Annotated in this window: 49 protein-coding genes; 29 read left to right on the top strand and 20 right to left on the bottom strand. The window is 72.1% G+C overall.

Annotation, left to right across the window (positions count from 1 at the left end; genetic code table 11):
• The first annotated feature begins 254 nt into the window (after positions 1-254).
• Positions 255-1,130, top strand: a complete 876-nt coding sequence (locus tag ACFXGN_RS26460) for a menaquinone biosynthetic enzyme MqnA/MqnD family protein (RefSeq protein WP_384863887.1) — start codon at positions 255-257, stop codon at positions 1,128-1,130.
• 195 nt (positions 1,131-1,325) lie between these two features.
• Here the strand turns inward: ACFXGN_RS26460 and ACFXGN_RS26455 are convergent, their stop codons facing one another.
• Positions 1,326-2,378 (bottom strand): alpha/beta hydrolase, encoded by a 1,053-nt coding sequence (locus ACFXGN_RS26455; RefSeq protein WP_384863884.1) that lies wholly within the window; start codon positions 2,376-2,378, stop codon positions 1,326-1,328.
• Positions 2,379-2,692: 314 nt separating this feature from the next.
• Here ACFXGN_RS26455 and mqnC point away from each other — a divergent pair, with 314 nt between their 5' ends.
• A complete protein-coding gene (mqnC, locus tag ACFXGN_RS26450; RefSeq protein ID WP_384863881.1) occupies positions 2,693-3,892 on the top strand; it encodes a cyclic dehypoxanthinyl futalosine synthase in 1,200 nt (399 codons plus the stop codon).
• A 7-nt stretch (positions 3,893-3,899) separates the two neighbouring features.
• A complete protein-coding gene (locus tag ACFXGN_RS26445) occupies positions 3,900-4,460 on the top strand; it encodes a hypothetical protein (RefSeq protein ID WP_384863878.1) in 561 nt (186 codons plus the stop codon).
• Between the two features lie 149 nt (positions 4,461-4,609).
• Here ACFXGN_RS26445 and ACFXGN_RS26440 read toward each other — a convergent pair whose 3' ends face one another.
• On the bottom strand, positions 4,610-5,401 hold the full coding sequence (locus tag ACFXGN_RS26440; RefSeq protein WP_384863875.1) for a hypothetical protein: 792 nt from the start codon (positions 5,399-5,401) through the stop codon (positions 4,610-4,612).
• Between the two features lie 7 nt (positions 5,402-5,408).
• Positions 5,409-5,951 (bottom strand): SigE family RNA polymerase sigma factor, encoded by a 543-nt coding sequence (locus ACFXGN_RS26435; protein WP_384863872.1) that lies wholly within the window; start codon positions 5,949-5,951, stop codon positions 5,409-5,411.
• 136 nt (positions 5,952-6,087) lie between these two features.
• Here ACFXGN_RS26435 and ACFXGN_RS26430 point away from each other — a divergent pair, with 136 nt between their 5' ends.
• Both ACFXGN_RS26430 and ACFXGN_RS26425 read left to right on the top strand, forming a co-directional pair.
• Positions 6,088-6,780, top strand: coding sequence for a demethylmenaquinone methyltransferase (locus ACFXGN_RS26430; protein WP_384863869.1), 693 nt, complete (start codon positions 6,088-6,090; stop codon positions 6,778-6,780).
• Positions 6,781-6,847: 67 nt separating this feature from the next.
• Positions 6,848-8,134, top strand: a complete 1,287-nt coding sequence (locus tag ACFXGN_RS26425; RefSeq protein WP_384863866.1) for a geranylgeranyl reductase family protein — start codon at positions 6,848-6,850, stop codon at positions 8,132-8,134.
• A gap of 6 nt (positions 8,135-8,140) precedes the next feature.
• Here ACFXGN_RS26425 and ACFXGN_RS26420 read toward each other — a convergent pair whose 3' ends face one another.
• The 3 genes from ACFXGN_RS26420 to ACFXGN_RS26410 all read right to left on the bottom strand — a co-directional run bounded on the left by ACFXGN_RS26420 (position 8,141) and on the right by ACFXGN_RS26410 (position 10,401).
• Positions 8,141-8,539 carry a helix-turn-helix transcriptional regulator gene (locus ACFXGN_RS26420; RefSeq protein WP_384863862.1) on the bottom strand — a complete coding sequence of 133 codons (399 nt, stop codon included), beginning with the start codon at positions 8,537-8,539 and terminating at the stop codon, positions 8,141-8,143.
• A gap of 201 nt (positions 8,540-8,740) precedes the next feature.
• The gene (locus ACFXGN_RS26415) at positions 8,741-9,682 is read right to left on the bottom strand and encodes a hypothetical protein (protein ID WP_384863859.1); all 942 of its coding nucleotides are present in this window, start codon (positions 9,680-9,682) and stop codon (positions 8,741-8,743) included.
• A 236-nt stretch (positions 9,683-9,918) separates the two neighbouring features.
• Positions 9,919-10,401 (bottom strand): peptidase inhibitor family I36 protein, encoded by a 483-nt coding sequence (locus ACFXGN_RS26410; protein WP_384863856.1) that lies wholly within the window; start codon positions 10,399-10,401, stop codon positions 9,919-9,921.
• 216 nt (positions 10,402-10,617) lie between these two features.
• Here ACFXGN_RS26410 and ACFXGN_RS26405 point away from each other — a divergent pair, with 216 nt between their 5' ends.
• The 4 genes from ACFXGN_RS26405 (at position 10,618) to ACFXGN_RS26390 (ending at position 14,816) form a co-directional block, all read left to right on the top strand.
• Positions 10,618-11,145 (top strand): hypothetical protein, encoded by a 528-nt coding sequence (locus ACFXGN_RS26405; RefSeq protein WP_384863853.1) that lies wholly within the window; start codon positions 10,618-10,620, stop codon positions 11,143-11,145.
• Complete coding sequence (locus ACFXGN_RS26400; RefSeq protein WP_384863850.1) at positions 11,138-12,625, top strand: peptidoglycan-binding protein; 1,488 nt, start codon at positions 11,138-11,140, stop codon at positions 12,623-12,625. Before ACFXGN_RS26405 ends, ACFXGN_RS26400 begins: the two co-directional genes overlap by 8 nt.
• The gene (locus ACFXGN_RS26395; protein WP_384863847.1) at positions 12,622-13,326 is read left to right on the top strand and encodes an ABC transporter ATP-binding protein; all 705 of its coding nucleotides are present in this window, start codon (positions 12,622-12,624) and stop codon (positions 13,324-13,326) included. Before ACFXGN_RS26400 ends, ACFXGN_RS26395 begins: the two co-directional genes overlap by 4 nt.
• 275 nt (positions 13,327-13,601) lie before the next feature.
• Positions 13,602-14,816 carry an ABC transporter permease gene (locus ACFXGN_RS26390; protein ID WP_384863917.1) on the top strand — a complete coding sequence of 405 codons (1,215 nt, stop codon included), beginning with the start codon at positions 13,602-13,604 and terminating at the stop codon, positions 14,814-14,816.
• Between the two features lie 68 nt (positions 14,817-14,884).
• Here the strand turns inward: ACFXGN_RS26390 and ACFXGN_RS26385 are convergent, their stop codons facing one another.
• Positions 14,885-15,772, bottom strand: a complete 888-nt coding sequence (locus ACFXGN_RS26385) for a C40 family peptidase (RefSeq protein ID WP_384863844.1) — start codon at positions 15,770-15,772, stop codon at positions 14,885-14,887.
• A gap of 670 nt (positions 15,773-16,442) precedes the next feature.
• On the opposite strand from ACFXGN_RS26385, the gene ACFXGN_RS26380 reads away from it, so the two are divergent.
• The 14 genes from ACFXGN_RS26380 (at position 16,443) to nuoN (ending at position 32,402) form a co-directional block, all read left to right on the top strand.
• On the top strand, positions 16,443-16,802 hold the full coding sequence (locus ACFXGN_RS26380) for an NADH-quinone oxidoreductase subunit A (protein WP_019888619.1): 360 nt from the start codon (positions 16,443-16,445) through the stop codon (positions 16,800-16,802).
• Positions 16,803-16,819: 17 nt separating this feature from the next.
• The gene (locus ACFXGN_RS26375; RefSeq protein WP_024756031.1) at positions 16,820-17,374 is read left to right on the top strand and encodes an NADH-quinone oxidoreductase subunit B family protein; all 555 of its coding nucleotides are present in this window, start codon (positions 16,820-16,822) and stop codon (positions 17,372-17,374) included.
• Positions 17,371-18,102 carry an NADH-quinone oxidoreductase subunit C gene (locus ACFXGN_RS26370; RefSeq protein WP_384863841.1) on the top strand — a complete coding sequence of 244 codons (732 nt, stop codon included), beginning with the start codon at positions 17,371-17,373 and terminating at the stop codon, positions 18,100-18,102. Before ACFXGN_RS26375 ends, ACFXGN_RS26370 begins: the two co-directional genes overlap by 4 nt.
• On the top strand, positions 18,102-19,478 hold the full coding sequence (locus tag ACFXGN_RS26365) for an NADH-quinone oxidoreductase subunit D (RefSeq protein WP_384863838.1): 1,377 nt from the start codon (positions 18,102-18,104) through the stop codon (positions 19,476-19,478). The genes ACFXGN_RS26370 and ACFXGN_RS26365 overlap by 1 nt, the downstream gene beginning before the upstream one ends.
• Complete coding sequence (gene nuoE, locus ACFXGN_RS26360; protein WP_384863835.1) at positions 19,475-20,215, top strand: NADH-quinone oxidoreductase subunit NuoE; 741 nt, start codon at positions 19,475-19,477, stop codon at positions 20,213-20,215. Before ACFXGN_RS26365 ends, nuoE begins: the two co-directional genes overlap by 4 nt.
• The gene (nuoF, locus tag ACFXGN_RS26355; protein ID WP_384863833.1) at positions 20,212-21,564 is read left to right on the top strand and encodes an NADH-quinone oxidoreductase subunit NuoF; all 1,353 of its coding nucleotides are present in this window, start codon (positions 20,212-20,214) and stop codon (positions 21,562-21,564) included. Before nuoE ends, nuoF begins: the two co-directional genes overlap by 4 nt.
• Positions 21,561-24,059 carry an NADH-quinone oxidoreductase subunit G gene (locus tag ACFXGN_RS26350; protein WP_384863830.1) on the top strand — a complete coding sequence of 833 codons (2,499 nt, stop codon included), beginning with the start codon at positions 21,561-21,563 and terminating at the stop codon, positions 24,057-24,059. The genes nuoF and ACFXGN_RS26350 overlap by 4 nt, the downstream gene beginning before the upstream one ends.
• 127 nt (positions 24,060-24,186) lie before the next feature.
• Positions 24,187-25,575 (top strand): NADH-quinone oxidoreductase subunit NuoH, encoded by a 1,389-nt coding sequence (gene nuoH, locus ACFXGN_RS26345; protein ID WP_384863828.1) that lies wholly within the window; start codon positions 24,187-24,189, stop codon positions 25,573-25,575.
• Positions 25,550-26,146: an NADH-quinone oxidoreductase subunit NuoI gene (nuoI, locus tag ACFXGN_RS26340; RefSeq protein ID WP_384863825.1), complete on the top strand. Its 597-nt coding sequence runs from the start codon at positions 25,550-25,552 to the stop codon at positions 26,144-26,146. The genes nuoH and nuoI overlap by 26 nt, the downstream gene beginning before the upstream one ends.
• Positions 26,143-26,964, top strand: a complete 822-nt coding sequence (locus tag ACFXGN_RS26335) for an NADH-quinone oxidoreductase subunit J (protein ID WP_384863822.1) — start codon at positions 26,143-26,145, stop codon at positions 26,962-26,964. The genes nuoI and ACFXGN_RS26335 overlap by 4 nt, the downstream gene beginning before the upstream one ends.
• The gene (gene nuoK / locus ACFXGN_RS26330) at positions 26,961-27,260 is read left to right on the top strand and encodes an NADH-quinone oxidoreductase subunit NuoK (protein WP_017239464.1); all 300 of its coding nucleotides are present in this window, start codon (positions 26,961-26,963) and stop codon (positions 27,258-27,260) included. Before ACFXGN_RS26335 ends, nuoK begins: the two co-directional genes overlap by 4 nt.
• Before the next feature lie 10 nt (positions 27,261-27,270).
• Complete coding sequence (gene nuoL / locus ACFXGN_RS26325) at positions 27,271-29,166, top strand: NADH-quinone oxidoreductase subunit L (protein ID WP_384863818.1); 1,896 nt, start codon at positions 27,271-27,273, stop codon at positions 29,164-29,166.
• Between the two features lie 6 nt (positions 29,167-29,172).
• The gene (locus ACFXGN_RS26320) at positions 29,173-30,744 is read left to right on the top strand and encodes an NADH-quinone oxidoreductase subunit M (protein WP_384863815.1); all 1,572 of its coding nucleotides are present in this window, start codon (positions 29,173-29,175) and stop codon (positions 30,742-30,744) included.
• Positions 30,741-32,402, top strand: coding sequence for an NADH-quinone oxidoreductase subunit NuoN (gene nuoN, locus ACFXGN_RS26315; RefSeq protein ID WP_384863813.1), 1,662 nt, complete (start codon positions 30,741-30,743; stop codon positions 32,400-32,402). Before ACFXGN_RS26320 ends, nuoN begins: the two co-directional genes overlap by 4 nt.
• 62 nt (positions 32,403-32,464) lie before the next feature.
• On the opposite strand, the gene ACFXGN_RS26310 is transcribed toward nuoN, so the two are convergent.
• Positions 32,465-33,049, bottom strand: a complete 585-nt coding sequence (locus ACFXGN_RS26310; RefSeq protein ID WP_384863810.1) for a hypothetical protein — start codon at positions 33,047-33,049, stop codon at positions 32,465-32,467.
• Positions 33,050-33,300: 251 nt separating this feature from the next.
• Here ACFXGN_RS26310 and ACFXGN_RS26305 point away from each other — a divergent pair, with 251 nt between their 5' ends.
• Both ACFXGN_RS26305 and ACFXGN_RS26300 read left to right on the top strand, forming a co-directional pair.
• Positions 33,301-34,182 (top strand): AraC family transcriptional regulator, encoded by an 882-nt coding sequence (locus ACFXGN_RS26305; RefSeq protein WP_384863807.1) that lies wholly within the window; start codon positions 33,301-33,303, stop codon positions 34,180-34,182.
• 40 nt (positions 34,183-34,222) lie between these two features.
• Positions 34,223-35,053 (top strand): carbohydrate-binding protein, encoded by an 831-nt coding sequence (locus ACFXGN_RS26300; protein WP_384863804.1) that lies wholly within the window; start codon positions 34,223-34,225, stop codon positions 35,051-35,053.
• A gap of 205 nt (positions 35,054-35,258) precedes the next feature.
• Here ACFXGN_RS26300 and fahA read toward each other — a convergent pair whose 3' ends face one another.
• Positions 35,259-36,485, bottom strand: a complete 1,227-nt coding sequence (gene fahA / locus ACFXGN_RS26295; RefSeq protein ID WP_384863801.1) for a fumarylacetoacetase — start codon at positions 36,483-36,485, stop codon at positions 35,259-35,261.
• Positions 36,486-36,771: 286 nt separating this feature from the next.
• On the opposite strand from fahA, the gene ACFXGN_RS26290 reads away from it, so the two are divergent.
• A complete protein-coding gene (locus ACFXGN_RS26290; protein ID WP_384863799.1) occupies positions 36,772-38,091 on the top strand; it encodes a peptidase in 1,320 nt (439 codons plus the stop codon).
• A 124-nt stretch (positions 38,092-38,215) separates the two neighbouring features.
• Here ACFXGN_RS26290 and ACFXGN_RS26285 read toward each other — a convergent pair whose 3' ends face one another.
• Together ACFXGN_RS26285 and ACFXGN_RS26280 are read right to left on the bottom strand one after the other, a co-directional pair.
• Positions 38,216-40,213, bottom strand: coding sequence for a CocE/NonD family hydrolase (locus tag ACFXGN_RS26285; protein ID WP_384863796.1), 1,998 nt, complete (start codon positions 40,211-40,213; stop codon positions 38,216-38,218).
• 87 nt (positions 40,214-40,300) lie between these two features.
• Positions 40,301-41,965 (bottom strand): peptide MFS transporter, encoded by a 1,665-nt coding sequence (locus tag ACFXGN_RS26280; protein WP_384863793.1) that lies wholly within the window; start codon positions 41,963-41,965, stop codon positions 40,301-40,303.
• Between the two features lie 37 nt (positions 41,966-42,002).
• On the opposite strand from ACFXGN_RS26280, the gene ACFXGN_RS26275 reads away from it, so the two are divergent.
• Together ACFXGN_RS26275 and ACFXGN_RS26270 are read left to right on the top strand one after the other, a co-directional pair.
• Entirely contained in the window at positions 42,003-43,013 is a 1,011-nt protein-coding gene (locus ACFXGN_RS26275; RefSeq protein ID WP_384863914.1) for a polyprenyl synthetase family protein, read from the top strand.
• Between the two features lie 319 nt (positions 43,014-43,332).
• On the top strand, positions 43,333-44,520 hold the full coding sequence (locus ACFXGN_RS26270; protein WP_384863790.1) for an outer membrane lipoprotein carrier protein LolA: 1,188 nt from the start codon (positions 43,333-43,335) through the stop codon (positions 44,518-44,520).
• A gap of 163 nt (positions 44,521-44,683) precedes the next feature.
• Here ACFXGN_RS26270 and ACFXGN_RS26265 read toward each other — a convergent pair whose 3' ends face one another.
• From ACFXGN_RS26265 to ACFXGN_RS26250, 4 genes are all read right to left on the bottom strand, one after another.
• Complete coding sequence (locus ACFXGN_RS26265) at positions 44,684-45,997, bottom strand: M28 family metallopeptidase (RefSeq protein WP_384863787.1); 1,314 nt, start codon at positions 45,995-45,997, stop codon at positions 44,684-44,686.
• 237 nt (positions 45,998-46,234) lie between these two features.
• Entirely contained in the window at positions 46,235-46,915 is a 681-nt protein-coding gene (locus tag ACFXGN_RS26260; protein ID WP_384863784.1) for a DUF4291 domain-containing protein, read from the bottom strand.
• A 106-nt stretch (positions 46,916-47,021) separates the two neighbouring features.
• Positions 47,022-48,110 (bottom strand): EamA family transporter RarD, encoded by a 1,089-nt coding sequence (rarD, locus tag ACFXGN_RS26255; RefSeq protein WP_384863782.1) that lies wholly within the window; start codon positions 48,108-48,110, stop codon positions 47,022-47,024.
• Between the two features lie 104 nt (positions 48,111-48,214).
• On the bottom strand, positions 48,215-49,081 hold the full coding sequence (locus ACFXGN_RS26250; protein ID WP_384863780.1) for an NmrA family NAD(P)-binding protein: 867 nt from the start codon (positions 49,079-49,081) through the stop codon (positions 48,215-48,217).
• A 161-nt stretch (positions 49,082-49,242) separates the two neighbouring features.
• Here ACFXGN_RS26250 and ACFXGN_RS26245 point away from each other — a divergent pair, with 161 nt between their 5' ends.
• Positions 49,243-49,617, top strand: coding sequence for a winged helix-turn-helix transcriptional regulator (locus ACFXGN_RS26245; protein WP_384863911.1), 375 nt, complete (start codon positions 49,243-49,245; stop codon positions 49,615-49,617).
• A 56-nt stretch (positions 49,618-49,673) separates the two neighbouring features.
• Here ACFXGN_RS26245 and ACFXGN_RS26240 read toward each other — a convergent pair whose 3' ends face one another.
• The 5 genes from ACFXGN_RS26240 to ACFXGN_RS26220 form a co-directional block, all read right to left on the bottom strand.
• Positions 49,674-50,726: a 2-oxoacid:ferredoxin oxidoreductase subunit beta gene (locus ACFXGN_RS26240; protein WP_384863777.1), complete on the bottom strand. Its 1,053-nt coding sequence runs from the start codon at positions 50,724-50,726 to the stop codon at positions 49,674-49,676.
• Positions 50,719-52,656 carry a 2-oxoacid:acceptor oxidoreductase subunit alpha gene (locus ACFXGN_RS26235; protein ID WP_384863774.1) on the bottom strand — a complete coding sequence of 646 codons (1,938 nt, stop codon included), beginning with the start codon at positions 52,654-52,656 and terminating at the stop codon, positions 50,719-50,721. The genes ACFXGN_RS26240 and ACFXGN_RS26235 overlap by 8 nt, the downstream gene beginning before the upstream one ends.
• 300 nt (positions 52,657-52,956) lie before the next feature.
• Positions 52,957-53,628: a LuxR C-terminal-related transcriptional regulator gene (locus tag ACFXGN_RS26230; protein ID WP_384863908.1), complete on the bottom strand. Its 672-nt coding sequence runs from the start codon at positions 53,626-53,628 to the stop codon at positions 52,957-52,959.
• A gap of 305 nt (positions 53,629-53,933) precedes the next feature.
• Positions 53,934-55,220, bottom strand: coding sequence for a sensor histidine kinase (locus tag ACFXGN_RS26225; RefSeq protein WP_384863772.1), 1,287 nt, complete (start codon positions 55,218-55,220; stop codon positions 53,934-53,936).
• 402 nt (positions 55,221-55,622) lie between these two features.
• On the bottom strand, positions 55,623-56,804 hold the full coding sequence (locus ACFXGN_RS26220; protein WP_384863769.1) for a sensor histidine kinase: 1,182 nt from the start codon (positions 56,802-56,804) through the stop codon (positions 55,623-55,625).
• Positions 56,805-57,293 lie beyond the last annotated feature (489 nt).

Raw genomic sequence — 57,293 nt, 5'->3', positions numbered from 1 at the left:
CTCCTTGGGCCAAAGGGTTGCCCTGCTCCAGAACCTGAAACAAGTCTGAAAACTACAAAAGCCTGCGGGTCACATGCTCCGCAGGCTCTGTACTGCAAGGGAAACCAAACTGCAACTTGCGTCGAGCCTAGCACGCAGGGTCCTTGAGGGCATAGAGGGGAAGATCACGTCACTCGCATGTTTGATCTCGCTCCGTGTGCTGACGCGCGTGCCCCGGCGATGCCCACGGGACGAGACGGGTCTAGCCTCACGATGTGGACAACGCAACCGACGAGCAGCAGCGCAGCCGGCCCCGCGTCGGGCACATCCAGTTCCTGAACTGTCTCCCCCTCTACTGGGGTCTGGCCAGAACCGGAACCCTCCTGGATCTGGAGCTCACCAAGGACACCCCGGAGAAGCTCAGCGAGCGGCTCGTCCGCGGCGACCTGGACATCGGGCCCATCACCCTCGTCGAGTACCTCCGCAACGCGGACCGGCTCGTCGCCCTCCCCGACATCGCCGTCGGCTGCGACGGACCCGTCATGTCCTGCGTGATCGTCTCCCAGCGGCCCCTGGAGGAGCTGGACGGGGCGCGCGTGGCGCTCGGCTCCACCTCCCGCACGTCCGTACGCCTCGCGCAGCTCCTGCTCGCCGAGCGGTTCGGCGTGGCGCCCCGCTACTTCAGCTGCCCGCCGGACCTCGGCCTGATGATGCAGGAGGCGGAGGCCGCCGTCCTCATCGGTGACGCCGCGCTCCGCGCCTCCCTGCACGACGCCCCCCGGCTCGGCCTCCAGGTCCACGACCTGGGGCAGATGTGGAAGGACTGGACGGGTCTGCCGTTCGTCTTCGCCGTCTGGGCGGCCCGCGAGGACTACCTGGCCCGCGAGCCGGAGACCGTCCACGAGGTGCACCGGGCCTTCCTGGCCTCGCGCGACCTCTCCCTCGAAGAGGTCGCCAAGGTCGCCGAACAGGCCGCCCGCTGGGAGTCCTTCGACGCGGAGCTCCTGGAGCGGTACTTCCGCACCCTCGACTTCCGCTTCGGCCCCGAGCAGCTCGCCGGGGTCCGCGAGTTCGCCCGCAGGACCGGCCCCACCACCGGCTTCCCGGCGGACGTCGCCGTCGCACTCCTGCCGCCGCCCGAGCGGCACTGACCGCCCACGACGAGGGACGACGACCGGGCCCGCGACCGGGCCCGCGACCGGGCCCGCGACCGGGCCGCTGGCGTGGCCGCGACGAACGGCCACGACCGGCCACGACCGGTCATGTGCCGGTCGCAGGTCCGTCGTGGGGCGACCCTCGCCCCTCCGCTCCCGCCCCGACCCGCCCCGGCTCACGCCCGGTCGGGCTCACGCCCGGTCCGGCACCGGGGGCTGGAGCTGCTCGCTGATCCACTCGATGCTGCTGTCCTCAAGGCCCCGCAGATAGCTGTGGGCGTCGTGCCCGCCGTCCTGGACGACGAGCAGCCTGCTCTTCAGCGGCCCCTTCATGTGCGTCCGGACGAACCGCCGCACCCCCGGCCCGATCCCGGTCTCCCGCGAGCCCAGCTGGAACGCCAGGTACAGCTCGTTCCCCGGCACGTCGGGCCGCCGCGCCAAGGCGTCCGCGAGCCGCCCGGGGTCGTTCGCGAGCCGCTCCGCCTCGTGCCCCCGCCACAGCGGCGAGTCCGGCACCAGGTCGGGCCCCGACGCGATCACCGCCTTGAACCGGTCCGGATGCTGGAGCACCGTCTTCAGCCCCACGAACCCCCCCGACGACGACCCCATGACGGCCCAGCCGTCCCGCGAGGCGAACGTCCGGAAATTGGCCCGGACGAAATCCGGTACGTCCTCCGCGATCCAGCTGCCCATTTTCGGCTGCCCCGGGATGTCGCTGCCGTCGTAGTACTGCCGGGCGTCCGGATTGAGGACCGGCATCACCACGATGAACGGCAGGCTCTTCCCCTCCCGGGACCACCGCGAGATGTCGGACTGGAGTCCGAGATCCGTCCCCATCCAGTAATTCACCGGATACCCGTGGCCGCCCGGCAGCGCCATCAGGACCGGAAAGCCGCTGTGCGCGTACCGGGGGTCGTCGTACTGCGGCGGCGCCCACACCCACACCTGGCCGGTGAACCCCGACTTCCGGCCGGTGACCGTCGCCACCCCCACGCTCGTGCCGTCGCCGATCTCCCCGGTCGACGTGAACCGGGCGCGCGGCCCCTTCGGGTACACCGTCACCGGATCCCCGGGAGCCGCCCGGGGTCCCGAGGACGCGGAGTCGAAGACCAGCGGCTCGGGACGGCCGTCGTCGCAGCCGCCGAGCAGGGACAGCGGGAGGGCCAGCGCCAGCACCGCGAGCAGGGAGCGGACGGCGGCGGACGGACGGGACCTCAGGGGCGGGTGTGCCGACGTACGTGTCATCGCGCGACTCCGTTTCCTTCGGGGCAGATCGGACGATTCCGAAGGAGGAGAGGGCATCCGGGGCGCGGAGGTTGCCCCGTTCCGTCCGGACTCGCACGACGGGCCCAGCCCGGCCCCCGGCCCCGTACGACGGGACGCGCGCCCCGGCCCCGGGGTCCGTACGGCGATGCCCGCGCTCCGGCCCCCGGCCCCGTACGGCGATGCCCGCGCCCCCGGACCCCGGACGCGCGCGGCGGAGCCCGCCGGAGCCCGCGCGGGGCGCTGGCGTACGCTGGTTCGGTCCGTCCAGAACCCCTCCGAAAGGGACGCACCCGGTGACCGAGAAGGCCGAACTGCAGTCCGTTCTCGACCGCGCCGCCGCCGGTGGCCGGATCACCCCCGAGGAGGCGCTCGACCTCTACCGCTCCGCGCCGCTGCACGCCCTCGGCGCCGCCGCCGACGCCGTGCGCCGCCGCCGGTACGCGGGGACCGAGCACATCGCGACGTACATCATCGAGCGGAACATCAACTACACGAACGTCTGCGTGACGGCGTGCAAGTTCTGCGCCTTCTACGCCGCCCCCAAGGACACGAAGAAGGGCTGGACCCGCGACCTCGACGACATCCTGCGCCGCTGCGCGGAGACCGTCGAGCTGGGCGGCACCCAGATCATGTTCCAGGGCGGCCACCACCCGGACTACGGCGTCGAGTACTACGAGCACCACTTCGCCGCCATCAAGAAGGACTTCCCGCAGCTGGTCATCCACTCCCTCGGCGCGTCCGAGGTCGACCACATGGCCCGGATCAGCGGCGTCTCCGTCGAGGAGGCGATCACCCGCATCCACGCGGCCGGCCTCGACTCCTTCGCGGGCGCGGGCGCCGAGCTGCTGCCCGAGCGGCCCCGCAAGGCCATCGCCCCCCTCAAGGAGAGCGGCGAGCGCTGGCTGGAGATCATGGAGATCGCCCACGGTCTCGGCGTCGAGTCCACCTCCACCATGCTCATGGGCACCGGCGAGACCAACGCCGAGCGGATCGAGCACCTGCGCATGATCCGTGACGTCCAGGACCGGACGGGCGGCTTCCGCGCCTTCATCCCGTACACGTACCAGCCCGAGAACAACCACCTCAAGGGCCGTACGCAGGCCACCCTCTTCGAGTACCTGCGCATGATCGCCATCGCCCGGCTGTTCTTCGACAACATCGCCCACATCCAGGGCTCCTGGCTGACCACCGGCAAGGAGGTCGGCCAGCTCTCCCTGCACTACGGCGCCGACGACCTCGGCTCGATCATGCTGGAGGAGAACGTCGTCTCCTCCGCCGGTGCCCGGCACCGCTCCAACCGCCTGGAGATCATCGACCTGATCCGCAAGGCGGGCCGCGTCCCGGCCCAGCGCGCCACCACGTACGAGCACCTCGTCGTCCACGACGACCCGGCGGACGACCCGGTCGACGAGCGCGTCGCCTCGCACATCTCGTCCGTGGCCATCGAGGGCGGCACCGCCCACCCCGAACTGAAGCTCCTCGACGCCCGCTGACACCGACGTGCTGACGATCCACCGCGTCCGGGGCGTGCGCCCCGCAGAGGACGTGCCCGGCACCGAGTACGCCGGGCACGCCGTCGTCGTCGAGGGCGCCCTGCTCGCCGCGATCGGCCCGTACGAGGAACTCCTCGCCGGGTACGGGGAGCGGGCCCGGGTCCGCGAGTGGGACGGGGTCCTCACCCCCGGGCGCCACGAACCCGACGCGGTCGCCCTCCTGGAGTCCGCCTACTGGCCCGACCCCCGCGAGGCGGAGGACCTCGGCACCGACCCCCTCACCGGCGCCGCCCTCACCGCCCTCGGCATGACCGACACCCGCTGGGGCGCCAGCGCCCGGCGCGGCGTCCAGCGGCTCCTCGCCACCGGGACGACCCGCCTCGCGGGACCCTTCACCCACCCCCAGGTCCGTACGGCCGTGGCCCGCTCGGGCCTGCGCGTCACCGCCCCCGGCCCGGCCCCCCGCCTCCTCCTCCCCGGCGCCCCCGCCGACTTCGCGGTCCTCGCCGAGGACGGCACCTGCCTGGCCACCGCCCTCGACGGCCGCCTGGTCCACCGACGACGCTGACCCCCTCGGGCCGCGCCCCTCTTGGTCGTGCCCCTCTGGGTCGTACCCCCCTTCCCCGGGCCCCTCGGCCCCCTCGGACCCCCGCTCGGCCGAGCCCCCCCCGGGCCCGGCCGAGCCCCCTCCCCCCGGCCGAGCCGCCCCCCGGCGGCTCAGCCGCCCAGGACCGGTGCGCCCTTCCGCTGCACCGGATGCTCGTCCGCGTACTCCAGGAGTTCCGTGAAGCGCGGATCGCGCACCACGGCCAGCAACTGCCCGGGGGTCACCGGCGCCGACGCCGTGGCCGCCGGGTCCACCGACAGCAGGGCCTGGCTCTGCCCGTACCGGGTGACGACCATCGCCCCCAGCGTCTCCGCCCGGTTCACGGCCGTCCCGTACACGTGCGCGGTCCGGCCGCCCCCCAGCACGGCCGTCTCACAGGTCGTCCGCTTCGCGGGGACGTCCGCGCACACCGGGAGCGACTCGCCCGGCGCGGGCCGTACGGACAGCTTCACCGGGAAGACCGTGCCGCCCGCCGTGATCCGGTAGTCCGACACCGCCCCCGCCACCGGCCTGACCTCCGTCACCGACACCGGGAGCAGCTCGTCCAGCAGCGCCGACACCTGCTGCTGGAACTCGTCCCGCCGCTCGGCCTCCGCCGCCGGGACCTCCTCCGGCGCGGGCTGTCCCGGCGTCGGCCGGACCTCCACGGGCGGGTGGTACGCCGAGGGGAACGCGGCGGGCGGCGCGGCGGGCACCGCCACTCCCGCGCTCCCCCCGGGGAACAGGGACACCCCCAGCACGGCGGCGGTCGCCGTGCCGAAGACCCCGCCCGCGACGGCGAACCGGGCCCGCGCCCGGCGCCTGTGGCCCAGCCGCACCGCGACCGGCGCCAGATCGGGCAGGGGAGGAAGCTCGTCGGCCGTGCGGTCCATGGCACGGCGGAGCATCGTGACGTCGTCCACTAGGGCCTCAGCTTCCGATGGCGTGGTGGTGGAGGTGGGGATCGGCGGCGTACAGATGGGGCTCGCCGAGGTGCTCGCGGAGCCGGGCCAGCGAGCGCGAACACTGGCTCCTGACCGTCGCCTCGCTGCAGCGCAGGAGCGAGGCGACGGTCTCCACACTCAGGTCCTCCCAGTACCTCAGGACGACCATGGCGCGGGCCCTGGGCGGAAGCTCGGCGAGCGCGGCGAGCAGCGTGACCCGGAGGTCGGGCTGCTCGGCGGCCCGCGCCGGGCCGAGCCCGCCGGTCTTGGTGAAGGCGAGCAGATCGCGCAGCCGCCGCCGCCGCTCCGCCAGGAACGTGCGGGTGAGCACGGTCTTGGCGTACGCGTGCGGATGCTCCGCGGCAGCCGCCCGCCGCCAGTGCTGGAAGAGCTTGGCGAGGGTGGTCTGGGTCAGGTCGCGGGCGGTCTCCGCGTCCCCGCACAGGAGGTACGCGGTGCGGTACAGCCGCGTCTGCGCGGAACGGGCGAACTCCTCGAACCCGGCCTCCGTGCCAAGCGGTGACGGCATCTCGCTCCCTTCGTCAGCACTGTCACCCTTCCCTGAGCGCGCCCGCGCCGAAAAGGCTGAAGCGCTCCGGCGGAAAATTCTCCGGGCACCGGGGCCGGTCCCCGCCCGCCCGGGGGGCGGCTGCCACAATGGCCCGGTGAGCCGAGCATCCCTGGAAAAGCAGCCGCACGAAGTCGCCTCGATGTTCGACGCCGTGGCGGCGAACTACGACCTCACCAACGACGTGCTCTCCCTCGGGCAGGACCGCCGCTGGCGCAGAGAGGTCGCCAAGGCGGTCGACGCGCGGCCCGCGCAGAAGGTCCTCGACCTGGCGGCAGGGACGGCGACCTCCTCGCAGCCCTTCGTGCGGGCGGGCGCGTACGTCGTCCCCTGCGACTTCTCCCTCGGGATGCTGCGGGTCGGCAAGCGGAACCACCCGTGGATGCCGTTCACCGCGGGCGACGGGGCGAAGCTCCCGTTCCGCGACGACGTGTTCGACGCCGTCACCATCTCCTTCGGGCTGCGGAACATCCAGGACACCGGCGCCGCGCTGCGCGAGCTGCACCGGGTGACGAAGCCCGGCGGCCGGGTCGTCATCTGCGAGTTCTCACACCCCACCTGGGCGCCCTTCCGGACCGTCTACGAGGAGTACCTGATGCGCGCGCTGCCGACGGTGGCCCGTGCCGTCTCCTCCAACCCCGACGCGTACGTGTACCTCGCCGAGTCCATCCAGTCCTGGCCGGACCAGTCCGCGCTCGCGGGCCTGCTCACCGAGGCGGGCTGGTCGAAGGTCGCCCACCGGAACCTGTCGGGCGGCATCGTCGCCCTGCACCGGGGTTTCAAGGACTGAGCCCGGCCCGCCGGACCCCCGCAATAGACTTCCACCAGCCCTTCCTCGACCTTCCGGGAGAACCGCCGTGACCGAGCAGCCCCTCTCCGAGCACAGCGCCGATGTGATCGTCGTCGGGGCGGGCCCGGCCGGTTCCACCACGGCGTACTACCTGGCCAAGGCCGGACTCGACGTCCTCCTCCTGGAGAAGACCGCGTTCCCCCGCGAGAAGGTCTGCGGCGACGGCCTCACCCCCCGCGCCACCAAGCAGCTCGTGGCCATGGGCATCGACATCTCCGAAGAGGCCGGCTGGCTGCGGAACAAGGGCCTGCGGATCATCGGCGGCGGGATGCGCCTGGAGCTGGACTGGCCGGAACTGGCCTCGTACCCGGACTACGGGCTCGTCCGCAAGCGCGACGACTTCGACGAGCAGCTCGCCCAGCAGGCGCAGAAGGCGGGCGCCCGGCTGTACGAGCGGTGCAACGTGGGCGCCCCGGTCATCGACGACCGCACCGGCCGGATCACCGGCGTCCACGCCAAGCTCGGCGAGGAGAAGCGCGAGGTCACCTTCCACGCGCCGCTCGTCGTCGCCGCCGACGGCAACTCCACCCGGCTCTCCGTCGCCATGGGCCTGCACCGGCGCGAGGACCGCCCGATGGGCGTCGCCGTCCGCACGTACTTCACCACCCCCCGGCACGAGGACGACTACCTGGAGTCCTGGCTGGAGCTGTGGGACCGGCGCGGCCCGCAGGACCGCCTCCTGCCCGGCTACGGCTGGGTCTTCGGCATGGGCGACGGCACCTCCAACGTCGGCCTCGGCATCCTCAACTCCTCCAACGCCTTCCGCGAGCTGGACTGGCGCGAGGTCCTCAAGGCGTGGTGCGCCTCCATGCCGGAGGACTGGGGCTTCACCCCGGAGAACATGACGACCCCGATCCGGGGCGCCGCCCTCCCGATGGCCTTCAACCGCCAGCCGCACTACACCCGGGGCCTCCTCCTCGTCGGTGACGCGGGCGGTCTGGTCAACCCCTTCAACGGCGAGGGCATCGCGTACGCCATGGAGTCCGGCCAGATCGCGGCCGACGTCATCGTGCAGGCGCACGCCCGCACCACCCCCGCCCAGCGCGAGCTGGCCCTGCGGAACTACCCGCAGATCCTCAAGGACACCTACGGCGGGTACTACACGCTGGGCCGCGCCTTCGTGAAGCTCATCGGCAACCCGAAGGTCATGAAGATCGCAGCCCAGCGCGGTCTGACGCACCCCCTGCTGATGAAGTTCACCCTGAAGATGCTGGCGAACCTGACCGATCCGACGGGCGGTGACGCGATGGACCGCGTCATCAACGGCCTGTCGAAGGTGGCGCCGAAGGCGTGAGCGCCGTCAGGCGCAGCGGGCGGCGAGCCGGGGAGTCACCGGGCCGCCGCGCGCCGCGAGGGCGCGCGGCTCCGCCGTCCGCTCCTCGTGGAGGTCGTGCAGACAGAGACGGCACGGCCAGACCATCTCGGTGAAGAGGGCCAGCAGATGGAGCTGGGCGCGCGAGAGCCCGCCCAGCTTCTCCCGCATGTTGGTGACGTGGAACTTGACGGTGCGCTCGGTGATGCCGAGGTGCTCGGCGAGGTCCGTGTTGGACTCGCCGCCGGGCATCGCGGACAGCACCTCGATCTCCCGTTCCGTCAGGGAGTCGAGGTGGCGCAGGGCGGCGGTGACGGGATTGATCCGGGCGGACCGGGAGTCGGCCCCCACGGTCTCGGGACCGCAGTACGGGCATCGACGAAGCATGTGTCTCCCCCCAGAGACGGCGTTCGCTGGACGGGAACCGACCGGCATGGTTCCTCATGGGAACGGTAACCGGATCGCGTCACGGAACATTGCCCCTCAGCGGGAGCCGGGACGTCCCTGAGACACCCCGGTGGCCGGAAAGAGCCCCTGCCGCCGGGTGGTCCGGGAGCGGGGGCGGCGCCCCGGACCGTGCCCCGCCGATCAGCCGGCGAGCGTGGCGGCGAGCTTCAGACGCTCGTCCAGCTCGCTCTTCGCCTGGTTCAGCGCCTCCGCGTTCTGCTCGACGCCCCGCTTCTGGTAGGCGCTCTCGACGGTGTACCAGACGCCGACGAGGTTGGCCCGTTCCTTGCAGGCGACATCCTGCCGCGCGGCGGCCACGGCCCGCGGGCTCCCGTAGCCGTTGGGGTCGAGGCCCAGGTCGCTCTGCGGGCTGACGGGCTCGTCGACCTCGTAGCCCTTCTCCGCCATGCAGGCGGACCACGCCTTCACCGCGGCGACGACCCGGGAGTCCTCGCGGGAGCGGGAGTTGGCGTCCATCACCAGATTGGTGACGAACATGCTGTCCAGGGCGCCCTTCTTCGGCGCGTACACCGTGAGGTAGCCCTCGCGCAGGCAGCCGCCGACGGGGACCTTCCGCCCGGCGACGCTCTTCCCGCTGTCCTTGGCCCGGGACTCCTCCAGGCTCATCGGCTGGGCGCCCTTGAACTCGGGGCCGTTCAGGGCGAGCCTGCCGGTCGCGCCGAGCGTCCGGGCGGCCGGTTTGGCGGGCGGCAGGGCGCCCCGGTTGGGGACGTAGCCGTAGCGGGCCGCCTGCGCCGCGTCGGTGAGCCCGTAACGGCGGGAGTTCCCGGCGCCGCCTGCCGGGGAGGGCGTCACGGGCAGTTCGTACGTGAACCCGAAGCGGCTCATGCAGTCGCTCGTCACCCGGGACTGGGCCTGCTCCAGCTTGCGCCGCTGCTCGTCGGTGGTCGCGTAGCCGTCGAGCGGGAACGAGAGCCCGGTCGTCGAGAGCAGCCGGGGGACCGTGCCGATCGCGGGCTCCCGCGCGGAACCGCCGCCGTCGTCACCGGACCCGGACGAGCAGGCGGCGAGGAGCGCGGCGCTCAGCAGGAGGACGGTCGCGCGGGCGGCGAAGGGGCGCATGGGTGCTCCAGGGGCGGGTGCGTGTCTACCATGGGGGCAGCCGTTGCTCTGCCCGCCTCTTTCGGGCGGAGCAACGGCTGCCTGGGCGGTGCGTGCGCCGGGCCCGGAGGCCGTTCCGGCGGTTCAGCGGTGGCGCGGACCCTCAGCACCTTCAGGAATCTCAGGACCTTCAGGAACCTCAGGACCTTCAGGAATCTCAGGGCCGACCGGTCTCGCGGTGGTGCGGACCGTCAGGATCAACGGGCCTTGTAGTGGTACGCGGACGAGATCTTGTTCTTGAAGTTCGAGGACGCGTCGCCGAGGTAACCGGGCGGCAGGCTTCCCTCGACGCCGCCCGCGTAGGCGTCGGTGTAGACCCACCAGGTCAGGGAGTCGGCGTTCCAGTACGACGCGGTGTTGTCGTTCACCTTCTGGCCGGCGCCGTTGCCCGGACCCGGGAACCAGTCGTCGTCGAAGTTGTCGTCCGCGATGTAGAGGTCGAAGACGGCGCCGCCCTGGCCGGAGTTGTAGAACAGGCCGAACTCGCCGGTCTCCAGGGAGCCGTTCTTGGTGGTGGCCGAGGCCGAGCCCGCGGTGGCGAGCGCGCCCGCGCCGAGGGCGGCGAGCGCGACGGCCGTGGCGGCCACGCGACGGAGTGCAGTGCGCTGCATGTCGATGCCTTTCCCGTAGTTGCTGGTGCGATCGAAGCGGCCCGGAGCGGGCCGGGTCCATACGAACACCAGCAACTCCCCTCGGGCTACTGTCCGTTGAGACAGTTACCGGTGCGAGGGCGCCGGGATATCCTCGGCGGTGTCGAGGCATCCGTCGGGTGCCCGGCCCTCACCGCGCAGGGGCCTTGCACGTGGCGCAGCGCCGCGTCGGCCCCCTCCCGCGCGTTCCCATGACACCCCATGACATCCCGTGACGGGGCATCCCCGTCGGAAGGACCGTTTCTGATGAGACGCCTCATGGCCGTTCCCGTGCTGATCCTCGCCCTCGGGCTCGGGGGGTGTTCGAGCGGAGGGGACAGCGCGACCCCGTCCGCGCCGAGCACCGGTGCCTCCGCCGCCCCCGGGACCCCTTCCGCCGGTGCCTCCGGGGGCACCGCCGACTGGGCCGCGTACTACGACTGCCTCGGCGCCCAGGGCATCCGGCTCCAGCGGAGCGAGGGCGGCGAGAAGCGCGTCGACAAGGACGCCAACACCGCCGAGGCCCTCGCCTCCGCCGAGAAGGCGTGCGCGGCGAAGCAGCCCGGCCGTCCGAAGCCCGCCGCCTCACGGCTGGAGGCCGCGGGGAAGACCGCCGCCTGTATGCGCGAGAAGGGCGTCACCGACTACCCGGACCCCGACCCGGCGACCGGCGAGATACCGCTGACCGGCGCCTTCGCCGACAAGGTGAAGAGCGACCCGAAGGTGATCGCCGCCCTCAAGGCCTGCGCGCCCGGTGCGGGATCGGGCGACGGCGGGACGGTCGTCGGTGGCTGACGGCACCCCGCCCGGCACGCCGGAGACGTCCGGGACCCCCGGCGGCGACGCCGGGGCCCGGATGTCCCGGCGCCGCTTCTGGGTCGCCGCCCTCGTCGCCGGGGCGGTCGCCCTCACCGGCGCCGGAGTCGCGGCGACCTCGCTGATACGGTCGCCCGCCCAGGTGGCGGCCGAGGCCGAACCGCCGCCGCAGGACGTGCTGATCGCCCGGGTCGAGAACCGGGTGCTCGCCGAGACCGTCGTCCTGCGCGGCACCGTCGTCGCGGGCCAGACCGTCCAGGTCGCCCCCGTCGGGGCGGGCGGCGAGGGCGCCACCGCCGCCGTGATCACCAAGGTCCCGGTCCGGAGCGGGGACGCGGTGCGCTCGGGGAAGGTGCTCCTGGAGGTCTCCGGGCGTCCCGTCTTCGTGCTGCCCGGCGTCCTGCCCGTCTACCGGGACCTCAAGCCCGGCGCCACCGGCGACGACGTCGGACAGCTGCAGCGCGCGCTCGCCGCCCTCGGCCACGGCCGGGGCGGCGACGCCCGGGGCACCTTCGGCCCCGGCACCAAGAACGCGGTCGAGGCGTTCTACGCCTCCATCGGCTACGACCCCCGGCCCGCCGTCGACGACGACGGAGCCGCCGTCACCGGCGCGGAGGCGGCCGTCACCGGAGCCGAACGGGCCGTCGCCGACGCCCGTGACGCCTTGGCCGCCAACGAGGACGAGGCCCAAGTGAAGCAGCTGAGGAAGGCCCGCGACCGGGCCGTCGAGGACCTCGGCACCGCCCGCGAGGCCCTCGGGAAGGCCCGCGCCGCCGCCGGACCCATGGTCCCGGCGTCCGAGGTCGTCTTCGTACGGGCCTTCCCCGCCCGGGTCGCCACCGTGGCCGCCAGGACCGGAGCGCAGGTCTCCGGCACGGCGATGACCCTGTCCTCAGGGAAACTGATGGCCCAGGGCTATCTCCAGGACCACCAGAAGGGCATGGTCCGCGCCGGGCAGAAGGTCCGCGTCCTCGCCGAGACCACCGGCCGGGAGACCGAGGGCCGGGTCGTCTCCGTCGCGGACGCCCCGACCCGGCGGCAGGACCAGCAGGACGCCCCGCAGGGCTCCGGCGGAAACGGCGGCGGCACCGGCGGGGGAGGGGACGCGCCCCAGGACGACGGGGCCGTCGGCTACCTCTTCACCGTCGAACCCACCCGCGAACTCCCCTCGGGCCTCGCGGGCCAGGAGGTGCGCCTCACCATCGAGGCCGCCTCCACCGACGGCAAGGCCCTGGTCGTGCCGGTCACCGCCGTCTCGGCGGGCGTCGACGGCAGGACGGTCGTCACCACCGTGGACGGCACCGGCCGGCAGGAACGGATCGAGGTCCGCACCGGCACCACCGGAGACGGCTTCGTCGAGGTCGTCCCGCTCACCGCCGGGGCGCTGAAGGAGGGCGACGAGGTGGTCACCGGGGTGAACCCGGGCGCGGCGGCGGGTAGCCCCGGGGGGTCGCCGTGAGCGGCCGGGAGGACGTCCCGGTCATCGCCTTCCGGGGGGTCGGCCTGACCTACCCGGGCCCGCCGCCCGTCGCCGCCCTGAGGCCCTGTGAACTCACCGTCCGCACGGGCGAGTTCATCACCGTCGTCGGGCCCTCCGGCTCGGGCAAGTCGACCTTCCTGAACGTCGCGGGACTGCTCGACGCGCCCACCCGCGGTACGTACCTCCTGGACGGCATCGACACGGCGGCCCTGCGCGACGGAGAGCGCACGGCCCTGCGCGGACGCCGGATCGGCTTCGTCTTCCAGTCCTTCCACCTGCTGCCGCACCGCAGCGCCACGGAGAACGTCATGCTCTCGATGGTCTACTCGGCGGTGCCCCGGGCCGAGCGCCGCACCCGGGCCCGTACCGCCCTCGAACGGGTGGGGCTCGCCCACCGGGCCGACGCGCTGCCCGGCCGCCTCTCCGGCGGCGAACGCCAGCGGGTCGCCATCGCCCGCGCCCTCGCGGGCCGTCCGTCGCTGCTGCTGTGCGACGAACCGACCGGCAACCTGGACTCGGACAACGCCGGATCGGTCCTGGACCTCCTCGGCGAACTCCACGCCTCCGGCATGACGATCGTCGTGATCACCCATGACGCGGAGGTCGCCGAGCGCGGCCAGCGCACGGTGACCATCCGCGACGGGGTGCTGAGCGAGCCGACGGGGGAGGGACACGGGTGACCCGGCCACAACACGACGAAGACCCCACCCGGCGTGCCCACCCCCCGGCCCCGGCCCAACGGCCGGACCCCGATCCGCCCCAGCAGCCGGACCCGCTGCCGGACTCGGAGTCACAGGCGCACCAGCACAAGCAGCCGGACCGGGAGTCACAGCCGGACCAGGAGTCACAGGCTCACCAACAGCCGCAGCCGCAGCCGCAGCCGGACCCGATCCCAGCCCCGGCCCCGGACCCGCGTCCCGAGCGGCAGCGCCCCCGTCTCCCGAAGCGGACGCGGATCGTCGAGCCCTCCCGGCTGGCCGCCCGCGACGTGCTCTCCGAGGCCCTCGCCGGAATGCTCCAGCGGCCCGGCCGCTCGGTCCTCACCGCGCTCGGCACCGTCCTCGGGGTCGGCACGTTCGTGGCCATCCTCGGTCTGACCGCGACCACGTCCTCACAGATCGACGCGCGGTTCAACCTGCTGACCGCCACCGAGGTGACCGTCGAGGACGTCGCCCGCGACCAGAACGAGTTCGCCGACCCCGCCTTCCCCGCCGACGCGGACGCCCGGATCGAACGGCTCGGCGGGGTCGAGGCCGCCGGGGTCTACTGGTCCGTCCGGCTCGCCCCCGGCACGGCCGTCCGCTCCGCCCCGGTCGGCGACGGCGGGGGCAGCGAGCGGATCGAGGTCGTCGCCGCGTCCCCCGGCGCGCTGCGGGCGGCTTCGCCGACCCTCGCCCAGGGGCGCCTGTACGACGAGTTCGCCTCCCGCTCCGGGCAGCCGGTCGCGGTCCTCGGCAAGTCCGTCGCCGCCCGGCTCGGCATCACCACCCTGGAGACCCGCCCGGCGGTGTTCATCGGCGACGAGCCCTTCACCGTCGCCGGGATCATCGACGACGTACGGCGCAGGGCCGACGTCCTGATGTCGGTCACCGTGCCGAGGACGACCGCAGAGAAGCTCTGGGGGCCGCCGCAGCAGGGCGACGCGAAGATGCTGATCACCACCGCGACGGGCGCCGCCGCCCAGATCGCCCGGGAGGCGCCGGTCGCGCTGCGCCCGGACCACCCGGAGTACCTGCGGGCGGTCCCCCCGCCGGACCCGAAGAGCCTGCGCGCGGGGGTGACCGGGGACCTCGACCAGCTCTTCCTGCTGCTCGCGGCGATCTGCCTGGTGATCGGAGCGGTCGGCATCGCCAACACCACGCTGGTCGCCGTCCTCGAAAGGACCGGGGAGATCGGCCTGCGGCGCGCGCTCGGCGCCCGGGGACGGCACATCACCGTCCAGTTCCTCACGGAATCGGGCGCTCTGGGCGCGGTGGGCGGACTCGTCGGCACGGCCCTGGGGGTGTCCACGGTGATCGTGGTGGCGCTGGTGCGGGACTGGACGCCGGTCATGCACACCGGGACGGTGGTCGCCGCCCCGGCCGTCGGCCTCGTCACCGGGGTGGTCGCCGGGCTCTACCCCGCCTGGCGCGCCTCCCGGATCGAACCGGCGGAGGCCCTGCGCCGCTGAGCGGGCGCGCCGAAGGGCCGTCGCTCCCGCGAGGAGTGACGGCCCTTCGGCGTACGGGGAGGGGCGGATCAGAGGATGCGGACGGCGCCCGAGGGGGTGTCCCAGTCCAGGGAGCGCTCGACGACCCCGGTCGAGGGGTTCTGCGCGCCGACGTACTTGCCGCCGCCGACGTAGATGGCGACGTGGTACGAGCCGCTGCGGCTGCCCCAGTACAGGATGTCGCCCGGCTGGAGGTTGCTCAGGGAGACGGAGGTGCCCATGCTCGACTGGTCGCCCGAGATGCGGGGCAGGTCGATGTTGGCCTGGCGGTAGGCGGCCTGCACGAGACCGGAGCAGTCCCAGGAGTTGGGTCCGGTGCCGCCCATCACGTACGAGTCGCCGACCTGCGCGCGGGCGAAGGCCACGATCGCGGCGGCGGAGCCCGTGGGCGCCTGGGTGGTGCTGTCGCCGGAGGACGAGGAGCCGCCGCCGTCGGAGCGGGAACCGCCCTCGTTCGAGGGACTGGTGGTGCTGGTGAGCTGGGTGCGGGTGGAGGTGCGGGAGGCGCGGGCCTCGGCCTCCAGGCGCTCCTGACGCTCCTGCTCGGCCTTGAGGCGGGCCTTCTCGGCGCGCTCGGCGGCGGCCTTGCGGTCGGCCTCGGCCCTGGCGGTCTTGGCTTCCTTGGCGGCCTTCTGCAGGGCCGCGTCCTCCTGGGTGGCGAGGCTCTGGTCGAGGGCCTCCTGCTGGGAGGCCTCGGCGGAGGCGGCGACGGCGCTGGCGAGGCCCGCGCCGGTCTCCAGGGAGCCCAGGGTGGGCATTTCGATGGTCTCGGTCACCGGCTCGGCATTCGCCGGCCCGGCAGCACCGGCCACCGCGATGGTGCCGAGGACGCCACCGGCGACTCCGGCGCGCAGGGCGAGCTTCGAGGCGCTGCGGCGGGGCTTCCGGTGGCTGGGTATGTGAGCGGTGTGGGACATGGGAACAACCGCTATCAGGGCCGCGGGGTTCCCTTCAAGAAACGTGGGTTGCGCCACAGTTACGTTCGGAACCTCTGAATCCGCTTCCGTGGCGCTCTTATTGACGCCGTAACGGGCAAATCGGTCACGGTCCATCTGGGCCTTGATCATGGGTTTTCATTGAAACGTCCGAATTGCCCGACACTTAGCACCTCTTCAAGCCGTTGGCCAAGACCCGTTTCTTCGGGGCCCTCGACGTGTGACGCAGGTCACGCGACCGTCTCATGAACGCTCGTGAACGCGCGCACACGTCCACCCCGGTACGCCCGACCCCCCGACCGGGCGAAGAGCGGGTCCTTTACCACCATGATCGGTCCATCACCAATTTGCTTGTAATGGCCAACACTTGATAGTGCGACACCCCCTCCGAGCAGCGACGACGGGTCCGGATGTCACATCTGGTGATCACCTGGGCGCTTCGCGCAACAAGATCACCGCTCATCCGACTTCATGATCCTTCGTCAGGTGGTGGAGATCACAAAGTCGTTGGCGCACCCCGTGTCGCAGATCACAGAGGGGCGGGCATAAGATGCGGGGCAGCCGGGCTTGTGAACTGCCTCACATGGGGGCGATCTTTCACGGTCCGGCCGTGCGGTCCAACGGTCAAGGACGACTGGAAGGAGCGAGGAGCGTGAATGCGTACGCGCCCGTCCTCGTGCTCGGTGCCCTGGGTGCGGGGTTTGCGATCTTCTCCGTGGTCATGGCCACGCTTATCGGGCCAAAGCGGTACAACAGGGCAAAACTTGAAGCGTACGAGTGCGGCATCGAGCCGACGCCCACTCCCGCCGGAGGCGGTCGCTTCCCGATCAAGTACTACCTGACGGCGATGCTCTTCATCGTCTTCGACATCGAGATCGTCTTCCTCTACCCCTGGGCCGTCACCTTCGACGCCCTGGGGCTGTTCGGGCTCGTGGAGATGCTGCTCTTCGTGCTCACCGTCTTCGTCGCCTACGCCTATGTCTGGCGTCGCGGCGGCCTGGAATGGGACTGAGGGGCTGAGGGGCACCTATGGGACTGGAAGAGAAACTCCCGAGCGGCTTTCTGCTGACGACGGTCGAACAGGCCGCGGGCTGGGTGCGCAAGGCGTCCGTGTTCCCCGCGACCTTCGGCCTCGCCTGCTGCGCCATCGAGATGATGACCACCGGAGCCGGCCGGTACGACCTGGCCCGCTTCGGCATGGAGGTCTTCCGCGGCTCGCCGCGCCAGGCCGACCTGATGATCGTGGCGGGCCGGGTCAGCCAGAAGATGGCGCCCGTCCTGCGGCAGGTCTACGACCAGATGCCCAACCCCAAGTGGGTCATCTCCATGGGCGTCTGCGCCTCCTCGGGCGGCATGTTCAACAACTACGCGATCGTCCAGGGCGTCGACCACATCGTGCCCGTCGACATCTACCTGCCCGGCTGTCCGCCGCGCCCGGAGATGCTCCTCGACGCGATCCTCAAGCTCCACCAGAAGATCCAGACCTCCAAGCTCGGCGTCAACGCCGAAGAAGCGGCCCGCGAGGCGGAGGAAGCGGCGCTCAAGGCGCTGCCCACCATCGAGCTGAAGGGCCTGCTCCGGTGAGCGACGAGACACCGAACCCCGAGAGGGACATCAACGCGGGGAACCTGCCGGGCCAGCGCGGCGACCACGGCGAAGAGGTCCGCGTACAGCGTGGCATGTTCGGCGCGAACAACGGCGGCGACACCACCGGATACGGCGGTCTCGTCCGCTCCGTACGGCTCCCCGGCCCGGCCGTCCGCCCCTACGGCGGCTGGTTCGACGAGGTCGCCGACGAACTGGAGGGCGCCCTGGAGGAACAGGGACTCCTCTCCGGCAACGCCATCGGCAAGACCGTCGTCGACCGGGGCGAACTGACCTTCCACATCGAGCGCGAGCACCTCGTCCGCGTCGCCCGCACCCTCCGCGACGACCCGGCGCTCCGCTTCGAACTGTGCACCGGCGTCTCCGGCGTCCACTACCCGGACGACAAGGGCCGCGAGCTGCACGCCGTCTACCACCTGCGCTCGCTCACCCACGGACGGCTGCTCCGCCTGGAGGTCTCGGCCCCCGACACCGACCCGCACATCCCGTCCCTGGTCGCCGTCTACCCGACGAACGACTGGCACGAGCGCGAGACGTACGACTTCTTCGGCATCGTCTTCGACGGCCACCCCGCCCTCACCCGGATCATGATGCCGGACGACTGGCAGGGCCACCCGCAGCGCAAGGACTACCCCCTCGGCGGCATCGCCGTCGAGTACAAGGGCGCCCAGATCCCGGCTCCGGACCAGCGGAGGTCGTACAGCTGATGTCCACGTCCCACGCCCACCCGTCTCCCGACCACCACCCCTCACAGAGTCCCTCCGGGACGCCCTTCTCGAATGCCCGAGAGACCACAGAAGGCGCCGTCTACACGGTGACCGGCGGCGACTGGGAAGAGGTCGTCCAGTCCGCGGCCAAGGCCGACGACGAACGCATCATCGTCAACATGGGCCCCCAGCACCCCTCCACCCACGGCGTGCTCCGGCTCATCCTGGAGATCGACGGCGAGACCGTCACCGAGGCCCGCTGCGGCATCGGCTACCTCCACACCGGCATCGAGAAGAACCTCGAATACCGGACCTGGACACAGGGCACCACCTTCGTCACGCGCATGGACTACCTCACCTCGTTCTACAACGAGACGGCGTACTGCCTCGGCGTGGAGAAGCTGCTCGGCATCACCGACCAGATCCCGGACCGCGCCAGCGTCATCCGCGTCCTCCTCATGGAGCTCAACCGGCTCTCCTCCCACCTGGTGTGCATCGCCACCGGAGGCATGGAACTGGGCGCCACCACGATCATGATCTACGGCTTCCGGGACCGCGAGATGATCCTGGACCTCTACGAGCTGATCACCGGCCTGCGCATGAACCACGCGTTCATCCGCCCCGGCGGACTCGCCCAGGACCTCCCGTCCGGCGCCGTCGACGCCGTCCGCGAGTTCGTGAAGACCATGAAGAAGAACCTGCCGGAGTACGACAAGCTCGCCACCGGCAACCCCATCTTCAAGGCCCGTATGCAGGACGTCGGCTACCTCGACCTCACCGGCTGCATGGCCCTCGGCGCCACCGGACCGATCCTGCGCTCCGCGGGCCTCCCGCACGACCTGCGCAAGACCGACCCGTACTGCGGCTACGAGGACTACGACTTCGAGGTCCCGACCACCGACACCTGCGACTCCTACGGACGCTTCCTCGTCCGCCTGGACGAGATGCGCCAGTCCCTCCGGATCGTCGAGCAGTGCCTCGACCGCCTGGAACCCGGCCCGGTCATGGTCGGCGACAAGAAGATCGCCTGGCCCGCGCAGCTCGCCCTCGGCCCCGACGGCCTCGGCAACTCCCTCGACCACATCAAGAAGATCATGGGCACCTCCATGGAAGCCCTGATCCACCACTTCAAGCTGGTCACCGAGGGCTTCCGGGTCCCCCCCGGCCAGACCTACGCGGCCGTCGAGTCCCCCAAGGGCGAACTCGGCGTGCACGTCGTCTCCGACGGCGGCACCCGCCCCTTCCGGGTCCACTTCCGCGACCCCTCGTTCACCAACCTCCAGGCCATGGCCGCGATGTGTGAGGGCGGCCAGATCGCCGACGTCATCGTCGCCGTCGCCTCCATCGACCCCGTGATGGGAGGCGTCGACCGATGACCGACCAGATCAGCCTGGGAATGCCCCAGCTCCCCGCACCCGCCTACCCGGCCGAAGTGCGCGCCCGACTGACGGAGGACGCGCAGTCGATCGTCGACCGCTACCCGGACTCCCGCTCGGCGCTCCTGCCGATGCTGCACCTGGTGCAGTCCGAGGAGGGCCACGTCACCCGTACCGGCATGGCGTTCTGCGCCGAGACCCTCGGCCTCACCACCGCCGAGGTCACCGCCGTCGCCACCTTCTACACGATGTACCGCCGCCGCCCCTCCGGCGACTACCAGGTCGGCGTCTGTACCAACACCCTCTGCGCCGTCATGGGCGGCGACGCCATCTTCGAGGAGCTCAAGGAACACCTCGGCGTCGGCAACGAGGGCACCACCGAAGACGGCAAGGTCACCCTCGAACACATCGAGTGCAACGCGGCCTGCGACTTCGCCCCCGTGGTGATGGTCAACTGGGAGTTCTTCGACAACCAGACCCCCGAGTCCGCCAAGCGGATGGTCGACGACCTGCGGGCAGGCCGCACCGTCGAACCCACCCGGGGCGCCCCGCTCTGCACCTTCAAGGAGACCGCCCGCATCCTCGCGGGCTTCCCCGACGAGCGCCCCGGCGCCGTCGAGGCCACCGGCGGCGCGGGCCCCGCCTCGCTCGTCGGCCTCCGGCTCGCCAAGGGCGACCGGACGGCCCACCGAATCGTCCACCCGCGAGCGGAGACCTCCGGACAGGAGGGGGAGTGATGACCTTGGCCGCCGAGATCAACAACAGCAGCCCCGAGAAGCTCCTCTCCCCGGTCCTCTCGGCCTTCTGGGACCAGCCCAACTCCTGGACCCTGGACACCTACGAACGGCACGAGGGCTACCAGGGACTCAAGCGCGCCCTCGCGATGAGCCCCGACGACCTCATCGCGTACGTCAAGGAGTCCGGCCTCCGCGGCCGGGGCGGCGCGGGCTTCCCCACCGGCATGAAGTGGCAGTTCATCCCGCAGGGCGACGGCAAGCCGCACTACCTCGTCGTCAACGCCGACGAGTCCGAGCCCGGCACCTGCAAGGACATCCCCCTCCTCTTCGCCAACCCGCACTCCCTCATCGAGGGAATGGTCATCGCCTGCTACGCGATCCGCTCCCAGCACGCGTTCATCTACCTGCGCGGCGAGGTCGTCCCCGTCCTGCGCCGCCTCCACGAAGCCGTCCGCGAGGCCTACGCCGCCGGATACCTCGGCCGGAACATCCTCGGCAGCGGCCTCGACCTCGAACTCACCGTGCACGCGGGCGCGGGCGCCTACATCTGCGGCGAGGAGACCGCCCTCCTCGACTCCCTCGAAGGACGCCGGGGCCAGCCCCGGCTGCGGCCCCCCTTCCCGGCCGTCGCCGGTCTGTACGCCTGCCCCACCGTGGTGAACAACGTCGAATCCATCGCGTCCGTTCCCGCGATCCTCCACCGGGGCAAGGAATGGTTCACCTCGATGGGCACCGAGAAGTCCCCCGGCTTCACGCTGTACTCGCTCTCCGGGCACGTCACCTCGCCCGGCCAGTACGAGGCCCCCCTCGGCATCACCCTGCGCCAGCTCCTCGACATGAGCGGCGGGATGCGCCCCGGCCACCGGCTCAAGTTCTGGACCCCCGGCGGCTCCTCCACCCCCATGTTCACCGACGAACACCTCGACGTCCCCCTCGACTACGAGGGCGTCGGCGCCGCCGGATCGATGCTCGGCACCAAGGCGCTCCAGTGCTTCGACGAGACCACCTGCGTCGTCCGCGCCGTCACCCGCTGGACCGAGTTCTACGCCCACGAGTCCTGCGGCAAGTGCACCCCCTGCCGCGAAGGCACCTACTGGCTCGTCCAGCTCCTGCGCGACATCGAGGCGGGCAAGGGCCAGCTGTCCGACCTCGACAAGCTCAACGACATCGCCGACAACATCAACGGCAAGTCGTTCTGCGCCCTCGGCGACGGCGCCGCCTCACCGATCTTCTCCTCCCTGAAGTACTTCCGCGAGGAGTACGAGCAGCACATCACGGGCAAGGGCTGCCCCTTCGACCCGGCCAAGTCGACCGCCTGGGCGGACAACCACAAGGAGGTGACCGCATGACCGTCACCGCGTCCTCCCCGGCGGGAGGCGGCTCCCCGGCCGTACCGCCGGAAGACCTGGTCACGCTGACCATCGACGGCATCGAGACCTCCGTCCCCAAGGGGACCCTGGTCATCCGCGCCGCCGAACAGCTCGGCATCGAGATCCCCCGCTTCTGCGACCACCCCCTCCTCGACCCCGCGGGCGCCTGCCGCCAGTGCATCGTCGAGGTCGAGGGCCAGCGCAAGCCCATGGCCTCCTGCACCATCACCTGCACCGACGGCATGGTGGTGAAGTCACAGCTCACCAGCCCCGTCGCCGAGAAGGCCCAGCACGGCGTGATGGAGCTGCTGCTCGTCAACCACCCGCTGGACTGCCCCGTCTGCGACAAGGGCGGCGAATGCCCCCTGCAGAACCAGGCGATGTCCCACGGACAGTCCGAGTCCCGCTTCGACGGCGTCAAGCGGACCTACGAGAAGCCCGTCGCCATCTCCACCCAGGTCCTCCTCGACCGCGAGCGCTGCGTGCTCTGCGCCCGCTGCACCCGCTTCTCCAACCAAGTCGCGGGCGACCCCATGATCGAACTGATCGAGCGCGGCGCGCTCCAGCAGGTCGGCACCGGCGAGGGCGACCCCTTCGAGTCCTACTTCTCCGGCAACACCATCCAGATCTGCCCGGTCGGCGCCCTCACCTCCGCCGCCTACCGCTTCCGCTCCCGCCCCTTCGACCTGGTCTCCACGCCCTCCGTGTGCGAACAGTGCGCGGGCGGCTGCTCCACCCGCACCGACCACCGGCGCGGCAAGGTCATGCGGCGGCTCGCCGCCGAGGACCCCGAGGTCAACGAGGAATGGCTCTGCGACAAGGGCCGCTTCGGCTTCCGGTACGCACAGCAGCGCGACCGGCTCACCACCCCCCTCGTCCGCAGCGCCGAGACCGGTGAACTGGAGCCCGCCTCCTGGCCCGAAGCCCTGGAAGCCGCCGCCCGGGGCCTCGCCCGGGGCCGCACCGGCGTCCTCACCGGCGGCAGGCTGACCGTCGAGGACTCCTACGCGTACGCCAAGTTCGCCCGGGTCGCCCTCGGCACCCACGACATCGACTTCCGGGCCCGCGTCCACTCCGGCGAGGAGGCCGACTTCCTGGCCTCCGGCATCGCGGGCCGGGGCCGGGACCTGGACGGCTCGGGTGTCACGTACACCTCCCTCGAAGCCGCCCCGGCCGTCCTCCTCGTCGGCCTGGAGTCCGAGGAGGAGGCCCCCGGCGTCTTCCTCCGGCTCCGCAAGGCCTGGCGCAAGCACGGCCAGCGGACCTACGCGGTCGCCGCCTTCGCCACCCGGGGCCTGGAGAAGGCGGGCGGCACCCTGCTGCCCGCCGCCCCCGGCACCGAGACCGCCTGGCTCGACGCCCTCACCTCCCGGGCCGGTCTCGAAGGCGAAGGACCCGCCGCCGCCGAAGCCCTCCGCCAGGAAGGCGCCGTCATCGCCGTCGGCGAGCGGCTCGCCGGAGTCCCCGGCGCGCTGACCGCCGCCCTGCGCACCGCCGCCGCCACCGGCGCCCGGCTCGTGTGGATCCCGCGCCGCTCCGGCGAACGCGGCGCCGTCGAGACCGGGGCGCTCCCCGCGCTGCTGCCCGGCGGACGCCCCGCGACCGATCCCCGCGCGCGTGAGGAGGTCGCCGCCGTCTGGGGCGTCCGCGAACTCCCGCACGGCTACGGCCGCGACACCGGACAGATCGTCGAGGCCGCCGCGGGCGGCGCGCTCACCGCCCTGCTCGTCGGCGCCGTCGAGGTCGCCGACCTGCCGGACCCGGCCCGCGCGCGGACCGCCCTCGACGCGGCCTTCGTGGTCTCCCTGGAGCTGCGGCCCAGCGAGGTCACCCGGCGGGCCGACGTCGTCCTCCCGGTCGCCGCCGTCGCCGAGAAGTCCGGCACCTTCCTCAACTGGGAGGGCAGGGCCCGGATGTTCGAGGCCGCGCTCAAGCCCGAGCAGATGACCCGCCCGTCGGCCCCCACCGACGCCCGCGTGCTCCACATGCTCGCCGACGCCCTCGACGCCCACCTGGGCCTGCCCGACCTCAAGTCGGTGCGCCGGGAGCTCGACCGGCTCGGCCGCTGGACCGGGGAACGGGCCTCCGAGCCCGCCGAGCCCGGCCGGTCCGCGCCCCGGGCCGGGGACGGCGAGGCCGTCCTCGCCGGACACCGTCTGCTGCTCGACCTCGGGCGCCTCCAGGAGGGCGACACCGCCCTCGCCGGAACCCGGCACGCGGCCGTCGCCCGGCTCTCCGCCGCCACCGCCGCCGACACCGGCGTCAAGGACGGCGACACCCTCGAAGTGACCGGCCCCGCGGGCTCCGTCGCTTTCCCGCTCCAGGTCACCGAGATGCCCGACCGGGTCGTCTGGCTGCCGCTGAACTCGGCCGGCCGGGGAGTCCTCTCCGACACCGGCGCCCGCCCCGGCGACCTGGTCCGCATCGGCCCGGCCGGTCCCGAGACCGGCCAGGACACGGAGGCGGGCTCATGACCACGACCCCCGTCCGGCCGGACGGAGCCCCGGCCGCCGCAGGCCGCGGCCCCGCCGGGCCGCGCCCCCGCATCCCCCTCGTCCGGTCGGGCGCAGCCCGGACCGCAGTTGCTCCGGAGGCGCGCGCATGACCGCCCTCGCTCCACTCGCGGACGCCCCGCTCGGCGTCCTCGCCGCCGAGGACCTGTCGATGTTCGGCACGGACCCCTGGTGGCTCGTCCTGATCAAGGCCGTCTTCTGCTTCGCCTTCCTGATGGTGACCGTGCTCTTCTCCATCGTGTGGGAGCGCAAGGTCGTCGCCTGGATGCAGTTGCGCGTCGGCCCCAACCGGCACGGCCCCTGGGGCCTCCTCCAGTCCCTCGCGGACGGCATCAAGCTGATGCTCAAGGAGGACGTGATCGTCAAGAACGCCGACAAGGTCGTCTACGTCCTCGCCCCGGTCATCGCCGCGATCCCCGCGTTCATGGCCATCGCCGTGATCCCCTTCGGACCGGCGGGCAACGAGGTCTCGATCTTCGGCCACCGCACCGCGATGCAGCTCACCGACCTGCCGATCGCGATGCTGTACGTCCTCGCGGTCGCCTCCGTCGGCATCTACGGCATCGTCCTCGCGGGCTGGTCCTCCGGCTCCACGTACCCGCTGCTCGGCGGTCTCCGCTCGTGCGCGCAGATGATCTCCTACGAGATCGCCATGGGCGCCGCCTTCGCCTCCGTCTTCCTCTACTCCGGGTCGATGTCGACCTCGGCGATCGTCGAGGCGCAGGCGGACCGCTGGTTCGTGATCCTGCTGCCGGTCTCCTTCATCATCTACATCGTCACCATGGTGGGCGAGACCAACCGCGCCCCCTTCGACATGCCGGAGTCCGAGGGCGACCTCGTCGGCGGCTTCAACACCGAGTACTCCTCCATCAAGTTCGCGATGTTCATGCTCGCCGAGTACGTGAACATGGTGACGGTCTCGGCTGTGTCGGTGACCCTCTTCCTGGGCGGCTGGCGGGCCCCGTACCCGGTCTCCACCTTCTGGGAGGGCGCGAACCACGGCTGGTGGCCGATGCTCTGGTTCGTCCTCAAGGTGCAGCTGCTGCTCTTCTTCTTCATCTGGCTGCGCGGCACCCTGCCCCGGGTCCGCTACGACCAGCTGATGAAGCTCGGCTGGAAGGTGCTCATCCCGGTCTCCGTGGTCTGGCTGATGCTGGTCGCCACCGTCCGGGCCCTGCGCAACGAGAACATCGCCTTCGGCAACATCGTCCTGTACGTCGCCGGAGCCGTCCTCGGACTGCTGCTGCTCTCCTTCGTCGTCGACGTGTTCCGCGACCGCAGGGCCAAGGCAGCCGAGGGACCCGCCGACGAGCCCGCCTTCGACCCGATGGCCGGCGGCTTCCCCGTACCGCCCAAGCCCGGACAGTCCCTGCCGGCCGTCCCTCGGCGCAGGCCCCGGCACGACCGGGACCTCGTTGTCAGTGGCGCACCCGATACTGCTACTGCGAGTGATGGAAAGGAGACGGACGGTGTCTGACTTCCAGAATCCGGTGGCCGGGTTCGGCGTGACCTTCAAGGCCATGTTCAAGAAGAGGCTGACCGAGCAGTACCCGGAGCAGCAGAAGACGACGGCGCCCCGCTTCCACGGCCGGCACCAGCTCAACCGTCACCCCGACGGCCTGGAGAAGTGCGTCGGCTGCGAGCTGTGTGCCTGGGCCTGTCCCGCCGACGCCATCTACGTGGAGGGCGCGGACAACACGGAGGAGGAGCGGTACTCGCCCGGCGAGCGGTACGGCCGGGTCTACCAGATCAACTACGCCCGCTGCATCCTCTGCGGGTTGTGCATCGAGGCGTGCCCCACCCGGGCGCTCACGATGACCAACGAGTTCGAGCTGGCCGACTCCTCCCGCGCGAACCTGATCTACACCAAGGAGCAGCTCCTCGCGGGACTGGAGGAGACCATGGTGGACACCCCGCACGCGATCTTCCCCGGGATGACGGAGCAGGACTACTACCGGGGTCTGGTCGAGGAGGCCGCGCCCGGCACCGTCCGCCAGACCGCCGTGTCCAAGGGGGAGCAGGGCGACCAGGAAGAGGTGGACGCATGAGCGCCCAGCTCGCGGCGTACGCGACGTCGACCGGTGAGGCCGTCCAGTTCTGGGTCCTCGGCACCGTCGCCGTCATCGGCGCGCTCTGCACGATCCTGATGCGGCGGGCCGTCCACTCGGCGCTCTGCCTCGCCGGGACCATGATCATCCTGGCGGTCTTCTACCTGGCCAACGGGGCGTACTTCCTCGGTGTCGTCCAGATCGTCGTCTACACCGGCGCGATCATGATGCTCTTCCTCTTCGTCGTCATGCTGGTCGGCGTCACCGCCGCGGACTCGCTGACGGAGACCATCAAGGGCCAGCGCTGGCTGGCCGTCCTCTGCGGACTCGGCTTCGGCGTCCTGCTGATCGCGGGCATCGGGAACGCGTCACTGACCGAGTTCACCGGCCTCGGCGCCGCCAACAGCGCCCGCGGGGGGAACGTGGAGGGCCTCGCCGCCCTCATCTTCACCAAGTACGTCTTCGCCTTCGAGATCACCGGCGCGCTCCTCATCACCGCCTCCGTCGGCGCGATGGTGCTGACCCACCGGGAGCGCATCGAGCGGGCCCGTACCCAGCGCGAGCTGTCCGAGCAGCGCGTCCGCGAGGGCAAGCACCTGCCGCCGCTGCCCGCCCCCGGCGTCTACGCCCGGCACAACGCCGTGGACATCGCCGGTCTGCTGCCCGACGGCACCCCGGCCGAGCTGACCGTCATGCAGACCCTGCGCAAGCGGGGTCAGGTCCGGGACGTCTCCACCGAGGCGCTGGCCGACCTCAAGGCCCTGGAGCAGCGCTCCGAGGAGCGGCTCGGCCGGGACGAAGAGGAGGCCAGCCGGTGAATCCCGTCAACTACCTGTATCTCGCCGCCCTGCTGTTCACCATCGGTGCGGCCGGGGTCCTGATCCGGCGCAACGCGATCGTGGTCTTCATGTGCGTCGAGCTGATGCTCAACGCCTGCAACCTCGCGTTCGTCACCTTCTCCCGTATGCACGGAAACCTCGACGGCCAGATCATCGCCTTCTTCACGATGGTCGTCGCCGCCGCGGAGGTCGTCGTCGGGCTCGCGATCATCGTGTCCGTCTTCCGTGCCCGCCACTCGGCCTCGGTCGACGACGCCAGCCTGATGAAGCTGTGAGGGGCTGACCGTGGAAAATCTCATCGCGCTGCTCGTCGGCGCGCCCCTGCTCGGTGCGGCCGTCCTGCTCTGCGGCGGACGACGTCTCGACCGGATCGGGCACTGGATCGGCACGCTGCTCGCGGCCGTCTCCTTCGGCATCGGTCTGGTCCTCTTCGTCGACATGCTCGGCAAGGGCGCCGAGGACCGGGCCCTGCACCAGCGGCTCTTCTCCTGGATCCCCGTCGAGGGCTTCCAGGCGGACATCGCCTTCCAGCTCGACCAGCTCTCGATGACCTTCGTCCTGCTGATCAGCGGGGTCGGCACGCTCATCCACGTCTACTCCATCGGCTACATGGAGCACGACGAGCGCCGCCGCCGCTTCTTCGGCTATCTCAACCTGTTCGTCGCGGCGATGCTGCTGCTCGTCCTCGCCGACAACTACCTGCTCCTGTACTTCGGCTGGGAGGGCGTCGGCCTCGCCTCGTACCTCCTGATCGGCTTCTGGCAGCACAAGCCCAGCGCGGCCACCGCCGCGAAGAAGGCCTTCCTGGTCAACCGGGTCGGTGACATCGGCCTCTCGATCGCCATCATGCTGATGTTCACCACCTTCGGGACCTTCGCCTTCGGGCCGGTCCTGGAGGCGACCGGGGAGACCGGCGAGGGCAAGCTGACCGCGATCGGCCTGATGCTGCTCCTCGCGGCCTGCGGCAAGTCGGCCCAGGTGCCGCTGCAGTCCTGGCTCGGGGACGCGATGGAGGGCCCGACCCCGGTCTCGGCCCTCATCCACGCGGCCACGATGGTGACCGCCGGTGTCTATCTGATCGTCCGCTCCGCCGACATCTTCAACGCGGCGCCGGACGCGCAGCTCGTCGTCACCGTGGTCGGCGCGGTCACGCTCCTCTTCGGTGCGATCGTCGGTTGCGCCAAGGACGACATCAAGAAGGCGCTGGCCGGCTCGACCATGTCGCAGATCGGCTACATGATCCTGGCGGCCGGGCTCGGCCCGATCGGCTACGTCTTCGCGATCATGCACCTGGTGACGCACGGCTTCTTCAAGGCCGGGCTCTTCCTCGGCGCCGGTTCGGTCATGCACGGCATGAACGACGAGGTGGACATGCGGAAGTACGGCGGCCTGCGGAAGTACATGCCGGTCACCTTCGTCACCTTCGGCCTGGGCTACCTCGCGATCATCGGCTTCCCCGGTCTGTCCGGCTTCTTCTCCAAGGACAAGATCATCGAGGCGGCCTTCGCCAAGGGCGGCACCGAGGGCTGGATCCTCGGCTCGGTCACTCTGCTGGGCGCCGCCATCACCGCGTACTACATGACCCGCGTGATGCTGATGACCTTCTTCGGCGAGAAGCGCTGGCAGCCCGACGAGCACGGCCACGAGCCGCACCCGCACGAGTCGCCGAAGTCCATGACGATCCCGATGGTGCTGCTGGCCTTCGGCTCGGTCTTCGCGGGCGGCATCTTCGGCGTCGGCGACCGGTTCGTGAAGTGGCTGGAGCCCGTCACCGCGTTCGAGCACGGCCATCCGCCGATCAGCGCCGGGACGGTCACCGCCGCCACCGTCGCCGTCATGGTGATCGGCGTCGGCCTCGCCTACCTCCAGTACGGCCGCAGGCCCGTCCCCCTCGTCGCCCCGCGCGGCTCGCTGCTCACCCGGGCCGCCCGCCGCGATCTCCTCCAGGACGACTTCAACCACGCCGTCTTCGTCCGCGGCGGCACCCATCTGACCCGCTCGCTGGTCTACGTTGACCACTCCCTCGTGGACGGCGTGGTCAACGGCACCGCGGCGGGCGTCGGCGGGCTCTCCGGCCGTCTGCGCAAGCTCCAGAACGGTTACGTCCGTTCGTACGCGGTCTCCATGTTCGGAGGTACGGCGGTGCTGATCGCCGCGACCCTGCTGATGAGGGCGGTGTAACGCTCAATGTCCTTTCCGCTCCTCACCCTGACGGCAGCGGTTCCGGCGGTCGGTGCGATCCTCACCGCCGCCGTCCCCGCAGCCCGCCGCACCGCCGCCAAGTGGCTGGCGCTGCTGTTCTCGCTCGCCACCCTGGTGCTGGCCGCCGTCGTCTTCGTACGGTTCGAGCCCGGCGGCGAGCGGTACCAGCTGACCGAGTCGCACGCCTGGATCAAGGACTTCGGCGTCCGCTACGAACTGGGCGTCGACGGCATCGGCGTGGCGCTCATCGCGCTCACCGCGCTGCTGATCCCCTTCGTCATCCTGGCGGGCTGGCACGACGCCGATCCCCTGGAGACCAAGTCCTCCCGGTGGCGCCCGACCCAGGGCTTCTTCGCCCTGATCCTGATGGTCGAGGCGATGGTGATCCTCTCCTTCGAGGCCACCGACGTCTTCCTCTTCTACATCCTGTTCGAAGCCATGCTCATCCCGATGTACTTCCTCATCGGCGGCTTCGGCGACCGCGCCCACGCGGGCACCGACGAGAACGCGGCGGCCCAGCGCTCCTACGCGGCGGTCAAGTTCCTCCTCTACAACCTGGTCGGCGGCCTGATCATGCTGGCCGCCGTCATCGGGCTCTACGTGGTCGCGGGGAACTTCTCCCTCACCGAGATCGCCGAGGCGCGGGCCAACGGCTCGCTCGACATGGCGACCAACACCGAGCGGTGGCTGTTCCTCGGCTTCTTCTTCGCCTTCGCGGTGAAGGCGCCGCTGTGGCCGCTGCACACCTGGCTGCCGAACGCGATGGGGGAGGCGACCGCCCCGGTCGCCGTCCTCATCACCGCCGTCGTCGACAAGGTCGGCACCTTCGCGATGCTCCGCTTCTGCCTCGGGCTCTTCCCCGAGGCGTCGAAGTGGGCGACGCCCGCGATCATCGTCCTCGCGCTGATCAGCATCGTCTACGGAGCCCTCGTCGCCGTCGGCCAGCGGGACATCAAGCGCCTGGTCGCCTACGCGTCGATCTCCCACTTCGGCTTCATCGTCCTGGGCATCTTCGCGATGACCAGCCAGGGCCAGTCGGGCGCCACGCTCTACATGGTCAACCACGGCATCTCGACGGCCGCCCTGATGCTCGTCGCCGGATTCCTGATCTCCCGGCGCGGCTCGCGGCTCATCGCCGACTACGGCGGGGTGCAGAAGGTCGCCCCGGTGCTCGCGGGCACCTTCCTCATCGGCGGTCTCGCGACCCTGTCACTGCCCGGACTCGCCCCGTTCGTCAGCGAGTTCCTGGTCCTGGTCGGCACGTTCTCCCGGTACCCGGTGGCCGGTGTCATCGCCACCACCGGCATCGTCCTCGCCGCGCTCTACGTCCTCGTCCTGTACCAGCGGACGATGACCGGGCCGGTCAAGGAGGAGGTGCGGTCGCTGCCCGACCTGCGCCCGCGCGAACTCGCGGTGGTCGTCCCGCTGATCGCCGTGCTGATCTTCCTCGGGGTCTTCCCGAAGCCGCTGACGGACGTCGTCAACCCGGCGGTCCGACACACCATGTCCGACGTCCAGCAGAAGGACCCCCAGCCAGAAGTGGAGGCGGCCAAGTGAGCGCATCCGCCGTGACGTCCTCCGTCCACAGCCTGTGGACGACCGCCGCCGAGCCGCTGCCGAAGATCCCGACACCCCACATCGAGTACACCCAGCTCGCGCCGGTGCTCATCGTGGTCGGCGCGGCGATCATCGGCATCCTCGTCGAGGCCTTCGTGCCGCGCCGGGCCCGGTACCACACCCAGCTCTTCCTCAGCGTCGTGGCGCTCGTCGCCTCGTTCGCCGCGATCGTCGGCCTCGCCGCCGGAGGCTACGGCACCACCAAGGCCCACATCGCGGCCATGGGCGCCATCGCCGTCGACGGGCCCGCCCTGTTCCTCCAGGGTGTCATCCTCCTCTCCTCCGTCGTGGCCGTCTTCACCTTCGCCGAGCGCAGGCTCGACCCGGCTGACCACGGCCACAAGGTCGACTCCTTCGCCGCCGAGGCGGCGGCCGTCCCCGGCAGCGACCACGAACGGGCCGCCGTCAAGGCCGGGTTCACCACCACCGAGGTGTTCCCGCTGGCGCTCTTCGCCGTCGCGGGCATGTTGGTCTTCCCGGCGGCCAACGACCTCCTGACGCTCTTCATCGCCCTGGAGGTCTTCTCCCTCCCGCTGTACCTGCTCTGCGCCGTCGCCCGCCGCAAGCGGCTGATGTCGCAGGAGGCGGCCGTCAAGTACTTCCTGCTCGGCGCGTTCTCCTCGGCCTTCCTGCTCTTCGGGATCGCCCTGCTCTACGGCTACGCGGGCTCCGTCTCGTACGCCACCATCGCCCAGGTCGTCGACGGCACGGTCGCCTCGGTGAACCCGGCGCTCGCCGACACCATGGGCAACGACGCGCTGCTGCTCATCGGCTTCGCCCTGGTCCTCATGGGCCTGCTCTTCAAGGTCGGCGCCGTCCCGTTCCACATGTGGACCCCGGACGTCTACCAGGGCGCCCCGACCCCGGTCACCGGCTTCATGGCCGCCGCGACCAAGGTCGCCGCCTTCGGCGCGCTGCTCCGCCTGCTCTACGTGGTGCTGCCGGGCCTCACCTGGGACTGGCGGCCCGTCATGTGGGGCGTCGCCGCCGTCACCATGCTGGGCGGTGCGATCATCGCCATCACCCAGACCGACATCAAGCGGCTCCTCGCGTACTCGTCGGTCGCGCACGCGGGCTTCCTGCTCGCGGGCGTCATCGCGGCCACCCCGAGCGGCATCTCGTCCGTCCTGTTCTACCTGGGCGCCTACTCCTTCGTGACGATCGGCGCCTTCGCCGTCGTCACGCTGGTCAGGGACGCGGGCGGCGAGGCCACCCACCTGTCCAAGTGGGCCGGGCTCGGACGGCGTTCGCCGCTCGTCGCGGCGGTCTTCGCGGTCTTCCTGCTCGCCTTCGCGGGCATTCCGCTGACCTCCGGCTTCTCCGGCAAGTTCGCCGTCTTCAAGGCGGCGGCGGAGGGCGGCGCGGGCGCGCTGGTCGTGGTCGGTGTGCTCTCCTCGGCCATCGCCGCGTTCTTCTACATCCGGGTGATCGTGCTGATGTTCTTCAGCGAGCCGAAGGCGGACGGCCCCACGGTCGCCGTGCCGTCGGCGCTGACGGGCGTCGCCATCGCGGCGGGCGTGGCGGTCACGCTGGTCCTCGGCCTCGCCCCGCAGTACTTCCTGGACCTGGCGAACCAGGCGAGCGTGTTCGTCCGCTAGGACGCACCGCGTACGAGGGGCCCGGCTCGGGGGCGAGCCGGGCCCCTCGGCGTGTCCCGGGGTCAGGGGCAGGTCACCCGGGGGTTGTAGCGGGCGAAGAGACCCGCCGGGTTCCTCTCGTACAGCCAGACGTGCCGGTCGTAGACCCGGCCGAACCGGGCGTGCGGGAAGGGGCCGTCGAAGGGCCGCCCGAACATCACGGGGGCGGGCTGCCCGGTGCTGCGGACGATCCACTCGACGGCGACCAGATGGCGCCGACCGTCCGCGCCGGTCGCGTAGATGACGTTGGTGGGCCGGGCCGGGTCGGTGGAGCCGAGGTCGGCCGCGTCCGTGTAGTGGTAGCCCATGCCGCCGGTGCCGGGCATGGCGACGCAGTCGTCGGTGCGGACGTACCCCGCGGCGACCGCCTGCCGCTCGTCCGCGTACCGGGCGGTGGCCGCGTACGCCGCCGCCAGCTCACGGGTGACGGAGCCACGGGAGCCGGGGCCGGTGTCCCCGGCCCGTGCGGGGCCCGCCGCGAGCACGGTCGCGGAGAGGGCCGCGAGACCGAGCACCGCCGTCGCCGGACGGGCCCGCCGGGGGCGCCGGGCGGGGTCCGTGGGGGCGGCGGGGGCGGCGGGGCCTGTCGGGCGGGGGAGTGCGGGCATGGCGTGCTCCTCGGGAGGGACGGCGTCCCCGTGGGCGGGGGCGCCGGTGTCGGGCGGCTCCTCCCCCCGCGCCCACGTGAGGAGCATGGTCCGCCCGGCGGGACACCGCACGCGGGGGTGACCCGTTGGAGGTGTCCGTGCCATCGTGTGAGCCGCCCCAATGGTCTGTACCACCAGGAGGGAGAAGCCGCGCGATGCGCACCGCCTTACCGAGGACCCCGGCCGCCGCCCCGAGGGACTGCGACCCGCCCATGCACCGACTCGAGATGCGGATGCCCGAAGGACTGCCGTTCGCCGCGGGCACCTTCGACAGCATCGGCCCGATGTCCCGGGCCGCCTTCCCGCACCGGCACACCTTCTACGAGATCGTCCACGTCACCCGGGGCACCGGCGCCCATGTGGTGGACCTCGCCCGCTGGGAGCTGCGCCCGCCCCACCTCGGCCTGATCCTGCCGGGCCAGCTCCACCACTGGGAGGACGCCCGGGGCCTCGACGGGCACGTAGTCCTGTTCACCGGGGACTTCCTGCTCGACCACCCCGGCGACCGCGACCTCCTGAGCCGCCTCGGCGAGAACCCCTGGCTCACCCTCGACGGGCCCACCCACGCCCGCACCGGCCTCCTGATGGCCGAACTCGTCGAGGAGTACGGGCACGGCGCCGACGGCTTCGCCACCGTCCTGCGCTCCCTGCTGCACGTCCTCCTGGTCCGCACCGCCCGCCTCCGTGGCCCCGGCGCGGACGGCCCCGGCGCGAGCGGCCCGCCGCCCGGCAGGCCCGCCGCCGTCGCCGAGTCCTTCGCCCGGCTCCTCGCCCGTACCGGCACCGACGGCCGGCCCGTCCGCGCGTACGCCGAACTCCTCGGCGTCACCCCCGGCTACCTCACCGAGGCCGTCCGCGCCGCCACCGGCCGCACGCCCGGCACCCTGCTCCGGGAGGCCCGCACCCGCGAGGCCCAACGGCTCCTGGCCCGTACCGAACTGTCGGTACGTCAGATCGCGGCCAGGACCGGCTTCAGCGACCCCGCCTACTTCTGCCGCTTCTTCCGGCGCGAGACCGGCACCAGCCCCGGGGACTTCCGGAAACACCACGACCGCCGTGCTCCGTCCATCGAAGGCGGCCCCCCGCCCGCCTAGGTTCGATGCCGATCCCCTCCCCCCCCCACCAGGAGCAGGCATGGACAACGAGACCAGTACCGGACACGTCTCCCGCAAGGCGGTGCTGCGCGCCGCCCTCGCGGCGGGCATCGCGGCACCCGCCGTGCTCATGGGCGTCCCGGCCCTCGCCCGCACCCTCACCGACGGCACGTCGGCCCCCGCGCTCACCCCCGAGTGCGACGACGGCGACGACCCCACCGTGCCGCAGATCGAGGGCCCCTACTTCAAGCCCAACTCGCCGCTGCGCACCAGCCTGCTCGAAGCCAACACGCCCGGCGTCCGGCTGACGCTCAGCGGATACGTCTTCGGGCTCGCCTGCCGGCCGATATCCGGAGCGCTGCTCGACTTCTGGCAGGCCGACACCAACGGGGCGTACGACAACACCGGGTTCAAGTTCCGCGGCCACCAGTTCACCGACGCGCAGGGCGCCTTCAAGCTCACCACGATCGTGCCCGGCCTCTACCCGGGCCGCACCCGGCACATCCACGTCAAGGTCCAGGCCCCCGGCCGCCCGATCCTCACCACCCAGCTGTACTTCCCGGGCGAGCCCCGCAACAACACCGACAGCATCTTCGACGCCCGGCTCCTGATGAGCGTGCGGGACGGCGGCGGCGGCAAGGAGGCGGCCTTCGACTTCGTCCTCAACGTGCCGCAGAACCCCAGCCCCTCGCCGACGCCCACGGCGACCACGACCAGCCAGCCGCCCGGCGGCACCTGGGCCGCCGGGACCGCGTACCGGGCGGGCGACAGGGTCACGTACGGCGGGGTGGCGTACGTCTGCCTCCAGGCCCACACCGGTCAGGTCGGCTGGGAGCCGCCGAAGGTCCCCGCGCTCTGGCGGGTCGGCTGAGACCGGGGCCCGGAGAGCCCGTCAGGAGAAGCCCGTCAGGAGGGCCCGTCCGGGGGCTCTCCTGGCCGTTCGTAGGACTCCCGGGCCGCCCGGGCCTCCCGGGCCCCCGACCGCGGGCCCTTCCAGACCGCCGGGCCCCTTCCGACCGGGCCCGCCCCTTGTCCCGGGGGCGGGCCCTCCGGCGTCGGGGAGGGCCCCACCGGCGTCAGGCCGAAGGAGCGATCCGCCCCCGGACCTCGCCCAGGGCCACCCGCGTGCCGTCCGGGCCCGGCGCCCAGGCCGTCAGGACGACCTCGTCGCCGTCCTCCAGGAACGTCCGCTTCCCCCCGGCCAGTTCGATCGCGTCCCGGCCGTTCCAGGTCAGCTCCAGGAGCGAACCGCGCTGGTCCACCTCGGGCCCGGAGACCGTCCCGGAGCCGTAGAGGTCGCCCGTGCGCAGCGAGGCGCCGTTGACCGTCATGTGCGCGAGCTGCTGCGCCGCCGTCCAGTACATGGTGGCGAACGGCGGCTCCGCGACCACCTCGCCGTTGATCTCCACCGTGATCCGCAGGTCGAAGCCGCCCCGCTCCTCCTCGGCCGAGTCGTCCAGGTACGGCAGGAGCGGGAAGTCCCGGGCGGGCGGGGCGGTCCTGGCCGCGTCCAGCGCCTCCAGGGGCGTCACCCACGCCGACACCGAGGTCTGGAAGGACTTCCCGAGGAACGGGCCGAGCGGCACGTACTCCCAGGCCTGCACGTCCCGCGCCGACCAGTCGTTGAGCAGCGTCAGACCGAACACGTGCTCCCGGAAGTCCCCGAGCGCGACCGGGGTGCCCCGCTCGGAGGGGGTGCCGACGAGGAAGCCGACCTCCGCCTCGATGTCCAGCTTCACCGAGGGCCCGAAGACCGGGGCCGGGTCCGTGGGCGCCTTGCGCTGCCCGGAGGGGCGGACGACATCGGTGCCGGAGACCACGACCGTGCCCGCCCGCCCGTGGTAACCGATCGGCAGGTGCTTCCAGTTGGGGGTGAGCGGCTCGCTGTCGGGGCGGAAGATCCGGCCCACGTTCGTGGCGTGGTGCTCGCTCGCGTAGAAGTCGACGTAGTCCGCGACCTCGTACGGCAGGTGCAGGGTCACGGTGTCGAGCGGGTGCAGCAGCGGCTCGATCGCGGGGCGGTGCGCGGGGACGGTCACCCAGGCGGTGAGGGCCCGGCGGACGTCGTGCCAGGCGGTGCGCCCGGCCGCCAGCAGCGGGTTCAGGTCCGGCCGGTCGAGGAGGGCCGCGTACGGCGAACCGAGCGCGTGCGCGGCGGCGCCCGCGTCGAGCACGTGTCCGCCGATCCGGACGCCGAGGCGGCGCCGACCGGGCTCGTCGGCGGTGGAGAAGACGCCGTACGGGAGGTTGTGCGGGCCGAAGGGATCGCCCTCGGCCAGGTCGAGCGGGCTGTGCTCGGACATCGGTGCTTGCCTCGCTTTCCACGGGTGTGGGGGACAGGTTACGGCGCGGGCCACCGGGCGGGGATGACATGGATCACACAGAAAGTGCGGCCTCCGTGGGCAACTGTCCGGATTCTTACGGTTTACCGGAGCATTACCCGCCGTACCTCCTCCGAGCTGCGGGAACGGGGCCCCTGGGCAATCGTTTCCGGCCATACGATCACGGTGGTACCGCGCCGCGTGACATTGCCGCTGGCAGGTGCCCCGCTTTTTCACCCCTTCCCTGACCAGGAAAAAGGTCCACACTGTGAAGATCCGTCGCATTCTCGCGACCGCCGTGGCCGCCGCCGTGACCACCCCGGCCGTGTTCCTGTCCGCCGCGCCCGCGTTCGCGGTCACCGAGCCGTCGGCCACGTCGACGCAGCAGCCCGCGTCCGACGAGGACGACTCCAAGTACGCCGAGCTGGTGGCCGCCGTCGAGAAGGCCCAGGCCAAGGTCGACGAGCTGAAGAAGCAGCGCAAGGCGCTGGTCGACGAGCTCCGGAACATGAAGCTCGACGAGGCCGTCAAGGCCGAGTTCGCCGAGGCGGGGAAGGCCGTCAAGGCCGCCGAGGAGGCCAAGAAGGAGGCCGACGCTCAGCTCGCCGCCGCCGAGGAGGCCGTCAAGACGGCGACCCCCGAGCAGCTCGAAGAGGCCGAGAAGGCCGTCGCCGACGCGAGGAAGGCCGTCGAGGACGCCGCCACGGCCAAGACCGCCGCCGACGCCCGGTACGCCGAGGCGAAGGTGCCCGTCGACGCCTTTGGCGACGCGAGCGTCGACCTCTCCCGCAAGGTCTTCCTCCTCGACGGGGAGCTGGTGACGGCCCGGGACGACCTGGAGGCCGCCGAACTGGCCCTGGAGGACTACGAGACCGGCCGGGACTGCGTCGACGACAGCACCCTCAAGGTCACCCTGAACGGCCCGAAGAAGATCACCGCCGGGACCAGCGCCGTCTTCTCGATGCGCGTCGCGAACACCGGTGAGCGCACCCTGGACGCCGTGGAGGCCTACGCCGCCGCCCTGAAGCTCCCCGGCATGGGCGAGGACATGGACGAGGACGAGGCCGAGGACCCCGAGCGGTTCCTCGGTCTCGAATGGTCCTCCGTCGCCCAGCCCGGCTGGCAGAAGATCTCCCCGGATGACGAGCAGGGCATCCAGCTCGGCGAGCTGGTCAAGGGCGGCAAGGCCGACCTGAAGCTGCGCCTCACCGTCGACGCCGGGACCCCGGCGGGCGAGGGCGTCGTCTTCGCCGTCGGCGTCTACGAGAACAAGGACGGCAGCTGCGGCGCCAGCGAGGAGTACGCGAACGCGCACTTCGACATCCTCGCGGCCAAGACCGACAAGCCGAAGCCGAAGCCCGAGCCGACCCCGTCGGAGACCGCCACGCCCACCCCGGCGCCCACCACCGGCGGCGACGGCGGCACCACCCCGCAGGGTGGTTCGTCGGTCACCCCGGTGGACGGCGCCCTCGCCGCCACCGGCGCGAACGACACCCTGCCGCTCGGCCTGGCCGCCGCCGGGGCCGTCGCCCTCGGCGCGGGCGCGCTGGTCGTCACCCGCCGCCGCAAGGCCGCCGCGGGCGCGTAGCCCCCGCCCGCACGGGCCCGCACCCCGGCAGGACCGGGGTGCGGGCCCGTCCGCGTACCACCGGAGTCCACCCGGCCGTCCGCGTACCACCTGGTTCACCCCGCCGTGCGCGTACCACCGGAGTTCACCCGGCCGTGCGGGGGATCCGCTTCTCCCAGGTCCGGTGGAAGACGACCTCGCCGCCCTCCTTGCACACCACCTCGTCGGTGGTGAGGAAGGAGTCCGCGTCGCAGGTGATCTCCGAGCGGGTGTCGATCGTCACGTCCCAGGCCAGCTCGGGCCGGTGCAGCCGGATCGACCACTCCGAGCGGGTCCGCGCGGACAGCGGGCCGCTCTCGTCGATCGTGTACGTCTCCCGGGCCTCCTCGGTGAACTCCAGACCGTCCGGGTACACCCGCGTCCCGCCGTACCGGGGATCGACCTCCAGGGTCCATTCGTCCTTCGCCACGTCCCGCACCACGAGCCGCTCCGGCGGGGGCTCCTCCAGGGTGTGCGGGAGGACCACGCCGAGCGGCGCGGACTGCTCCGGCTCCTCCCAGTGCACGGCGTCCTCGGTGCGGGCGCGCACCGGCAGGGTGAGGGCGGAGCCCGCCGGGTCGAGCGTGAAGCCCGCCGCGTCCGGCTGCGGCCAGATCCACGGCCAGTACGCCGAGGAGACCGCGAGCCGCACCCGGTGGCCGGGCGCGAAGGCGTGCCCGATGCCGTTCAGCTCGAAGACGTACTCCTCCGTCTCCCCGATCTGCGCCTCCACGGCCCGGTCGCGGCCGTAGCGGGCGGAGAAGTTCAGGGCGCCCCGGGTGACGAGGGTGGAGGAGCCGTCCGGGGCGACGTCGCAGAGCCGGGCGACGACCTGCCCGGTGGGGGCGGCGGCGCGCAGGGCCAGGCGTACGGAGGGCCTGCCGAGGATCTCCAGGGCGTGGCCGTCCTCCGGCACGGGGAAGTCGAAGCAGGCTGAGCGGGCGTCCTCGTCGCGCTGGTCCGGCGGCAGGTCGGCGTCGTTGCCGAAGGGGAAGAAGCGGCCCGCGTCGAGCCCGGTCCGCTGGGGGGAGTCGACCACGACCGGCGCGCCCTGGAGGGCGTAGACGGTGGGGGTGACGTGCGGGGAGGGCCAGGCGGGGTCGGTGACCCAGCGGCCGGGGAGTTCGGGGTAGACGGTGGCCGGGGGGTGCGAGTCGCTGATCCAGGAGCGGAGCAGCGGCAGCGCCGGGACGTCGTTGTCGGCGTCCTTGAGGTGGTGGTCCCACCAGCGCAGGGTCTCCTGGAGGAAGCCGATGGCGGGGCCCGGCGGCAGGCCCCGGTCCGGGTACTGGTGGGACCAGGGGCCGATGATGCCCCGCACCCGGTCCTGGGGGAGGTGCCGGACGAGCCGCAGGACGGTGTCCCGGTAGGGGTCGTGCCAGCCGCCGACGGCGAGGACGGCGGCCCGGATCGCGCCGTAGTCCTCGCAGACGCTGCCGTGCCGCCAGTAGGCGTCGCGGGTCTGGTGGGCGAGCCAGGTGTGGACGAAGGGCTTGACGGCGGCCAGCCGTTCCCGCCACATCGGGCGCCATTCCCCGCCCGTGTGGAGGGGGTCGGGCGGGCGGCAGACGAAGGCGAGCATGGTGGCGGCCCAGGCGTGCATGTCGACGGCGAGGACGGAGCCGCCCATGTAGTGCACGTCGTTGTCGTAGCGGTCGTCGGTGGAGCAGACGGTGACGATCGCCTTGAGGGGTTCGGGGGCGAGGGCGGCGATCTGGAGCGAGTTGAAGCCGCCCCAGGAGATGCCGAACATGCCGACCTTGCCGGTGCACCACTCCTGCTCGGCGAGCCAGTGCACGACGGCGACCCCGTCGGCGAGTTCGACCGGGTCGTACTCGTCGCCCGGCAGGCCCTCGCTGTTGCCGTGGCCGCGCACGTCGACCCGTACGGAGGCGTAGCCGTGGCCCGCGTACCAGGGGTGGCGCTGCCAGTCGCGCGGCGCGGTCCAGTCGGTGAGCCGGTAGGGCAGGTACTCCAGGAGGGCGGGGACGGGTTCGTCGGTGACCGGCCGCCACACGCGCGCGTAGAGCCGGGTGCCGTCCGGCAGCGGGATGCGGACGTCCTCGCGCCGGGTCTCGTACGGGAAGTCGGTGCGGATCTTCATCTCTCGGCTCCCTGGGGGTCTCCCGGCTTCCCGGTGGACGGGGTGCGGGGTGCGGGGCGTCCCTGGTGGACGGGCGGGGGGCGTCCCCTAGTGGACGGGGTGCATGGTGCGGCGCAGCCAGGGCGCCAGGGCGACGACGACCAGGCCGACGGCGACGGCCACGGCGCCGTTGACGCCGAAGTAGAGGGGCTTGGAGACGTCGTCGTAGAGCTTCACGGTCTGGGCCTGGATGCCGTTGGCGAGCGCGAGGGAGAGGAACCAGAGGGACATGGTCTGGCTGGCGAAGGCCTTGGGGGCGAGCTTGCTGGTGGCGGACATCCCGGAGGTCTCCAGGAGGACGTCGCCGAGGCCGAGGAGCAGATAGGAGCCGACGATCCACCAGGCGGCCATCCGGTAGGTGTCGTCGGCGTGCCCGGAGGTCGGCAGGACCATGAGGAGGAAGGACAGGCCGCCGAGGATCACCCCGAGGGCGATCTTGTTGGAGGCGTGCGGCTGCCGGGGGCCCATCCGGGCCCAGACGGCGGCGACGACGGGGGCCAGCAGCACCTCGAAGGCGCCGAGCGCGGAGGTGTACCAGCCCGCCGGGAAGTCGAAGCCGAGGATGGTCGTACGGGCGTTGGTGGAGGCCAGCAGGATCATCGTGGAGTAGGCCTGGAAGAGGATGAAGTTGAACGCCACCGAGGCCAGGAAGAGCACGACGTACGGCCTGAGCCGGCCGCGTTCCTCCGCGGTGACCCGGGGGCTGGTGAACATCACCCAGAAGTAGACGACCGGGGCGATCACCGAGATCAGGGTCAGCACGTCGACGAAGCGGTCCATGGTGAGCCAGCCGGCGAGCGACAGGGCGGTGGCGAGGACGGCGGTGGCGAGGGCTCCGGCGATCATCAGGCGGACCGCCCGGCGCATGGCGTCGGGGGCGAGCGCGAATTCGGCGGCGTGCTTGCGCCCGGCCAGGTGACGCCGTCCGGCGACGTACTGGATCAGGCCGAGGGTCATGCCGAGCGCGGCGGCGGAGAAGCCCCAGTGGTAGCCCTCGTGGTCGGCGAGCCAGCCGGTGATCAGGGGTCCGGCGAAGGCGCCGATGTTGATCGCCATGTAGTAGAGGGCGAATCCGGCGTCCCGGCGCTCGTCGTCCGTGCGGTACAGCTTGCCGACCATGGTCGCCACGTTCGGCTTGAGCAGGCCGGTGCCCGCGCTGATCAGGCCGAGGCCCACCCAGGTCATGGCGGCGGTCGGCACGGCCATCGCGTAGTGGCCGCAGGCGATCAGGACACCGCCCCACAGGACGGCCCGGTAGGAGCCGAGGACCCGGTCGGCGAGCCAGCCGCCCCCCACCGACACCAGATAGACGAGGGTGCCGTAGGCGGCGGAGACGGACGCGGCGGTGCCGGACGCCATGCCGAGTCCGCCGTCGGAGACCGAGGCGGCGAAGTAGAGGACGAGGATGGCCTGCATCCCGAGGAACGAGAAGCGTTCCCAGACCTCCAGGCCGGACAGGGTCAGCAGACCCCGGGGGTGCCCGAGGAAGGCGTGGTCGTCCTCGGGAGGAGGCTGCTCGCCCTCCGTGCCGGTGTCGATCGTCGTTCGGGACAAAGCACCCACTCCTGCTCGTATCAGCTGATCACGAACATACCGGGGGTGACGGGAAGGCGCCCACGGTGATCGAAAGGTGACCGGATACGCTGGCGTGAGTGAATCGAGCGACACATCGACAATCCGTGTGATCGTCAACAGTCCGTACGAACCAGCCATGATCGTCAGCAGGCGTCAGCAGACAGGAGACCCCCTCGTGACCGTCGTCGGGCCGTTCGGTCTTAGCGTGCGGGACCAGGCTCTTGAGGCCGATGTCCAGACCGGCCTGGCGGCCGTGGAGGCGGGCCTCCTGGACGCCACCAAGAGCGATGTCCCCTTCATCACGGAGGCCGCCCAGCACCTCGTGCTCGCCGGGGGCAAGCGTTTCCGCCCGCTGCTCGTGATGCTCGCGGCCCAGTTCGGCGACCCCTACGCGCCGGGTGTCGTGCCCTCCGCCGTCGTCGTCGAGCTGACCCACCTGGCCACGCTGTACCACGACGACGTCATGGACGAGGCCGACGTCCGGCGCGGTGTCGACAGCGCCAACACGCGCTGGGGCAACTCCCTGGCCGTCCTCACGGGCGACTTCCTCTTCGCCCGCGCCTCGCACATCCTCGCGGACCTCGGCCCCGAGGCCGTGCGCATCCAGTCCGAGTCCTTCGAGCGCCTGGTCACCGGCCAGATCCTGGAGACCGCGGGCCCCAGCGACGGCCGCGACCCCGTCGCCCACTACCTCGACGTGCTCGGCGGCAAGACCGGCTCCCTCGTCGCCGTCTCCTGCCGCTTCGGCGCCATGATGTCCGGCGCCGACGAGAGCGTCGTCGACACCCTCACCCAGTACGGGGAGCGGCTCGGCGTCGCCTTCCAGCTCGCCGACGACGTCCTCGACATCGCGTCCGACTCCGACGAGTCCGGCAAGACCCCCGGCACCGATCTGCGCGAGGGCATCGCCACGCTGCCCGTCCTGCACCTGCGGGCCGCCGCGGCGGCCCACGGGCGTCCCGAGGACCTCGCGCTCCTGGAACTGATCGACGGCGACCTCGGCGACGACGCCCGGCACGCCGAGGCGCTGCGCGGACTGCGCGCCCACCCGGCCCTGGAGCAGGCCCGTCAGGACACCCTGCGGTACACGGAGGAGGCCCGCGCGATGCTGGCGCCGCTGCCCGAGGGGTACGCGAAGGCCGCGCTGGCCGAGATGTGTGACGCGGTCGTCCACCGCGCGGGCTGAACGGGTTCACCGGGGGCGGGTGACCGTCCCCGGACCTGGTCCTGGGAGGGGGTTCCCTCCCCGGACCCGAGCCGGGCGTCCTACGGGGTTCCCGGAGGCGCCCTCAGGGGCCCCGGCGCGGGCCCGTAGGGGTTCCCCGGGCTTTCGCCCGTAAGGGGGCCCCTGACGCCCGCCCCGGCCCTGCGGGTAGCCCTCGCGGCGGGTCCGTCTCGGGGTCGGGTCATACCGGAGCAGTACGCCAGGTTGATCCCGGGGGCTGACGCTTCCGCACCGCCGTCCTGGTGGGATGGGGACATCGACCACGGAGGAAGCGGAGACCATGGCAGAGACCCGTAAGGCGAGCCGGTTCATCGTCCCGGTCGCGGTGGCAGGAGTTGCCGCGGCGACCATCGGCCTCGTTCCGGCACTGGCGGCGTCCGGAGACCCCGACCTGCCGGAGATCACGGCCGCACAGCTCATCGAGAAGATCGCCGCCTCGGACACCCAGACCCTGTCCGGCACGTTCCGGATCTCCACCGACCTGGGGCTGCCCGCCCTCAGCGGTCTGGCGTCCGGCCTCGGCGGGGGCGGCGGCGCCTCGTCGGCCGACCCCACGGAGAAGCTCACCCAGCTCTTCTCCGGCAGCCACACCCTGCGCGTCGCGGCCGACGGCCCCGACCGCCAGAAGCTCACCCTGCTCGACGGCTCCGACGAGTACAGCCTCGTCCACAACGGCGCCGACGTCTGGGCGTACGACAGCAAGTCCCGCCAGGCCTTCCACGAGAAGCTCCCCGGCGACCGGGGCCAGGAGGGGCCCGAGGGCCTCCCCGGCACCCCCGAGCAGCTCGCCGGAGAGGTCCTGAAGGCCGCGGGCGACACCACGTCCGTCACGGTCGGCGGCACCGCGAAGGTGGCCGGCCGGGACGCCTACCAGCTGGTGATCAAGCCGAAGCAGAACGGTTCCACGGTCGAGTCCGTGAAGATCGCGGTGGACGCGGCGACCGGCACCCCGCTGAAGTTCACCCTCGCGTCGGTCGAGGGCGGCAAGCCCGTCCTCGACGCGGGCTTCACCAAGATCGACTTCGGCCGTCCGGCCGCCTCCGAGTTCGACTTCAAGGCGCCGAAGGGCGTCGAGGTGACCGAGGGCGCGGCGGAGAAGGCGGGCAAGGACGCCGGGGCGGAGTCCGGCGGGCACGACGGCCCCCTCGGCGGACTGCCCGGCGGCCTCGGCGGTGGTCTCGGGGGCGGCCTCGGGGACCTCGGAGGCGAGGGCGTGAACGTCATCGGCGAGGGCTGGACGACCATCGCGAAGCTCGACACCGGCGCCCCGGCGTCGAAGACCGAGGACGCGCCGAAGGAGTTCCAGGGCTTCCTGGACTCCTTCGGCGACAAGGTCGGCGGGAAGTTCGGCTCGGGCACCCTCTTCAAGACGAAGCTGGTGAACGCGCTGCTCACCGACGACGGCAAGGTCTACGTCGGAGCGGTCACGAAGGACGCCCTGGTGAACGCGGCGAACGCCGACAAGTAGGCGGCGTCCACGGGGGTGTTGGGGCCCCGGGGGGGTCGGGGGCGATGGTCACCGACCCACCCGGGCGTTTCTGTGTGGTGCGGGAGCCGCCGTGAGGGAACTCCCTCGGGGCGGCTCCCTCATGGGGAAGTCCCTGTCAGGGAAGCCCCCGGCGGGAACTCCCTTACGGGAACGTCAGCTTGAAGCCGTTGATGTATCCCGTGTCGGAGGCCGCCTTGTCCTGGGCGCGGAGCTTCCAGACGCCGTTGGCGACCTCCGTGGAGGCGTTCACGGTGAAGGTCTCCTGGATGTTGTCGGCGCTGCCGCCGGTCCGGTTGGCCAGGTTGTAGACCGTGCCGTCGGGGGCGATGAGGTCGACGATCAGGTCACCGCGCCAGGTGTGCACGATGTCCACGCCGACCTTGAGGGCCGAGGGCGCGTTGCCCGCGATGCCGGTCACGGTCACGGAGGAGGTCACCGCGACGCCGTTGTCCGGGACGGACACGTCGGCGGTGTTCTCGAAGACCGTGCCGGTCGGCGGGGTCGACGCGCCGGACAGGTTCCAGATCGCGTACGCGACGGCGTCCGAGTTGCGGTCGAGGGCGGTGTCGTTGATGTTCGCCGTCGTGTCGCAGGACGCGTGGTAGCAGCGGTCGAAGGACTGCCCGGAGGTGCCGCCCCACTTCTGCGCCTGCGCCGCCGTCTTGACGTAGTCGGCGCCGGAGAACAGCCCGCCGACCGGGATGCCCACGTTCTTGAACGGGGCGTGGTCGGAGCGTCCGTCGCCCTCGGTCTCGATCTCGGTGGGGACGCCGAGCCCGGCGTAGTAGTCCTTGAAGGTCTGCTCGATCGTGGGGTCGTCGTCGTAGACGAAGTAGCCCGGGTTGGGCGAGCCGATCATGTCGAAGTTCAGATAGCCCTTGACCTTCGTGCGCTCGGCGGCCGGAAGGTTGTTGACGTAGTACTTCGAGCCGATCAGGCCCAGCTCCTCGGCGCCCCACCAGGCGAACCGCAGGTGCTTGGTGGGCTGGTACCCGGCGCGGGAGACGGCGAGCGCGGTCTCCAGTATGGCCGCGGAGCCGGAGCCGTTGTCGTTGATGCCGGGGCCCGCGGTCACCGAGTCCAGATGCGAACCGGCCATGATCACCTGGTTCGGGTCGCCGCCCGGCCAGTCGGCTATCAGGTTGTAGCCGGTGGCGCCGCCGGAGGTGAAGGTCTGGAGGGCGGTGGTGTATCCGGCCGCGTCCAGCTTCGCCTTCACGAAGTCGATCGACGCCTTGTAGCCGGTACGGCCGTGGGCGCGGTTGCCGCCGTTGGCGGTGGCGATCGACTGGAGGTCCGTCAGGTGCTGCTTGACGCTGGCCAGCGGGATGTCGGGCGCGGCGACGGCGCTGCCACCCGTGGGGCTGGCGGAAGCGGTGGTGCCGGTGAGTCCGCCGAGGGCGAGTGCGGCGAGGGCTGCCGCCGCGGTGACGCGTCTGGGCACGGTGAGGGTCATGGGGGGGCTCCGGATTCCGAACGGGGATGGGACGGAACGTGCGAGACGCCTCGGGCGCGGGGGCCACGAGGCGTTGGAGCTGTGCGAGTGCGCGTGCTGTGTTCAGTTGTTCTGTCGTGCTGGTGTTCGTTGCGCGTGCTGAATGTTGAACGAGAGCGTGACTGTGCGTCAAGAGCGGAAACCGGTCAGGCATGTTCGCTCATCGGACAGACGGGGGACCCCTGTCGGATTCCAAGATCATCCGATGTGTGGAGTGCCCCGTACGGCCCTCTCGGACACACCGGCCGCGGCGCCCGTCGCCGCCTCCCCGTCCGTGGCCCGGACGGGGGCGCGCAGATGGTCCAGGAGTCCCGGGGCCTCCGGGTACGGCTCCTCGCGGGGGAGCAGCGGGCGGGCCGCCTCCGCCCCGTCCGTCCGGACCAGGTCGTGGATCCGGTGGGCGAGCGGGGTCACGTCGGTGACGGAGACCGTCCACTCGTCCGCGTACCGCCGGGACGCCTCGCCCGTGAGGCCGAGCTGGAGCGAGCGGTGCGGCAGCGGGTCCAGCAGCGGGCCGCGCTCGGGGTCCCACTGGACGCGCGCCGGGGCCCGGCGCAGCTCGCGCCGCCAGGTGTCCCGGTCGGGGTGGAAGCCGCGCGCGTAGTGCGAGAGGCAGGCGTTGCGCAGGGCCCACTCGAAGCCCTCGCGGGTGATCTCCACGGCGAGGACCGTCTCCTGGCCCTCCTTCGTCCCCCAGCCGGAGCGGTACATCATCCACAGGAACGAGGGCTTGATCCACGTCATCCGGTCCCGCTTCCAGACGGCCGGGAAGCGGCCCTCGCGGGCGGCGGCCAGCCCGATCTCGGGCCGGTACGCCTGGTAGACGGTGACCGTGCGCCCGGTGTGCAGCGCGCGGATCCGGTACTTCGGTTCTTCCATGGCCCCAGGGTGGGCCGGACGGGCCGCACGGGGCCACGGGTTTTCCTAGGCCCCGCCAGCCCCGGCGACCGATGACCGATGACCGATGACCGGCGACCGGTTTCCGTCAGAGGCCCGTCCGGGCCGACGAGCGAGAGGGCACGGAGGGCGCGGAGGGCACGGCGGGTGTGGCGGACGTGGGCGCCCCGGGCGCCTCGGACGTCCCAGCCGCTCCGGGTCCCCCGGCCGCCCCGGCGGAAGCCGAAGCCGCCCCGGCGGAAGCCGAAGCCGCCCCGGCGGCCTCCGCCCGCGCCGCCTCCACGGCCGCGCGGCTGCGCCGGGCCGCGCGCAGGGCGTCCCAGGTGAGGATCGTCAGGGCCAGCCACACCAGGGAGAAGCCCACCCAGCGCTCCGGGGGCATCTCCTCGTGGAAGTACAGGACGCCCAGCAGGAACTGGAAGGTCGGCGCCAGGTACTGGAGGAGGCCGAGGGTCGAGAGCGGGACGCGGATCGCGGCGGCGCCGAAGCAGACGAGCGGGACGGCGGTGACGATGCCGGTGGCCACGAGCAGGGCCGTGTGGCCCGCGCCGTGGGAGCCGAACGCCAGGTCGTCCTGGGTGCCGAGCCAGACGAGGTAGCCGAGCGCGGGCAGGAACTGGACGGCGGTCTCGGCGGCGAGCGACTCCAGACCGCCCAGGTTGACCTTCTTCTTCACCAGGCCGTAGACGGCGAAGGAGAAGGCCAGGGTGAGGGAGATCCAGGGGAGCTGCCCGTAGTCGACGGCCAGGACGAGGACGGCGGCGAAGCCGACGGAGACGGCGGCCCACTGCGCGGGCCGCAGCCGTTCCTGGAGGACGAGGACGCCGAGGGCGATGGTGACCAGCGGGTTGATGAAGTAGCCGAGCGAGGCCTCGACGACATGACCGGTGTTCACCGACCAGATGTAGAGGCCCCAGTTCACGGTGATGACGGTCGCGGCGACGGTGATCAGCGCCAGCTTGCGCGGGCTGCGGAGCAGCTCGCCGACCCAGGCCCAGTGGCGCACGGCGAGCAGCGCGAGGCCGACGAAGGCGAGGGACCAGACCATCCGGTGGGCGAGGATCTCGACCGCCCCGGCGGGCTTGAGGAGCGGCCAGAAGAGCGGGACGAGCCCCCACATGCCGTAGGCGCCCACCCCGTAGAGCAGCCCTGTTCTTTCCTCGTTCTCCGTCTTCACCGGACCTCCCCGCCCCTGTGCCGCGCTGTCGGGTCGAAGGTAGCGCCGCACCGGGCGGATTGTCATGCCCGTACCGCAATACGGTCATGACCATGGGGCGGCGGTCAGGCGGCGCCGAGGGCCTCGCCGACCGTCACGCCGAGCGGGGTGGTCGGGCGGCCGGTCAGCCGGGCCAGATCGCCGGTCCGCAGGGCGAGCGCGCCGCGCTCCACGGCCCGGTCGACGTCGACGAGGATCTCCGCGAAGGAGGGCGGGACCCCGGCGCCGGTCAGGACCGCGAGGTGCTCCTCGGCGGAGACGGCGGCGTAGGCGATCTCCCGGCCGGTCCTGGCGGCGATCTCGGCGGCGTACTCGGCGAGGGACCAGGCGGTGTCGCCGCTCAGCTCGTACGCCCGGTTCAGGTGCTCCCCGGCCGGGCCGGTCAGTACGGCGGCAGCGGCGGCGGCGTAGTCGGCGCGCGCGGCGGAGGCGATCCGGCCCTCGCCCGCGTTGGCGACGACGGCGCCGTGGGCCAGGACGGGGGCGAGGTTCTCGGTGTAGTTCTCGGTGTACCAGCCGTTGCGCAGGAAGGTGTACGGGAGTCCCGACGCGAGGATCAGCCGCTCGGTCTCCCGGTGCTCGGCGGCCAGTTCGAAGTCGGCGTCCGGGCCGCCGAGGATGCCGGTGTACGCGAGCTGGGCGACGCCCGCCGCGACGGCGGCGGCGAGCACGGCGGTGTGCTGGGGGACCCGCTGCCCGACCTCGCTGCCGGAGATCAGCAGGACCCGCTCGCCCGCCCGGAAGGCGCCCGTCAGGGTCTCGGGGCGGCCGTAGTCGGCGATCCGCACCTCCACACCGCGCTCCGCGAGGTCGGCGGCCTTCTTCCCGTCCCGTGCGACGACGGCGACGGAGGCGGCGGGGACGGTGGTGAGGAGGGAGTCGACGACGTGGCGGCCGAGGCGGCCGGTGGCTCCGGTGACGACGATGCTCATGGCGCTGCTTCCTTTTCCCGTGGGGGGTGGTGGGCGAGGTGCCCGCCACCACTCACCGTACGACCGGCGCTATCTTTTCGTAAGTACCCACTTTGAAGTAAGGTACTGGTGTGGAAGTAAGTGAGGAACCGAGGGCCCTGCTCGCCGATGTCGACGGCGCCATGTGCCCCGCCCGGCTCGTCCTGGAGCACGTCACCAGCCGCTGGGGCGTCCTGGTCCTGATCGCGCTGGGCGAGCGCTCCTACCGCTTCGGCGAACTGCGCAGGCACATCGGCCGGGTCAGCGAGAAGATGCTCACCCAGACCCTCCAGACCCTGGAGCGCGACGGCTTCGTCCACCGGGCCGCCCGGCCCGTCATCCCGCCCCGCGTCGACTACCGCCTCACCCCGCTCGGCGAGGAGGCCGCCCGCAGGGTCCGGGAGCTCGCCCACTGGACCGGCCTCCGGGTCCCGGAGATCGAGGAGGCCCGCGCGCGGTACGACGCGGCCCGCCGCGAGGACGCCGCCCCCTCCCCGGCCGGGGGCGCCGGGACATGACGAGGGGGCACGGCCCGCACCGGGCCGTGCCCCCCTCCGTCCGGGGCCGGGGCAGGTCAGCCCACGACCGTCCAGGTGTCGTTCCCGGCGAGCAGACGGCCCAGATCGCCCTCGCCCTGCCGCGCCACCGCCGTCTCCACCTGCTCCGCCATGAGCGTGTCGTACACCGGCCGGTCCACCGCCCGGAACACCCCGATGGGGGTCTGGTGGAGGGTGTCGGGGTCGGCGAGGCGGGAGAGCGCGAACGCGGTGGTGGGCGTCGTCGCGCGGGCGTCGTGGACGAGGACCCGCGACTCGTTCTCCGGGGTGACCGTCACGACCTGGAGGTCACCGGTCGCGTGGTCGCGGACCACGCCCTTCTCGTTCTCGGCGCCGAACCGGATCGGCTGTCCGTGCTCCAGCCGGATGACCGCCTCCTTCGCCCGGTCCTTGTCCTTGAGGACCTCGAAGGCGCCGTCGTTGAAGATGTTGCAGTTCTGGTAGATCTCCACGAGCGCCGTGCCGTTGTGGTCGGCGGCCTGCCGCAGCACCTCGGTGAGGTGCTTGCGGTCGGAGTCGACCGTCCTGGCCACGAAGGACGCCTCCGCGCCCAGCGCCAGCGACACCGGGTTGAAGGGAGCGTCGAGGGAGCCCATCGGCGTCGACTTGGTGATCTTGCCGACCTCGGAGGTCGGCGAGTACTGGCCCTTGGTCAGCCCGTAGATCCGGTTGTTGAACAGCAGGATCTTCAGGTTCACATTGCGGCGCAGCGCGTGGATCAGGTGGTTGCCGCCGATGGACAGCGCGTCGCCGTCGCCGGTCACGACCCAGACGGACAGGTCGCGGCGGGAGGTGGCGAGCCCGGTCGCGATGGCCGGGGCGCGCCCGTGGATGGAGTGCATCCCGTAGGTGTTCAGGTAGTACGGGAAGCGGGAGGAGCAGCCGATGCCCGAGACGAAGACGATGTTCTCCTTCGCCAGGCCCAGTTCCGGCATGAAGCCCTGGACGGCGGCGAGGACCGCGTAGTCACCGCAGCCGGGACACCAGCGGACCTCTTGGTCGGACTTGAAGTCCTTCATCGTCTGCCGGGCCTCGGCCTTGGGCACCAGCTGGAGGAGGGGCTCAGGCATCGATGGCCTCCTTGAGGGCGGCGGCGAGCTGCTCGGCCTTGAACGGCATCCCGTTGACCTGGGTGTGGCTACGGGCGTCGACGAGGTACTTCGCGCGGACGAGGGTGGCGAGCTGGCCGAGGTTCATCTCGGGGACGACGACCTTCTCGTACCGGGCCAGGACCTCCCCGAGGTTCTTCGGGAAGGGGTTGAGGTGGCGCAGATGGGCCTGGGCGATGGGCTGCCCGGCGGCCCGGAGGCGGCGGACGGCCGCCGTGATCGGCCCGTAGGTGGAACCCCAGCCGAGGACCAGGGTCCCGGCGGCGTCCGGGTCGTCCACCTCGATGTCGGGGACGTCGATCCCGTCGGTCTTCGCCTGCCGGGTGCGGACCATGAACTCGTGGTTGGCGGGGTCGTACGAGATGTTGCCGGTGCCGTCCTGCTTCTCGATGCCGCCGATGCGGTGTTCGAGACCGGGGGTGCCGGGCACCGCCCACGGGCGGGCCAGGGTCTCCGGGTCGCGCTTGTACGGCCAGAAGACCTCGGTGCCGTCGTCCAGGGTGTGGTTGGGGCCGGTGGCGAACCGGGTCCGCAGGTCGGGCAGTTCCTCGACCTCGGGGATCCGCCAGGGCTCGGAGCCGTTGGCCAGGTAGCCGTCGGAGAGCAGGAAGACGGGGGTGCGGTAGGTCAGGGCGATCCGGGCCGCCTCGATCGCCGCGTCGAAGCAGTCGGCGGGCGTCCTCGGGGCGACGACCGGCACCGGCGCCTCGCCGTTGCGGCCGTACATGGCCTGGAGGAGGTCGGCCTGCTCGGTCTTGGTGGGCAGACCGGTCGACGGGCCGCCGCGCTGGATGTCGACGATCAGCAGCGGCAGCTCCAGGGAGACCGCCAGACCGATCGTCTCCGACTTGAGCGCCACACCGGGGCCGCTGGTCGTGGTCACGGCGAGGGAGCCGCCGAAGGCGGCGCCGAGCGCGGCGCCGATCCCGGCGATCTCGTCCTCCGCCTGGAAGGTGCGCACGCCGAAGTTCTTGTGCCGGGACAGCTCGTGGAGGATGTCCGAGGCGGGGGTGATCGGGTACGAGCCGAGGTAGAGCGGCAGGTCCGCCTGACGGGCGGCGGCGATCAGACCGTACGAGAGGGCCAGGTTCCCCGAGATGTTGCGGTAGGTGCCGGAGGGGAAGGCGCGGGTGGCGGGCGCCACCTCGTAGGAGACGGCGAAGTCCTCGGTGGTCTCGCCGAAGTTCCACCCGGCGCGGAAGGCGACGATGTTCGCCTCGGCGATGACGGGCTTCTTGGCGAACTTCTGCCGCAGGAAGGCCTCGGTGCCCTCGGTCGGCCGGTGGTACATCCAGGACAGCAGCCCGAGCGCGAACATGTTCTTGGAGCGCTCGGCCTCCTTCCGGGAGAGCCCGAAGCCCTTGAGCGCCTCGACGGTCAGCGTGGTCAGCGGCACCGGGTGGACCCGGTAGCCGTCCAGCGAGCCGTCCTCCAGGGGCGAGACCGCGTAGCCGACCTTGGCCATGGCGCGCTTGGCGAACTCGTCGGTGTTGACGATGATCTCGCCGCCGCGCGGCACGTCCTCGATGTTGGCCTTGAGCGCGGCGGGGTTCATCGCGACCAGCACGTTCGGGGCGTCGCCCGGCGTCAGGATGTCGTGGTCGGCGAAGTGCAGCTGGAAGGAGGAGACGCCCGGCAGGGTCCCGGCGGGCGCCCGGATCTCGGCCGGGAAGTTCGGCAGCGTGGAGAGGTCGTTCCCGAAGGACGCCGTCTCCGAGGTGAACCGGTCACCCGTGAGCTGCATACCGTCCCCGGAGTCACCCGCGAAGCGGATGATCACCCGGTCGAGCCGGCGCACTTCCTTCTCTGTGCCGTGGTGAGGCTTCTCGGGGGCGCTGCGCTGCTCGCCGAGCAGGGCCTCACCGGCCTCGCTACTGACCTGGCTGGTCACTGAACTGGACCTCCCTCGCGGCAAGGGGACTCCCCGCCGGAGGCGGGAGAGGCTCGGGATGCGGTCGGCCGGTCACCGTCCGTCCCGAGGCCCACCCTACGACGGTGAGAAGGGCCCTCCGGGGACTTCTCACATCGCGGACCTCTTTTTGAGACGCCCTCTTGCCCTGAATCGTCACCATCTGTCACCCCGGGAGGCGCCCCGGACCGTCGGCTCCCGTCTCGTCCTTCGGTCCTAGGCCCTCGGGACGCCGACGGGCGACCGCCCGGCCCCGGGGAATTCTGACAGGGTGTCAGATCCTCAGGATTTCAGATACGTCAACACCGCCAGTACCCGTCGGTGATCCCCTTCACTCGGCGAGAGCCCCAGCTTCAGGAAGATGTTGCTGATGTGCTTCTCCACCGCGCCGTCGCTCACCACCAGCGCTTTCGCGATGGCCGAGTTCGTCCGGCCCTCCGCCATCAGACCGAGGACCTCCCGCTCGCGCGGTGTCAGGTTCGCCAGGACGTCCTGCTGACGGCTCCGGCCCAGCAACTGCTGTACGACCTCCGGATCGAGCGCCGTACCGCCCCCGGCGACCCGGACCACCGCGTCCACGAACTCCCGGACCTCCGCGACCCGGTCCTTCAGGAGGTAGCCGACGCCCCGCGAGGAACCGGCCAGCAGTTCGGTGGCGTACTGCTCCTCCACGTACTGCGACAGCACCAGCACCCCGAGCCCCGGATGCTCCTTGCGCAGCCGCACCGCCGCCCGCACCCCCTCGTCGGTGTGCGTCGGCGGCATCCGCACGTCCGCCACCACCACGTCCGGCAGCGCCCCCTCGGCCGCCAGCGCGGCGACGGTCCCGACGAGCGCCTCCCCGTCACCGACCCCGGCGACCACCTCGTGCCCCAGATCGGTCAGCAGCCTCGTCAGCCCCTCCCGAAGGAGTACGGAATCCTCGGCGATGACCACTCGTACCCGTCCCGCCACATCCTGCACGCCCACGCCCCGCAGCCCCCATGCCCTGTCGATCGACTCGTCGGCGCCCTCCGGACCACGGGGGACGCCCCGGCCAGCATCGCAGGGTTCCCGTCGGGACGGGCACGGCACCCGCCGGGGGCGGTGGGGTGCGACGACGGTCCGGACGGGCGGGGGTGTCATGGGGGCCCGGACGGGCGGAGCGTCACGGTGGCCCGGGCGGGCAGGGGTGTCATGGGGGCCCGGACGGGCGGAGCGTCACGGCGGTCCGGGCGGGCAAGGGTGTCATGCACCCCTTGCCCGCCCGGACGGGGGCGTCACGCCCGCCAGGGCAGCTCCACCGTCACCGTCGTCGGGCCGCCCGTCGGCGAGTCCACCGCCAGCACCCCGTCGACCGCGCCGACCCGCTCCGCCAGACCCGCCAGGCTCCGGCCCGCCGTGGTCTCCGCGCCACCCACCCCGTCGTCCCTGACCTGGATCATCAGCCGGTCGCCCGCGCGCCACACGTCCACCCACGCCCGGCGCGCCCGCGCGTGCTTCGAGACGTTCTCCAGCAGCTCCGACACCGTGAAGTACGCGGTCCCCTCGATCGCCGCCACCGGCCGCGCCGGCAGGTCCACGTCCACCGCCACCGGCACCGCGCACCGCCCCGCCACCGCCGACAGGGCCGCGTCGAGACCCCGGTCGGTCAGGACCGCCGGGTGGATGCCCCGGGCCAGCGCCCGCAGCTCCTGGAGCGCCAGCTTCACCTCGCCGTGCGCCTCGTCCACCAGCACCGCTGCCGCCTCCGGGTCCCGCGCCACCTTCTCCTTGGCGAGCCCCAGGTCCATGGCGAGCGCCGAGAGCCGCGCCTGCGCCCCGTCGTGCAGGTCCCGCTCGATGCGCCGCAGATCGGCGGCGGCGGTGTCGACCACCACGCCCCGGTCCGACTCCAGCTCCGTCACCCGGGACGCGAGCCGGGAGGGGCCGAGCAGCCCCGACACGAGCAGCCGGTCCACGGCGACGAACCCGCGCAGCAGCCACGGCCCCATCATCACGAACAGCAGTCCGACGAGGCACGTCACGGCGATCTCGAAGGACGAGTCCAGATAGAAGTCGTGCGTCCCGTCGCCGTACAGCTGGATGCCGTCCTGCCCCACGTACGCGGGGAAGACCCACTGCCACAGCGGATACGTGAACAGGCCCCAGCCCCAGCTCCAGAACGCCACCGTCACCGAGAACGAGAACACCGCCCACGGCATGTGCAGCAGCGCGTACAGCAGATGCCGCCAGGAGGCCCCGCTCTTCAGCATCGCGCCCATCCACGAGAACGCGCCGCCCGTCTTCCCCCGCACCGGCTCCGGCGCCCGCACGTCGAGCCCGAGGAGCCCGCGCGCCCTGGCCCGCTCGACCGCCCCGAAGCCCCGGCACATCGCGAGCGCCCCGGCGAGGATCGGCACCCCGAGGAAGGTGACCAGCAGTCCGGCACCGGCCGAGGCGAACGCCACGGACAGCGCGAACCAGACGACGCTCAGCGGCAGCCCGATCAGCACGTACAACAGGGCCCGCCAGGTGCGGGCCTCGAACGGCGCGCGGATCGCGGCGGGAAGGCGGGGGGAGTCCATCGGGGGGTCCTTCTCTGCTCGGGAGGGCGGGCGGTACGTGTTCCAGGGTTCCGTGTCCGGCCCCGCCGGACCATGAGGCGGGTGGGCGTCCCGGGGCGGGGGTTTTCCCTACCCGCGCCGCCGGACCGGTGCCCGGCCACGCACCGGGGGCACCCGGGAGCCAGGGCCCCCGGGTGCCCCCGTGGTCGTACGTACGGCCGACGCGAGCCCGGTCGGCGACCGGGAGTGGTCACGGCCGGGACGGCGGTCCACCGGGCGGAAGCGGTCACGGCCCGGGACCGGCCACCGGTCAGGACGGCGATTCCCGGACCGGAAGCGGCCGGAACCGGTCACCGGTCACCGGACCGGAACCGCTCCCGGACCGGAACCGCTCCCCGCCAGCCCCCCCCGCAGGGGGACCGCTCACAGCCCGGGGCGGGACCGCCACGGCAGTTCCGCCGTCACCGTCGTCGGGCCGCCCTCCGGCGAGTCCAGGACCAGCAGGCCGTCCACCGCGCCCAGCCGCTCCGCGAGCCCCGCGAGGCCCGTACCGCCGCCGAACCGCGCCCCGCCCGCCCCGTCGTCCCCGACCCGGAGCATCAGCCGGTCGCCCGCCCGCCACGCCTCCACCGACGCGGACCGGGCCCGCGCGTGCTTGGAGACGTTCTGCAGCAGCTCCGACACCGTGAAGTACGCGATGCCCTCGATCGCCTCCGCGGGCCGTTCCGCCAGATCGACGGTCACCCGCACCGGCACCGTGCACCGCCCCGCCACCGCCGACAGGGCCGCGTCGAGGCCCCGGTCGGTCAGGACCGCCGGGTGGATGCCCCGGGCCAGGTCCCGCAGTTCCTGGAGCGCCAGCTTCACCTCGCCGTGCGCCTCGTCGACCATCGTCGCCGCCGCCTCCGGATCGTGCAGCAGCTTCTCCTTCGCGAGACCGAGCCCCATCGCGAGCGCGACCAGCCGCGCCTGCGCCCCGTCGTGCAGGTCCCGCTCGATGCGCCGCAGATCGGCGGCGGCGGTGTCGACGACCACCCCCCGGTCCGACTCCAGCTCGGCGATCCGCCGCTCCAGCTCGTCGGAGGGCGAGAGCAGCCCCCGGACCATGCCCCGGTCCGCGTTCGCCAGGCCCCGCGCCAGGAACGGCAGCACGGGCCAGAGCACGATCAGCGAGACCAGCGCCACGGTGAACGTGAGGATGCCCCACGGCAGCCGGATCAGCCCGTACAACTGGGTCCGCCACGCCACCGGGTCCTTCAGCGAACCCCACAGCCAGCCGAAGAAGCCCCCGCGCGACGGCAGCGGCGACGGCTCGGCCACCTTCACCCCCAGCAGCGCCCGCGCCCGCCCCCGTTCCGCCCGCCCGATCAGCCGCGCGCCGCCGAGCCCGAGCGCGAGCAGCGGCAGCCCGATCACGGTGACCGAGAGGCCCACCCCGAGCAGGACGCTCACCACCGAGTACACGAAGCCGACCAGCGCCGTGAAGAGATTGGAGAGCAGGAAGACGAGCTCCTTCCAGGTCTCCTTCCCGTACGCGGTGAACTTCGGGGACGGCGGGACGGCGGCGGGGTCACGGGCCTCGACGGGGTCAAGATCGGCGGTCATGCTCCCAGCCTGCCGGTCGTGCCGTGCCCGGCGCCATGGGGGAGGTGGGTGAGCGGAAGGGGGGATATCCCCACCGCACCCTCCCGCCCCCTGGCCGGACCTCTCTCCCGTCCCTGGCCGGACCCCTCTCCCGCCCCCTGGCCGGACCCCTCTCCCGTCCCCGTACGCACCCCCTCCCGACCTCCCCGAACTCCGGCCGCGCCCCACCGCGACACCCCACCGCGACGCCCCACCGCACCCCGGCCGTGCCCACCGCCCCGGCCTCGCCTAAGACCCGCCGCCGCGCCCGCCGGAGGCCCCCGTACCCCCGCACGCACCCCGTCCCCCCGCCACCGGACCCCCGTCGAACTCCCGTCGAACCCCAGTCGGACCCCCGCCGCGTCCCGGCCGGAGCCGTACGCCCGCCCCGCCCGGACCGCACCACCAGGGCCGTACGGGACTGCTTACGGTCCCTTTAGCAGGGCCTAGACTCGCGTCCGACAGAAGTGA

It is taken from the genome of Streptomyces sp. NPDC059247 (genome assembly GCF_042754005.1).
GTDB lineage: Bacteria > Actinomycetota > Actinomycetes > Streptomycetales > Streptomycetaceae > Streptomyces.
Note: the sequence above shows the minus strand (reverse complement) of the source record. Positions and strands in the feature narration are given on the sequence as shown.

Coding starts and splice junctions, on each gene's coding strand:
- ACFXGN_RS26365 (WP_384863838.1), top strand. CDS start 18,102: ATGTCCACGTCCCACGCCCACCCGTCTCCCGACCACCACCCCTCACAG.
- ACFXGN_RS26385 (WP_384863844.1), bottom strand. CDS start 15,772: ATGTCCCACACCGCTCACATACCCAGCCACCGGAAGCCCCGCCGCAGC.
- nuoH (WP_384863828.1), top strand. CDS start 24,187: ATGACCGCCCTCGCTCCACTCGCGGACGCCCCGCTCGGCGTCCTCGCC.
- ACFXGN_RS26225 (WP_384863772.1), bottom strand. CDS start 55,220: ATGGACTCCCCCCGCCTTCCCGCCGCGATCCGCGCGCCGTTCGAGGCC.
- nuoI (WP_384863825.1), top strand. CDS start 25,550: ATGGAAAGGAGACGGACGGTGTCTGACTTCCAGAATCCGGTGGCCGGG.
- ACFXGN_RS26220 (WP_384863769.1), bottom strand. CDS start 56,804: ATGACCGCCGATCTTGACCCCGTCGAGGCCCGTGACCCCGCCGCCGTC.
- ACFXGN_RS26245 (WP_384863911.1), top strand. CDS start 49,243: ATGTGCCCCGCCCGGCTCGTCCTGGAGCACGTCACCAGCCGCTGGGGC.
- fahA (WP_384863801.1), bottom strand. CDS start 36,485: ATGTCCGAGCACAGCCCGCTCGACCTGGCCGAGGGCGATCCCTTCGGC.
- ACFXGN_RS26305 (WP_384863807.1), top strand. CDS start 33,301: ATGCACCGACTCGAGATGCGGATGCCCGAAGGACTGCCGTTCGCCGCG.
- ACFXGN_RS26250 (WP_384863780.1), bottom strand. CDS start 49,081: ATGAGCATCGTCGTCACCGGAGCCACCGGCCGCCTCGGCCGCCACGTC.
- ACFXGN_RS26240 (WP_384863777.1), bottom strand. CDS start 50,726: ATGCCTGAGCCCCTCCTCCAGCTGGTGCCCAAGGCCGAGGCCCGGCAG.
- ACFXGN_RS26310 (WP_384863810.1), bottom strand. CDS start 33,049: ATGCCCGCACTCCCCCGCCCGACAGGCCCCGCCGCCCCCGCCGCCCCC.
- ACFXGN_RS26270 (WP_384863790.1), top strand. CDS start 43,333: ATGGCAGAGACCCGTAAGGCGAGCCGGTTCATCGTCCCGGTCGCGGTG.
- ACFXGN_RS26335 (WP_384863822.1), top strand. CDS start 26,143: ATGAGCGCCCAGCTCGCGGCGTACGCGACGTCGACCGGTGAGGCCGTC.
- ACFXGN_RS26265 (WP_384863787.1), bottom strand. CDS start 45,997: ATGACCCTCACCGTGCCCAGACGCGTCACCGCGGCGGCAGCCCTCGCC.
- ACFXGN_RS26455 (WP_384863884.1), bottom strand. CDS start 2,378: ATGACACGTACGTCGGCACACCCGCCCCTGAGGTCCCGTCCGTCCGCC.
- ACFXGN_RS26435 (WP_384863872.1), bottom strand. CDS start 5,951: ATGCCGTCACCGCTTGGCACGGAGGCCGGGTTCGAGGAGTTCGCCCGT.
- ACFXGN_RS26280 (WP_384863793.1), bottom strand. CDS start 41,965: ATGGCTGGTTCGTACGGACTGTTGACGATCACACGGATTGTCGATGTG.
- ACFXGN_RS26300 (WP_384863804.1), top strand. CDS start 34,223: ATGGACAACGAGACCAGTACCGGACACGTCTCCCGCAAGGCGGTGCTG.
- ACFXGN_RS26415 (WP_384863859.1), bottom strand. CDS start 9,682: ATGCGCCCCTTCGCCGCCCGCGCGACCGTCCTCCTGCTGAGCGCCGCG.
- ACFXGN_RS26420 (WP_384863862.1), bottom strand. CDS start 8,539: ATGCTTCGTCGATGCCCGTACTGCGGTCCCGAGACCGTGGGGGCCGAC.
- nuoE (WP_384863835.1), top strand. CDS start 19,475: ATGACCGACCAGATCAGCCTGGGAATGCCCCAGCTCCCCGCACCCGCC.
- ACFXGN_RS26320 (WP_384863815.1), top strand. CDS start 29,173: ATGTCCTTTCCGCTCCTCACCCTGACGGCAGCGGTTCCGGCGGTCGGT.
- ACFXGN_RS26375 (WP_024756031.1), top strand. CDS start 16,820: ATGGGACTGGAAGAGAAACTCCCGAGCGGCTTTCTGCTGACGACGGTC.
- ACFXGN_RS26405 (WP_384863853.1), top strand. CDS start 10,618: ATGAGACGCCTCATGGCCGTTCCCGTGCTGATCCTCGCCCTCGGGCTC.
- ACFXGN_RS26285 (WP_384863796.1), bottom strand. CDS start 40,213: ATGAAGATCCGCACCGACTTCCCGTACGAGACCCGGCGCGAGGACGTC.
- ACFXGN_RS26350 (WP_384863830.1), top strand. CDS start 21,561: ATGACCGTCACCGCGTCCTCCCCGGCGGGAGGCGGCTCCCCGGCCGTA.
- ACFXGN_RS26260 (WP_384863784.1), bottom strand. CDS start 46,915: ATGGAAGAACCGAAGTACCGGATCCGCGCGCTGCACACCGGGCGCACG.